The 57671-nt window shown below is 48.2% G+C and carries 38 protein-coding genes (1 of these 38 running past the window's edge); 28 read left to right on the top strand and 10 right to left on the bottom strand.

Features of this window, described 5'->3' with window-relative positions; all coding sequences use genetic code 11:
* Positions 1-612, bottom strand: partial view of an MFS transporter gene (locus LZG72_RS26255; protein WP_233878121.1) — the start only. Its footprint begins 630 nt before the window's first position; 612 of the gene's 1242 nt are visible here — the first part of the coding sequence; its start codon is at positions 610-612; the stop codon falls past the left edge of the window.
* A gap of 211 nt (positions 613-823) precedes the next feature.
* Between LZG72_RS26255 and LZG72_RS26250 the strand changes: the two genes are divergently transcribed.
* The 8 genes from LZG72_RS26250 (at position 824) to LZG72_RS26215 (ending at position 13543) form a co-directional block, all read left to right on the top strand.
* Positions 824-1588 carry a DeoR/GlpR family DNA-binding transcription regulator gene (locus tag LZG72_RS26250; RefSeq protein ID WP_233878120.1) on the top strand — a complete coding sequence of 255 codons (765 nt, stop codon included), beginning with the start codon at positions 824-826 and terminating at the stop codon, positions 1586-1588.
* An 89-nt stretch (positions 1589-1677) separates the two neighbouring features.
* On the top strand, positions 1678-2256 hold the full coding sequence (locus LZG72_RS26245) for an RNA polymerase sigma factor (protein ID WP_233878119.1): 579 nt from the start codon (positions 1678-1680) through the stop codon (positions 2254-2256).
* A gap of 87 nt (positions 2257-2343) precedes the next feature.
* On the top strand, positions 2344-3543 hold the full coding sequence (locus LZG72_RS26240; RefSeq protein WP_233878118.1) for a FecR family protein: 1200 nt from the start codon (positions 2344-2346) through the stop codon (positions 3541-3543).
* A gap of 257 nt (positions 3544-3800) precedes the next feature.
* Complete coding sequence (locus LZG72_RS26235) at positions 3801-7172, top strand: TonB-dependent receptor (RefSeq protein ID WP_233878117.1); 3372 nt, start codon at positions 3801-3803, stop codon at positions 7170-7172.
* Between the two features lie 90 nt (positions 7173-7262).
* Positions 7263-9053, top strand: a complete 1791-nt coding sequence (locus LZG72_RS26230) for a RagB/SusD family nutrient uptake outer membrane protein (RefSeq protein ID WP_233878116.1) — start codon at positions 7263-7265, stop codon at positions 9051-9053.
* A gap of 127 nt (positions 9054-9180) precedes the next feature.
* Complete coding sequence (locus tag LZG72_RS26225) at positions 9181-11589, top strand: dienelactone hydrolase family protein (protein ID WP_233878115.1); 2409 nt, start codon at positions 9181-9183, stop codon at positions 11587-11589.
* A 115-nt stretch (positions 11590-11704) separates the two neighbouring features.
* Positions 11705-12328 (top strand): hypothetical protein, encoded by a 624-nt coding sequence (locus tag LZG72_RS26220; protein WP_233878114.1) that lies wholly within the window; start codon positions 11705-11707, stop codon positions 12326-12328.
* A gap of 105 nt (positions 12329-12433) precedes the next feature.
* Positions 12434-13543: an acyl-CoA desaturase gene (locus LZG72_RS26215; protein ID WP_233878113.1), complete on the top strand. Its 1110-nt coding sequence runs from the start codon at positions 12434-12436 to the stop codon at positions 13541-13543.
* A gap of 60 nt (positions 13544-13603) precedes the next feature.
* Here the strand turns inward: LZG72_RS26215 and LZG72_RS26210 are convergent, their stop codons facing one another.
* The gene (locus LZG72_RS26210) at positions 13604-14476 is read right to left on the bottom strand and encodes an endonuclease/exonuclease/phosphatase family protein (protein ID WP_233878112.1); all 873 of its coding nucleotides are present in this window, start codon (positions 14474-14476) and stop codon (positions 13604-13606) included.
* A 244-nt stretch (positions 14477-14720) separates the two neighbouring features.
* On the opposite strand from LZG72_RS26210, the gene LZG72_RS26205 reads away from it, so the two are divergent.
* The 15 genes from LZG72_RS26205 (at position 14721) to LZG72_RS26135 (ending at position 43664) form a co-directional block, all read left to right on the top strand.
* Complete coding sequence (locus tag LZG72_RS26205) at positions 14721-18065, top strand: TonB-dependent receptor (protein ID WP_233878111.1); 3345 nt, start codon at positions 14721-14723, stop codon at positions 18063-18065.
* 6 nt (positions 18066-18071) lie between these two features.
* Positions 18072-19844, top strand: a complete 1773-nt coding sequence (locus LZG72_RS26200; RefSeq protein ID WP_233878110.1) for a RagB/SusD family nutrient uptake outer membrane protein — start codon at positions 18072-18074, stop codon at positions 19842-19844.
* A gap of 153 nt (positions 19845-19997) precedes the next feature.
* Positions 19998-20588 (top strand): RNA polymerase sigma factor, encoded by a 591-nt coding sequence (locus LZG72_RS26195; protein WP_233878109.1) that lies wholly within the window; start codon positions 19998-20000, stop codon positions 20586-20588.
* A gap of 137 nt (positions 20589-20725) precedes the next feature.
* On the top strand, positions 20726-21841 hold the full coding sequence (locus LZG72_RS26190; RefSeq protein ID WP_233878108.1) for a FecR family protein: 1116 nt from the start codon (positions 20726-20728) through the stop codon (positions 21839-21841).
* Between the two features lie 196 nt (positions 21842-22037).
* The gene (locus LZG72_RS26185; protein WP_233878107.1) at positions 22038-25436 is read left to right on the top strand and encodes a TonB-dependent receptor; all 3399 of its coding nucleotides are present in this window, start codon (positions 22038-22040) and stop codon (positions 25434-25436) included.
* 18 nt (positions 25437-25454) lie between these two features.
* Positions 25455-26915 (top strand): RagB/SusD family nutrient uptake outer membrane protein, encoded by a 1461-nt coding sequence (locus tag LZG72_RS26180; protein ID WP_233878106.1) that lies wholly within the window; start codon positions 25455-25457, stop codon positions 26913-26915.
* Positions 26916-26921: 6 nt separating this feature from the next.
* Complete coding sequence (locus LZG72_RS26175; RefSeq protein ID WP_233878105.1) at positions 26922-29000, top strand: CehA/McbA family metallohydrolase; 2079 nt, start codon at positions 26922-26924, stop codon at positions 28998-29000.
* Between the two features lie 9 nt (positions 29001-29009).
* A complete protein-coding gene (locus LZG72_RS26170; protein WP_233878104.1) occupies positions 29010-30620 on the top strand; it encodes a sulfatase in 1611 nt (536 codons plus the stop codon).
* A 6-nt stretch (positions 30621-30626) separates the two neighbouring features.
* Positions 30627-32549 carry a sulfatase gene (locus tag LZG72_RS26165; protein WP_233878103.1) on the top strand — a complete coding sequence of 641 codons (1923 nt, stop codon included), beginning with the start codon at positions 30627-30629 and terminating at the stop codon, positions 32547-32549.
* 30 nt (positions 32550-32579) lie between these two features.
* Positions 32580-34031: a sulfatase gene (locus LZG72_RS26160; RefSeq protein ID WP_233878102.1), complete on the top strand. Its 1452-nt coding sequence runs from the start codon at positions 32580-32582 to the stop codon at positions 34029-34031.
* Between the two features lie 55 nt (positions 34032-34086).
* Positions 34087-36444: a mechanosensitive ion channel family protein gene (locus tag LZG72_RS26155; protein ID WP_233878101.1), complete on the top strand. Its 2358-nt coding sequence runs from the start codon at positions 34087-34089 to the stop codon at positions 36442-36444.
* Positions 36444-37070 carry an RNA polymerase sigma-70 factor gene (locus LZG72_RS26150; RefSeq protein ID WP_233878100.1) on the top strand — a complete coding sequence of 209 codons (627 nt, stop codon included), beginning with the start codon at positions 36444-36446 and terminating at the stop codon, positions 37068-37070. The genes LZG72_RS26155 and LZG72_RS26150 overlap by 1 nt, the downstream gene beginning before the upstream one ends.
* A 119-nt stretch (positions 37071-37189) precedes the next feature.
* The gene (locus LZG72_RS26145; protein ID WP_233878099.1) at positions 37190-38200 is read left to right on the top strand and encodes a FecR family protein; all 1011 of its coding nucleotides are present in this window, start codon (positions 37190-37192) and stop codon (positions 38198-38200) included.
* 135 nt (positions 38201-38335) lie between these two features.
* Complete coding sequence (locus LZG72_RS26140; RefSeq protein WP_233878098.1) at positions 38336-41842, top strand: TonB-dependent receptor; 3507 nt, start codon at positions 38336-38338, stop codon at positions 41840-41842.
* Positions 41843-41888: 46 nt separating this feature from the next.
* Positions 41889-43664, top strand: coding sequence for a RagB/SusD family nutrient uptake outer membrane protein (locus LZG72_RS26135; protein ID WP_233878097.1), 1776 nt, complete (start codon positions 41889-41891; stop codon positions 43662-43664).
* Positions 43665-43790: 126 nt separating this feature from the next.
* On the opposite strand, the gene LZG72_RS26130 is transcribed toward LZG72_RS26135, so the two are convergent.
* The gene (locus tag LZG72_RS26130) at positions 43791-45041 is read right to left on the bottom strand and encodes a sodium:proton antiporter (RefSeq protein ID WP_233878096.1); all 1251 of its coding nucleotides are present in this window, start codon (positions 45039-45041) and stop codon (positions 43791-43793) included.
* Between the two features lie 155 nt (positions 45042-45196).
* Between LZG72_RS26130 and LZG72_RS26125 the strand changes: the two genes are divergently transcribed.
* The 4 genes from LZG72_RS26125 (at position 45197) to LZG72_RS29225 (ending at position 48773) form a co-directional block, all read left to right on the top strand.
* Positions 45197-45748: a hypothetical protein gene (locus tag LZG72_RS26125; RefSeq protein WP_233878095.1), complete on the top strand. Its 552-nt coding sequence runs from the start codon at positions 45197-45199 to the stop codon at positions 45746-45748.
* Between the two features lie 83 nt (positions 45749-45831).
* Entirely contained in the window at positions 45832-46389 is a 558-nt protein-coding gene (locus LZG72_RS26120) for a hypothetical protein (protein WP_233878094.1), read from the top strand.
* Between the two features lie 16 nt (positions 46390-46405).
* Positions 46406-48571 carry a cation:proton antiporter gene (locus LZG72_RS26115; RefSeq protein ID WP_233878093.1) on the top strand — a complete coding sequence of 722 codons (2166 nt, stop codon included), beginning with the start codon at positions 46406-46408 and terminating at the stop codon, positions 48569-48571.
* A 70-nt stretch (positions 48572-48641) separates the two neighbouring features.
* Positions 48642-48773 (top strand): hypothetical protein, encoded by a 132-nt coding sequence (locus tag LZG72_RS29225; protein WP_255701117.1) that lies wholly within the window; start codon positions 48642-48644, stop codon positions 48771-48773.
* Here LZG72_RS29225 and LZG72_RS26110 read toward each other — a convergent pair.
* Positions 48770-49627: a pseudouridylate synthase gene (locus LZG72_RS26110; protein WP_233878092.1), complete on the bottom strand. Its 858-nt coding sequence runs from the start codon at positions 49625-49627 to the stop codon at positions 48770-48772. The genes LZG72_RS29225 and LZG72_RS26110 overlap by 4 nt on opposite strands.
* 36 nt (positions 49628-49663) lie before the next feature.
* On the bottom strand, positions 49664-50467 hold the full coding sequence (locus LZG72_RS26105; RefSeq protein ID WP_233878091.1) for a transglutaminase family protein: 804 nt from the start codon (positions 50465-50467) through the stop codon (positions 49664-49666).
* A 180-nt stretch (positions 50468-50647) separates the two neighbouring features.
* On the opposite strand from LZG72_RS26105, the gene LZG72_RS26100 reads away from it, so the two are divergent.
* Positions 50648-52420, top strand: a complete 1773-nt coding sequence (locus tag LZG72_RS26100; protein ID WP_233878090.1) for a hypothetical protein — start codon at positions 50648-50650, stop codon at positions 52418-52420.
* Here the strand turns inward: LZG72_RS26100 and LZG72_RS26095 are convergent.
* The 5 genes from LZG72_RS26095 to LZG72_RS26075 form a co-directional block, all read right to left on the bottom strand.
* A complete protein-coding gene (locus tag LZG72_RS26095) occupies positions 52404-53468 on the bottom strand; it encodes a response regulator (protein ID WP_233878089.1) in 1065 nt (354 codons plus the stop codon). The two genes, LZG72_RS26100 and LZG72_RS26095, sit on opposite strands and share 17 nt — an antisense overlap.
* A gap of 103 nt (positions 53469-53571) precedes the next feature.
* Positions 53572-54786, bottom strand: coding sequence for a PAS domain-containing sensor histidine kinase (locus tag LZG72_RS26090; protein WP_233878088.1), 1215 nt, complete (start codon positions 54784-54786; stop codon positions 53572-53574).
* Between the two features lie 80 nt (positions 54787-54866).
* The gene (hemN, locus tag LZG72_RS26085) at positions 54867-56231 is read right to left on the bottom strand and encodes an oxygen-independent coproporphyrinogen III oxidase (protein WP_233878087.1); all 1365 of its coding nucleotides are present in this window, start codon (positions 56229-56231) and stop codon (positions 54867-54869) included.
* A 129-nt stretch (positions 56232-56360) separates the two neighbouring features.
* Positions 56361-57059: a sulfite exporter TauE/SafE family protein gene (locus tag LZG72_RS26080; RefSeq protein ID WP_233878086.1), complete on the bottom strand. Its 699-nt coding sequence runs from the start codon at positions 57057-57059 to the stop codon at positions 56361-56363.
* Between the two features lie 4 nt (positions 57060-57063).
* On the bottom strand, positions 57064-57516 hold the full coding sequence (locus LZG72_RS26075) for a FixH family protein (RefSeq protein WP_233878085.1): 453 nt from the start codon (positions 57514-57516) through the stop codon (positions 57064-57066).
* Positions 57517-57671 lie beyond the last annotated feature (155 nt).

The following is a 57671-nucleotide window of genomic DNA, read 5'->3' as shown; positions in this document are numbered from 1 at the left end:
TCCGGTGGCGTTAGCGACAGAGCGGAACTGGTCTTTATTGAGTACCAAAGCAAAAAATGCGCCGATGGATACCCAGAAGATCGAGCTCCATAAAGTATTCTGGTAACCAATGTGGTCGATCGCCCAACTCGAATAGTAGGCCCCGAGTACGTTGAGCCCGCCTGTAAACACAAACCAAAACCAGCCTACCGCGCGGCCCAGCTGATTTTGCGGCGTACGGTACGTGATCCAGACAAGAAACGAATAAGCAAAAAGAGGATAACCAAATCCGCGGATCGCATAGGTGAGCAGCATGACCGGGAAATTCAGGTTTTGCATTCCGATCCCGACAAAACCGATGGTGCCGATGATGTAAAGCACAATACCGATCATCATTGCCTTTCTGGGCCCGTAACCTTCGGCAAGTACGCCCGAAAACCACGAGGAAATGGCGATGGTAACACCGTAAACGGTGAAAAGTGAAGCGGATTGCTGAATGCTCATGCCGTGTTCGAGCAGGTAGGGGCTGAGCCAGCCTTGTTCCACGCCGTCTCCCATCATGAAGATGAGGATACCCAGGTAGCCCCAGGCCAGGTTTTGCGGCATACCTGCTTTTGCTAAAGAGGAAGTCATTTTAAGAAATTAAGGGGTTCAGGAATAATCGGGTATGAAGTTGAAGTTTGGTACAATATGAATAATCATCATCATTTAACCGATTCAAATGTAAAAAAAGAAAGTAAAATAAAGCTTATTAAAGAAAATTAAATTTCCGTTATAATATTTTGAAAGCTTCATGTCGGAGATTTTACTTACTTTGTTCTGATATTACGGCACCGTATTTTTTATGAAGAACATTACTGAAAGACACCAGCTCATCCTGCAGGAACTGAAAAAAAACGGCAGCGTCAGCATTCCGGAACTGTCGGACCTGATGCAGGTATCCGGCGTGACGATCAGAAAGGACCTGAAAATCCTGGAAGATAAAAATCTGCTTTTCCGGACGCACGGGGGCGGATCGATCAACAACCCATATGCCATCGAGCGGCCCATTAATGAAAAAGAGTTTATCAATGCGGATGAAAAGCAACGCATTGCAAAATCCGCATTAGACCTGATCGGACAGAACGATTCGATCATGATCGGGTCGGGAACGACGGTTTACGAGCTGGCCCGTTGTCTAAGTCCCGAAAAAACCATCACCGTAATCACCCCCGCGGTACGGGTGACACTGGAACTGAGCAACCGGAAAAATGTGGAAGTATTGCAGCTGGGCGGGCTGATCCGGCCAAATTCTTCGTCAGTCGCGGGGTCGTACGCGGAGTACATTCTTGAAAACATTTCCTGCGCCGTTTTGTTTATCGGTGTGGATGGTATCGACCTGGATTTCGGGTTTTCCATCAGCAATTTGACCGAGGCCGGGCTCAATCAGAAAATGATAAAAACGGCACAATCGGTGGCCGTGCTGGCGGACCATACCAAGTTTGGCAAAAGGGGGATTGGCAAGATCTGCGACATCGACCAGGTACAATATGTGGTGACCGACAATAAAATTCCGAAAGACATGGTGCGGAGTCTGGAGGAAAGAGGCATTAAAGTAATGATTGCTTAATGTTGCCGGTAGCGATCCTTGCTATTAATTTGTTTATGTAGTGAAGTTGTGTTATGTTGCACACACAGTGCTCCTTGACAATTAATTTCATGAGACATTTGCCGCTACACGGTGAACAAGAATTGTTATATGGCCTCGCCAGAGGTGATGAGAGAGCTTTCCGTGCCATTTTTCATAACTACAGTGATCTGCTTGGAAAGCATATTCTGCGCATTACCAGGTCCCAGGAACTGACCGAGGAAATCGTCCAGGATGTTTTTCTTAAAGTCTGGATGAAGCGGGAAGAGCTGGCGGAAGTGCGCGATTTCAGGGCCTACCTGTTTATACTATCCAGGAATTACGCGATCAATTATCTCAAAAAAACAGTTGGAATTTTACTGAGCGAGCAGGAGCCGGACTGGGTGGCTGTGGAGAACATATCGGTGTACGATCAGGAACACGAAGCTGATTATTATACCCTTATCGACGAGGCCATCGATCTGTTGCCGCCCCAGCAGCAGAAGGTTTACCTTCTCAGCCGTCATGAACGCCTGAAATACCATGAGATCGCTTCCCGCCTCAATTTGTCGCGTGAAACAGTAAAAAAGTATCTCCAGATCGCCACGGAGTCGGTCGCAACCTATGTTCGCAAAGGCTTCATTGCGCTTCTTCTGATTTTTTTTCAATAAAAAATAAAAAAACTCCTGCACCGATAGCCCCTTTTCCGACGAATTTGCTGTCTTATATAAAAAGGCATTTCACTCATTATAAAACGCATGAGCGTCCCCAGGAACCGATTATCGCTGCTTTTCCATAAATACTATAATGGGACTGCGACGGAACACGAAATAAAAGAAATGACGGACCTCATTCGAAAAGCGGATGATGATGCGGAATTGTCTGCGTTGCTCAAAGAAGTCTGGGAAGATCTGGAAGTCGAAAAACCAGTATTTTCTCATGAAGTACGTGAGCGAATGCTGAGTAATATCCTTCCGGAAAGCGGGCAGTACCAGGACGCGACAGGCAGGGAAATTATTCATCCTGCGTCTCAAACCAGCGCATTCCGGGTGCGTTACTGGGCGGCGGCAGTGGTTATACTGTGCTGTTTAGGAGGTTCTTGGAAATGGAATGAGTTAAAAAATAGTGGCAGAGAACACGTTGCGGTGCAACCGGATATCAAGCCCGGAGGGAACCGGGCGACCCTGACGCTGGCAGACGGATCGGTCATTTCGCTCGACAGCACGGCCAAAGGTGCGGTAATAAAGCAGGGCGCGGCGGAGATCTCCAAAGCAAATGACGGCGAACTGGTCTATAACCAATTGGGTAAATCTTCGAGCAGCCAACCACAAATGAACATGATTTCCACGCCGAGAGGCGGGCAGTACCAGATCACACTGCCGGATGGTACCAAAGCGTGGCTAAATGCTTCTTCCTCAATTCGTTTTCCGATTGCATTTGCAGCCAGCGAACGCAGGATAGAAGTGACGGGGGAAGTTTACTTTCAGGTACGGAAAGACAAGTCACGGCCTTTCAGGGTGAATTTCGGAACCAATGAGATAGAAGTGTTGGGTACCAGTTTTAATGTGATGAATTACGACGACGAGCGCACCGCCCAAACCACACTGGAAGAAGGATCGCTGATCGTGACCTCGGGTGAGCAGCAAAGTAAGTTGAAGCCCGGAGAGCAGGCGAGCATTGCCAAAGAAGGAGTGATGAGCGTCGCGCAGGTGGATATCGAAGAAGCCATTGCCTGGAAAGACGGGCTGTTTCATTTTCAGTACGCCGGGATTGAAGAAGTGATGCGACAGGCTGCCCGCTGGTACGATATCGAAGTGAGCTATGAGGGGCCGGTGCCGAAAAGACAGTTTACCGGAACGGTGGAACGTAACCTGAACATCTCTGAACTCATGACGATGCTGCAGTACGCCGGCGTGAATTACCGGATCGAAGGCAGAAAAATCCGGATACTCAACTGATCGTATATGGGTATGCGTTATAAATCCAAAACCTCTATGAAAGTGAAATCCAAACCTCCATGACACCGCATTGGTCTTAAAAAAACAGGGAAAATGCTGCGAACATTTCCCCTGAAAATTCGGGCCAGCAACGAAAACCTTTGTCGAAAAAGTAATTTTAGCTAATTCCCAAACCTTACAAATATATGCGATTAGATCTTCTACCCCAATGCGGGAAAGGGTATTATTGTGTCAAGCCCACTAACCTTTTTTTGAAAATGAAACTGCTGACCATACTCATTTTCCTCGCCCTGACGCAGGTTTGGGCTACCGGTTACAGCCAGAAAATTACATTGAGCAGGCAAAACGTTTCTCTGGAAACCGTTTTGAAGGCGGTCCAGAAACAAACCGAATACAGGTTTCTGTATGATAAATTGGAGCTGCCGACAGAAAAGCGCATTACCGTGAGCATAAAAAACGGCTCGATCGAGGAAACGCTGGACCAGTTGTTCGAGGGGCTCCCATTAACCTATAAAATATTTAACAAGAATATCGTGATCCGGAAAGAAGTACCGCCGGTGAAACGTGAACCCTCGAGTGCGGTACCGCCCAGGCAGCCCATGGAAGTTCAGCCCGTCACCGCCCAGCAGGTAACCGGGAAAGTGACAGATGAAAAGAAGAATGGACTTCCCGGGGTGACGATCCGCATTAAAGGTACCCAGAGTGGCACCATCTCGGACGTGGACGGTGGTTTCAAGATAGAACTCGCCGATGAAAATGCAGTTCTGGTATTTTCCTTTGTGGGTTACACGACGCAGGAAGTTACTCCTGGAAAACGGAGCAACGTGGAAGTGACATTGAAACCGGACGAAAAAGCGCTGGATGAACTGGTGGTAGTGGGGTACGGTGTGCAGCGAAAAGGTGATCTAACAGGCTCCATTGTTCGCGTGAAGGCAGAGGATTTCAGGACGCAGTCGATGACGCAGGTGACCGAAATGCTTTCCGGGACTGTGGCCGGTCTCAACACGAATCAGGCAACGACGGCAGCGGGAGGCGCGTCCATGGAAGTACGCGGTCCGAAATCGCTATCGGCGGGAACGGATCCGCTCATTGTATTGGATGGCGCCGTTTTCCGGGGAAGCCTCCGGGAGATCAATCCAAGTGATATTCAGACCATTGACATCCTGAAAGACGCAAGTTCTGCCGCCGTTTATGGTTCAAGTGCGGCATCGGGGGTTATCCTCATTACGACCGTGCGTGGTAAGGTCGGAAAACCAACGATCAATTTTTCGACCAAAGTAGGGATCTCTCAATCGAATAATCAGCGCCGCGGTCTTGGGCCGGAGGCTTATCTGCAGTTCCGGGAAGATCATTTAAGGCAAATTTCACCCAATCTGGATGTCAACTTTTTTACAAATCCCGGCAAACTTCCGGCAGGTGTGACCGTCGATAAATGGCGGGGGCTGAGTACAAACCCGCTCGCAGACAATACACAGGAATGGATGTCGCGGATGCGGTTGTTTCCCGAGGAGCGGGAAAATTACCTGGCCGGAAAAACCATGGATATGTATGACGAGGTTTTCAGAAACGGCCTCCGGCAGGATTATGACCTGAGTATCAACGGAGGGACCGATAAAATGAGCTATTACTGGTCGGTTGGTTATAACAACAATGAAGGTATTCTTGTGGGAGACCAGTATTCCGCCGTGAGTTCGAGGCTGAATGTCGATTTCACAGTAGTTGACTGGTTGAAGGTAGGCGTGAGCAGCCAGTTCTCCGACCGGGACGAAAGCTCGGTGCCGGCCAGCATGAGCTTTTATGTGAACAGCCCATACGGTCAGATGTATGATGCTAAAGGCAATCTGAAGAGACTGCCTCATGGCCACTCGGATAATCCCCTGCTGGAATATTACCGCACGGATCTGCTCAACAAAACAAACAGTTTGTTTGCCAATATGTATGCCGAGTTGCTTTTGCCTTTTGGGATTACATTCAAAACCTCTTTTCAGCCAAAATACGCTAGTACCAAATACTATTCTTTCAAACAGATCAGCGAGAAACTGGGTGGCTTTCCCAATGAAACACCATCCGGTGAAAGGCGCGAATCGTCCAGTATGAACTGGATGATCGATAATGTACTGACCTGGAAAAAGGAATTTGGCATTCATACGGTGGACGTGACGCTGCTGGCAAATGCGGAAAAGAACCAGTTCTGGTCGACGGTGCAAAGCAACCAGAATTTCAACCCAAACCAGGAGCTGGGCTATCACGGATTGCAGTTCGGTTCAAATCCTGCCATTATTAACAATGACAGCAAAAGTACCGGCGATGCGCTCATGGCACGGATCAACTACTCGCTGATGGGTAAATACCTGTTGACCGCCTCGGTAAGACGTGATGGTTTTTCGGCATTTGGTAACAAATATCCCCGCGCAACTTTCCCGGCCGTTGCCGCTGCCTGGATTATTTCAAATGAAGATTTCTTCAAATCCGCATTGATCGACCGACTTAAAATGAGGCTGTCGTGGGGGGTGAATGGAAACCGGAACATCGGAATTTATTCTGCACTCGCGACGGTCAATTCCACTTTATGGTATGACGGTACCACCACCCGCGTAGGCGTATTTAACTCCACGCTTTCCAATGCAGGCTTACGGTGGGAGAGAACCACATCCTTGAATGGGGGGATCGATATTTCGTTGCTCAAAAACAGGATCGATCTGACAGTCGACGCGTATGATATCCGTACTACCGACCTGCTGATGAACCGCATATTGCCGCAGGTGACGGGCTTCAACAGTCTGACCGCCAACCTGGGCGAGCTGGGTAACAGAGGTCTCGAGATGAACTTAAATACCGTAAACCTGAAAACTCCCAACCTCACATGGAGCTCTAATCTTGTATTTTCTTTCAATAGAAATAAGGTTAAAAAGCTTTTCGGCGATGTCGGGAAATACACGTTGCTCGGTGAGCAGAGAAACGGCGAGGTCCCGGACTTCTCCAACCAATGGTTTCCCGGCCAGCCGCTGGACGTGATATGGGACTATGATGTTGTCGGAATCTGGCAAACAGATGGGTCCAAGGAAGCTGCGCAGTATAACATGCAACCCGGTGATTTCAGGGCGGTGGATGTCAACAACGACGGAAAGTATGTGGATTTACAGGATAAAAAATTCATTGGCTATGACACGCCAAGGTATCGCCTGGGCCTGAGGAATGATTTCAGTTTTCTCAAACACTTCACCGCGTCCGTGTTCGTACGCGCCGATCTGGGGCATTTGGGAGCTTACAGCCCTGCATTGAATGGTGGCTGGGACCAAAACGACCGGTTCAACAGAAATGTAGGCCCCGTTCCATACTGGACCGCCGACCGGCCCAACAACGAATATGCCCGTCTTAACCCTTATCTGGCAGCTTTCGGTGGCGGGATTATGATTTACAAGCCCCGGTCTTTTGTGCGGGTCCAGGATGTTTCACTTTCCTACGATATTCCGCGTGAGATTCTTAAAAGGCTGAAAATGAACAATGCGCAGGTTTTTGGGTCTGTGAGAAACCTGGCGACATTCTCGAAATGGCCTGGCTGGGATCCCGAATCCGGCATGAACCCGATGCCTCGCAATTACACCGTGGGGCTAAGTCTGTCCCTGTAAAGGTTACCCTTCGACTGCGCTCAGGGTGACAATGCCGGGCTCAGGGTGACAAGGAATGGAATGAAAATAGACATTGAAACTACATACCATATGAAATACAGAAATATACTTTCGCCAATAATTGTTTTTTCACTATTGCTGCTCGCTTCATGCTCTCAGGATTGGTTAAAACCGGAGCCACTTTCTTTCTACGCGCCTGAAAACGTGTTTGTCGACGAAGCAGGTTTCGAATCGGGACTTGTGAATTGCCGGAAAGAAATGAATGCAGACAACCACGGCGACCGCGCTGTGCATTTTCTGGCACTGGATTTCATGTACACCGACCTGGCCTGTTCGATCGAGCAGTGCGATTTTACCAAAAATACCCCCAGTACGGTGGGGAGCCGGTCTGCACTGCAAAATCTGTTTCTCAGAAGTTATGTGTATATCAAAAATGCAAATACCATTATTTCCAGGATCGACGCGATCACCTGGTCCGATCCGGCCGTGAGAAACCGGATTTTGTCGGAAGCTTACTGGTTCAGGGCATACTGGTATTATCGGCTGGTGAATTCCTATGGCGACATTCCATGGATCGGGGAGGAACTGACTGACGCAAAACTGGATTATAAATCTACTTCCCGCTGGGCGATCCTGGGCCAGTTGCAGAAAGACCTGGAATTTGCCCGCCAATGGCTGCCTGCCACGCCAGCCAGGCTCGGTAATGTAACCAAAGGTGCGGTGAACCATCTGCTGACGAAGATCTATCTGGCCAACGGTGAGTTTGACAGTGCGATTTCAGCCGCCACAGAGGTGATCAACGGTCCGTATACATTAATGAAACAAAGGTTTGGGGTAGATAAAAACAGGGCGTACTACAACCTGATGTGGGACTTGCACCGCGTTCAGAATAAAAACCTGGCGGAAAACAGCGAAACCATTTACGCAACGGTAGACAGGGCCGATCAGGCACCTGCGACCTGGTGGGATTTAAGAGGAACATTTTCGATGCGCCATTTCGGGCCTTCCTACTGGCGTGTGCTGGACGCAACCGGAAACCGCGCTACCAACTGGAATACGGTTTCGGGAGATTCACTCGGCTCGGGCGATGCCGCAGTCCGGACAAACAACTACTTTATTTATTCTCTTTGGGCTGAAAAGAATTTTAAATGGAATACTACGCCCGATTTGAGAAGATCGAACAGCAACTGGATCGAGATGGGAGCCGCTACTGCCGAGATCGCGACGGTAAGGGACGGTTCGCCAAACCTGGGAGAGCCATTGAGCAAAAAATACCTGCCGGCACAGGCGGACACCGTCGAAACCTGGTTTAGCTGGCCTTACTACAAAACCTACGCGCCGACACCAAAAACGCCCTATTGGGTACAGCCTCATGGCGGGCAAGGCGACTGGTACATTTTCCGCCTGGCTGAAACGTACCTGCTCAGGGCTGAGGCTTATTACTGGAAAGGCCAGACCGGGCTAGCCGCGGAAGACATTAACAAAGTGAGAGAACGGGCGAAAGCGCCGCTCATCGCGGCAAGTGACGTTACACTCGACTACATTTTCGATGAACGCGCCCGCGAACTTTATATGGAAGAACCGCGGCACTCTGAAATGGTCCGGGTATCCTTCACGCTGGCCAAGCTCGGACGGGACGGATACAGCCTTTCGGGGATTACCAGCAAAAACTGGTACCACGACCGGGTGATGCGGTATAATCATTTTTACAAAGCACCTCTTTTTCAAATCTTTGGCAATACGGCGACTTTGTTGCCGCAGCATATGTTGTGGCCGATTCCGCAAAGTGTGATCACAGCCAATACGCTGGGCCGGATCAATCAGAACTTCGGTTATGACGGTGCAGAATTGAATGAGCCTGCTCTTGAAACGATTCCCTAACCCTTGATTTATCATTCTCCGGCTGGTTTTCTTTTTAAATGGAAACCGGCCGGAGAGGATGATTTCTTTGTTACCGGAGGTTTTTATATTATTAGTTGAAAAATAAGCAGGCGAAATGCCTACCAGTATGAAGAGACGTACCATCATTACCACAATCATTTTTCTGACAACCGTCCATGCGTGGGCCGCATTGCCGCAACAGGTTCCTCCTGCCAAAGCAAAGCCGGATACGGTGATGCCGGGTACCAGTCCACTGGCGTATGATAAAGAGCTTTCATATACGCTGCTCAACCAGGCGCACCGTTTTGTGGAAAAGAAAATCGCCGAAAGTGCGCGGACACGTGCGCAATTCTGGAACCGTAATTTCACCTCCCGCGACGCTTACGAGGCGTCTGTGGAACCCAATCGCAAACGGCTCAGAAAAGCATTGGGTATCGATGAAAAAGGGATTCAAAATGTCAATTACAATCTCGGGTTGCCGGATTCGAAACCTCAGGTCGCTATGGAACGGTTTGCATACGACCGCGATTCCATCCTTGTGGCTGAAACTTCAAAATACCGCATTTATCAGGTGCGCTGGCCGGTTTTAAATCGGATATCGGGCGAGGGTTTGCTGCTGGAACCTAAGAGTAAAGCGATTGCGAGTGTCATCGCAATACCCGACGCAGACCAGACGCCGGAACAGCTTGCCGGGCTTGCCGACGGGATTGCCCCCCATTCTCAGTTTGCCCGCCACCTCGCTGAAAATGGCATTCGCGTGCTGGTACCGGTCCTCATAGACAGGTCTGCCGTATTTCCCGGCGAGACGCAAGAGCAGACAAAACGCGAGTGGCTTTACCGACAATCGTATCACATGGGAAAACACCTCATTGGCTTTGAGGTACAGAAAGTTTCGGCAGCGGTGGATTGGTTCGAACAGACTTATGGAGCAGATGGGAAGATTGGCGTGGCCGGTTATCTTGAAGGCGGTCTGATCGCTTTTTATGCATCGGCGCTCGATCCGCGCATTGATGTGACGCTGGTGAGCGGGTATTTTCAATCGCGTGAGCAGGCATGGAATGAGCCCATTTACCGCAATGTATGGGGTTTGCTCAATGAATTCGGAGATGCCGAACTGTCCACGCTGATCGCGCCGAGGCCATTTATTGTCGAGTACAGCAGTATCCCGGAAATATGGGACGGGAAAAAACCGGATACGACCAATTTATTTAAGTACTCGGCATATAAAGGCCATTTAAAAACACCGGAATTTGAAAGTGTATCTGCTGAATTCAAACGAATTGATAAGCTTTCGAAATCCAGTTTTCAGTTCCGGCAGCTTGTGGTGGATGCCAGGAATACGCCGACTGCATTCGGGTCGAAAGATGCGCTCGCGGCTTTTTCTGAAAAAATAGGACTGGCCAACCTGCAATCCATATCCCCTGAAACTCCCAAAGACAAACGAAAATCATTCAAGCCGGCCGACCGGCAATTCCGTCAGGCGAAGGAAATAGACGATCACGTTCAGTGGCTGCTGAGAGTTTCGGATTATGAGCGCAACAACTTTTTCCTTTACAAGGTCATACCTGAGATCGGGGCCAGAGTATGGAGTACCAAAAGCTACCATCCCTATTATCCTGTCGCGCCGTTTGTAGAAGAAACAAAACCGTTCCGCACCATTTTTCAAAAGGAGATCATCGGAGAATTTGACGATAAACTGACAGCTCCGGCACCCCAAACCCGCAAGATCTACGACAACTCGAAATGGACAGGCTATGAGGTATTGCTTAACGTATTCGACGGGTTGTCGGCAGCAGGGGTTTTGCTGATCCCGAAAGACATTCAGCCGGCCGAAAAACGGCCTGTGGTAGTATTGCAACATGGTAGAAATGGCGTTCCCAGCACGGTGATCGAAGGTAATACCAGCTATAACGACATCGGGGCGCGCCTCGCCGAGCAGGGATTCGTGGTTTTCGTGCCCTATGGGATTTACAATGGTGAAGACAGATACCGGTGGCTGAGCCGCAAAGCAAATACGCTGCAAAAAACAATGTTTTCATTTGTACTTGCCCAGCACAGGCAAATCCTCAACTGGCTTCCCACGCTTTCATATGTAGATAAAAACAGGATTGCATTCTACGGAAAAAGTTACGGCGGCGAAATGGCGATGCGCATTCCCTCGATTTTGGAAGGATATTGTTTGTCAATCTGCTCGGGGGATTTTGGCGACTGGAGCCGTAAAGTGACGGATACGAATTGGCATAACAGCTTCATGAATACCATTGAATGGGAGATGCCCTATTTCAATATGGGAAGTACATTCAGTTACGCCGAAATGGCTTACCTCATCGCCCCGAGGCCATTTATGGTGGAACGTGGCCACGACGATCTCGTCCAGCCAGATGAATGGGTCGCCTACGAATATGCCAAAGTAAAATACCTCTACGACCAGCTGAACCTGGGCGATAAAACGGAGATTGAATACTTTAATGGAGGACACGCGTCCCGGAACGAGGGAGTATTTAAATTTTTACACAAACATCTGAACTGGCCCTGACAGGGTGGCGTCATTCGCCTGATGTCGGATTTGAAATAGATAGAACCGTTGCTGGCATAATTTTGGATAAGCGCGCAGCAATTAGTTAAATGTATTCAGATCTAAAAGATAGTTTATGAAAAAGTCACTCATATTTGCCGCAGCATTATTGTTCTCTGTTGCGACAACCTCGTATTCGCAGAAAACACAAACTTCGGGCTCTAAGTCCGGCTCTAACACTTCGGGCTCAACGTCGGGTTCAACGTCCGGCTCCACTTCGGGTTCAACGTCCGGCTCCACTTCGGGCTCCTCCACTTCGGGCTCCCAGTCGGGTTCGACTTCGAGCGCTAATCCGAGACCAAACAGTCCGTCCAACACGGCCGGCACACAGGTCCAGGATGCCGGGCCATCAGGCCAGGGCAGTCAAGGCGGCACGCAGGCCGGGAAAGGCAACAACGCCGGTTCCAATGGGCAGCAAGCCCAGAAAACGGAGGAGGGTGAAGGAAGTACAAGACCTGGCGGGGCTTCGCATGAGAATGCCAACGATGTAGGACGCTACTCGGAAAACGAAGATGCGAAGTCCATGACCCATTCCAAAGAGGCATTGGAGGCACGCAGAAAAAATCTCACCGAAACGGACACCACCGTAAAAAAAGGAAGCGGATCGGCGCCCAAAAATATGAAAAACCATACGGGCAAAACGGGCAATTATCAAAATCAGGAGATGAAACACAACCAGAGGACACCCACGCGTCCATAAGGATTGATCAGACATTAATGGATTTCAGTGTTTTATAGTCTCAATGGCTTCTGCCGGAACGAGGATTCAACTCTGGATTTTGGAATGAGTTAAAACCCAAATGTTATGACGGATCAAGCAAAAATCAAATTCGCCCCGCCGGAAAAAAGCCTTTTCTTCTCTACATTAAAAAGGAGGGTTGACCAGTATTTTTCAGAAAACCACGAGTCGCGTTATGCCAATAAAACAATGGTCATTAAAACCATTGTTTTGATCTCCATGTACATTGTGCCTTACGTGATTCTCGTTGCTTTTACACCGCCAATCGCAGTGAGCCTGATTCTCTGGCTGATCATGGGAGCAGGTGTGTCGGGAATTGGCATGAGCGTCATGCACGATGCCAACCACGGCGCGTTTTCACAGAATCCCACAGTTAATAAATGGCTGGGTTACACCATCAATCTGGCCGGGGCAGGGGTGATGAACTGGAAATTGCAGCACAACATCCTTCATCATACATATACCAATGTCGCCAACGTGGATGAAGACATTAAGGATCGGGGAGTGGTTAAGCTTTCCCCACACGAAAAAGTGGGGCGTGTGCACCGGTTTCAATGGATATATGCCTTCTTTTTCTACGGAATCGTGACACTTTACTGGGTGCTTTTGAAGGATTTTATCCAGTATTATCATTTCATCAAATCAGGCGTAAACCGTCAGAGCAGCGTTGAGAACAGGTATATGTTCACCGGTTTGGTTTTGATGAAGCTGATTTATTTCGCCATTTTCTTCGCGATCCCTATCCTGATTTTTCAAATCCCTTTTGTGGAGATCCTTGCCGGTTTTCTGTTAATGCACTTTGCGGCAGGACTTGTTTTAACGGTTATTTTTCAGCTTGCCCATTCCGTAGAAGGTACGCAGCATCCATTACCCGACAGTGCGGGCGTTATACAAAAAGACTGGGCGATACATCAGTTAGAGACGACTGTCAATTTTTCCCCGCGCAACAAATGGCTCAGCTGGTATATCGGCGGGCTCAACTTCCAGATTGAACATCACTTGTTTCCCAAAGTGTGTCATGTGCATTATCCGCGACTGGCCCCGATTGTGAGGCAGACCGCGCAGGAATTCGGACTGACCTACCTGGAAAACAAAACATTTCTGATTGCCTTGAAATCGCACATTAGCAGCCTGAAACGGTTTGGGACGCCGCACTTCGACGAAGCGATCGTCTGAGATTCATATTGACAGAAACAGGCGCGGAACAGGTAATAAAATCCTGATCCGCGCCTGTTTTTATTTAGCGGGATCTATTACCGCGATCACCGGCAAATGGTCCGAATAATAGCGGCCTTCCTGCTGCTCGGAAAGCGTGGCATGTTCCAGGACTTTAAATTTCTGATTGACGAAAATGTAGTCGATCCGGGCACGGATCGGTTCTTTTTTTACTTCGAACCCACTCGACGTATTCACAGGCCCATAATGCGGAGTTTCAGTGATTTCAAATGCATCTATCAGCTTTTTTCCATCTACCAGTTTTTTATAAGCCGCCGAGGTCGGGGTCGAATTGAAGTCTCCGGTGACGACAACCGGGGATTTTCCGGCAATGGAGTCGATCTGTGCAAGAAGTACTTCGGCGCTTTTCTCCCGTGCAACAACGCCCCGGTGATCCAGGTGCGTATTAAAAATGAAAAACGTTTTCTTCGACTTTTTGTCTTTCAGTTTGCACCACGAAGCAGTGCGGGGGTAAAAAGCATCCCAGCTCTTGCTCTCTTTTACATTTGGTGTTTCCGAATACCAGAACGTTCCCGATGAAACCAGTTCATACCGGTCTCTACGATAAAATATCGCGGTAAATTCCCCGCTTTTCCCGCTCACACGCGGCACCCCGTACCAGGCATATTCGGGCAGCAGAGTTTCCAGGTCCGTCATTTGCGAGGGCTGAGCTTCCTGAACCCCCAGAACATCTGCTTTATGATATTTGACGAGCCCGGCGACGTTCGCTTTGCGGTATTCCCAGCCGTTGATGCTGTCGGTGGAATTTTTATACCGGATGTTGTAGCTCAGTACCCGTGTGGACTGGGCCTGGATGTGCTGAATGGAGATTGCCGAAAGAAGCGCCAGAGCGAATGTCAGGACGCGCAATTTTTGATGAGGTAAAAATGCCATAGGATTTAGTAAAAAATAAGTGACTTTGATTGTACAAAAGTGTCTAATAGTGAGATATTTCTACTATAATTTGTTCTAAAATGTAAGTTTTTGTAAGTATAGTACTATTTGTCTACCCTTTAATAGCGTGAGTGGCCAAATTATGAAATTGTTAAATACCATTTTCTGAAAAGGACATGTTATCGGAATTATTCAATTTTGCCGCCTCGAAACAACCTTATTTATTCACCATAACTTATTTCTCATGAACAGAATCTACCTGATGCATTGCTGTAAAAACAGGTTGTTTTCTTTGGGAAGCAACCTAACAAAAATGCTGACCCTGATTGCATTAACCGCCCTGGTTGGCGGAGAAAGCTGGGCAAAAGTACCGGGCAGCGCAGGGAATTTATCCCTGCCAACGTCGCCAAAAATGAAGTCTGATGCGGATCGGCAAGTAACGGGGAAAGTGACAGACGGGGCCACCACCGAAGGATTACCCGGTGTGAACGTGGTCATCAAGGGCAGCCAGACGGGAACCGTAACGGATGCAAACGGAAGTTACTCCCTGAATATCCCGGATGCGGGAGCCATATTGGTTTTTTCATATGTAGGATTTCTCAGCCAGGAAGTGGAAGTAGGCACCAGGACCTCCCTGGACGTGCAGCTGGTCGCCGATGCGAAATCACTGAGTGAAGTGGTGGTGGTTGGGTACGGAACACAAAAGAAAGTGAACCTCACCGGCGCAGTTGACCAGGTAGGGCAGGAGGTATTTCAAAACCGGCCTATCCCGAATATCTCGCAGGGACTTGTGGGTGTGGTACCAAACCTTAACCTAAAAATGTTTGACGGAAAACCGACGCAATCGCCGAAATTCAATATCCGGGGAACGACGTCGATCGGGCAGGGTGGAAATGCACTGGTACTGATCGACGGGGTGGAAGGCGATCCCAGTTTGTTGAATCCAAATGATATAGAAAGCATATCCGTCTTGAAAGATGCCGCCTCAGCTTCGATTTATGGTGCCAGGGCTGCATTTGGGGTCGTTTTGATCACCACAAAAACAGCTTCGGAAGGTAAGACGACGATTTCTTATTCGGCCAATTACTCCATTAAATCACCAACGACTACCCCGGATAACATCACCGATTCGTATCCCTGGGCGCAAGGTTTCAGCGATGCGTGGTCACGGTGGAATGACAATGGAAGTACTCCGACTGCCATCAACAAAACGATCAGCTTTTCGCCCACTTATTTGGCCGAGATCAAAAGACGGTATGAAGATCCTTCGCTGCCAAGAGTGGAGGTTAACCCCAACACCGGTGAGTATCAGTACTATTACAGCACCGATTGGTATAAAGAGTTGTACAAGGAACGTTTCAGTGCGCAGGACCATAACCTGTCCATTTCAGGAGGCAGCGATAAAGCGACGTTTTACCTGAGTGGCCGCTACAATGGTCAAAGTGGTTTGTTCCGCTACAATTCGGATGATTATCAAATGTACAATTTGCGTGCGAAAGGAAGTATCCAGGTAGCTCCCTGGCTGCGGATCGATAATACCACCGAGTACTCTGCCCAAAAATACCATCAGCCGATGAACGTGGGAGAGGGAAGCGGTATTTACCGGAACATCGCCGACGAAGGTCACCCGCTGGCTCCGTTGCTCAACCCCGACGGAACCTTGTCTTTCTCGGCAGCCTATACCGTGGGAGACTACTACATCGGCCGCAACGGAATCGACAACACGCAGCGTTTTCTTAAAAACAAGGTTGCCGCAAAGTCCCAGTTTTTTGATAAAACGTTATCGATTCGCGCGGATTTGACTTTCCAGACCACCGACATCGGCTCTCAACAGAACCGGGTGCAAGTACCTTACAGCCGGGCAAAAGGGGTGATCGGTTACACAGGTACCAATACCAATGATATCCAGGAGCGCAAAAGAACGACCAATTACCTGGCTACCAACTTCTACGCGGATTATGTAAAATCATTCAACAATGCGCATAATCTGACCTTGCTCGCCGGAATTAACTATGAACAATCGATTTACAGCAATCTCACCGCGCAGCGGAACGGGATCGTTTACTCGGGAGCCGACGACATTAACCTGGCACTGGGACAAAGTATCGTTACCACCGGTGGTTATAACAAATGGGCTATTGCCGGAGGATTTTTCAGGGTTAACTACAATTTCCGCGAGCGTTATCTGCTGGAAGTAAATGGACGTTACGATGGTTCTTCCAAATTCCCTACTACCCAGCAATGGGCGTTTTTCCCGTCCGTATCAGCGGGATGGCGGGTGTCCGAGGAGCCTTTCTGGAAGGTTAGCCCACGGGTTTTATCCAATGTAAAACTGCGCGCTTCTTATGGTTCGCTGGGGAACGGGAATATCGATCCATATTCATTTAACGAGAAATTCTCCATTTCACAATCTGGCCGCATCCTCAATGGAATCCGTCCGCAGAGAACAGGCCAGCCTGGCGTCGTCCCGAACGGACTCACCTGGGAAACTTCGACGACGGGCAACATCGGTCTGGAATTCAGCAGCGTGAACAAACGCCTCACGTTTGTGGGAGATATGTACCGCCGCCAGACGACGGATATGTTCACGGTAGGCCCGACAGTTCCTGCTGTGTATGGTACCACGGTTCCGAAAGGAAACTATGCCGATTTGAAAACGACCGGATGGGAGCTTTCCATTAACTGGGCTGACCATTTCACGGTGGCGTCGAAGCCATTCAATTACAGTGCGCGGTTTACCATGGCCGATTCCAGGGCCATTATTACAAAATACAATAACCCGGACAAGAACCTCTCCGACCATTATGAAGGCAAGCGTGTTGGTGAAATCTGGGGCTACCGCGTGGAAGGTCTCTTCAAATCCCAATCTGAAATCACGGATTCACCTTCGCAGAGCAACATCCCTAATACCAATACCCGCAAGAATTACGTAGGTGATATTAAATTTAAAAATCTGGATGGCGATAATGTGATTTATCAGGGACTGAACCGGGTTGGAAACTCTGGTGATAAAACCATCATTGGAAATTCGGAGCCGCGTTATACCTACGGAATGAACCTTTCCGGTGACTGGAATGGGTTTTTCGTGTCCGGATTTTTTCAGGGTGTGTTGAAACAGGATTGGTACCCATCTGCCGAGGCTCGCTTCTGGGGACAATATAACCGCCCGTACAATGCGTACCCGCGCTGGCAGCAGGACAATATGTTCCGCGAGGAGCTTGGCAACTTTGATGCATACCTGCCTCGTCTGGTTGGTTATGTCGCCCAGAGCAACCGTGCCCTGCATGTTGCCAATGATCGTTTCCTGCAAAATGCCGCCTACATCAGGCTGAGGAACCTGCAAGTGGGATATACGATCCCGCAGCGCATTGTTTCCAAGATCCACGCCCGTGACCTGAGAGTGTATGTATCCGCTGAAAACCTATGGACCTGGTCGCCGATGTACAAATGGACCCGCGATACCGACGTGACCAACATTTACGGATCTGACCGCGACCTGGGCAATCCCGACGGAAATGCCGGTGCCGGCGACGGTTACAACTACCCGATGCTGAAAGCCGTATCACTAGGTCTGACACTCAACTTTTGATCGATTATGAAAACAACAAAGCTATTTAACTATATGCTGGCCCTGCTGTCACTTGTTGCGGCCAGCTCCTGCGACCTCAACGAAGTTCCGGTAGATACTGCGACGAATGCAGCGGTATTTGGATCGGAAAGTGGCCTGGAATTATATACCAATTCGTTTTATGACCTGCTTCCGAACACGGATGTCGGGGTGTTTCAGGATGACGATAACTCGGACCTGGTTGCACGTAATGGGGTGGACACCTACCTCGCGATAAATGCATTAAGTCCGATCACCAGTTCCGGATGGAGCTGGAGTGACCTTAGGAACATTAATTATTTCATCGAAAACGCCGAAAAGAGCCCCGTGTCCACCAAAACGCACTATATCGGCGTAGCGCGCTTTTTCCGGGCCTTGTTTTATTTTGAAAAAGTAAAAAGGTTTGGCGATGTGCCCTGGATCGACAAAACGATCGAGGTGACTGACGAGGCGAAGCTGTATAGCAAACGTGACAACCGGTTTGACGTAATGGATAATGTCCTGGCCGACCTGAATTATGCGATTGAAAACATTACGCTTACTTCCGACCCAAGTGTTACCCGCATTACGAAGAATGTGGCCCGTGCCTACAAGACCAGAATATGCCTTTTCGAAGCTTCTCTGCGCAAGTACCATACACAATATAACAAGCAGGCGACCGCAAATACCTGGTACGAAGAAGTGGTGAAAGAAGCAAACAGCATTACCGGTTTTACATTGCACGAAGGACCGGCTCTGGACCGCGCCTACCGCGATCTTTTTATTGCTAAAACCGCTTTTACGGATGAGACGATCCTCTCTGTTGCATTGAGCGCCAGTTTGCAGGTATTCAGTTCCGCGAACCGCCGGTTTATCAGTCCAACCTATGGTAACCGCCCAAGTCTGACGCGCCGTTTTATCAATACCTATCTCAACCTGGACGGAACTCCTTTCACGAGCAAAACCGGGTATCAGACCACACCGTTCGTGGAGGAAGTTAAAAACCGCGATCTGCGCCTGAAACAGACGATCCGCGTGGGAGATTACAAAAGAACGGAGAATGGCATTCCCGTAGTGGCACCACCTAATTTCAGCCAGACCTATACCGGCTATCAGCCCATTAAATGGAGCTACGACGAACGTTTTCCGTTCGACGATGAAAGCCGCAACGACAATGCGCACATCATTATGCGCTGGGGAGAAGTGCTTTTGAACAAAGCGGAGGCATTGGCGGAACTGAACAAAATGACCGCCACCGACTGGACGGCCACGATTGGCGCATTGCGCAAAAGAGCGGGCATTACCGGGGCGACACTCACGACCGTGCCGACCGTAGCCGATCCATACATGGTAGCATTCTTTAATGGGAAGTTCACAAACCCGGTGTTGCTGGAAGTACTACGCGACAGGGGTGTGGAAATGGTCTTTGAAGGATTACGCCCCGACGATTTGAGAAGATGGAAGCTTGGAGAATTGTTCCAGTCGGCTCCGATGAACGGAATGTACGTCCCTGCGCTCGGAGAGTATGACTTAAACAGCGATGGAAAGAAAGATGTGTATTTCTATCAGGGAACAAAGCCAACTTCCACGACGCCGGGTATCGCATTTGTGGATGTGTCTCCGTCTACCGCGGTAGGCCGGTTGCAGCTTTCAAACGGAACTTCCGGAGAGGTGATGTGGAACCCCGGACCACGTGAATGGGCAGACAAAAAATACCTGTACCCCATTCCCGAGACCGACCGTACCCGCAACCCGGACCTCGGTCAGAACCCAGGCTGGTAAAAGGATAAAGCTTTAAAAATAGCGAGGTTGCCGAAAAAGCATCCTCGCTATTTTTTTATAGGGGACACATTCTTTTCATGATTATATAACATTCAAATTTTCTTTTGGATTTAGTTATGATCTACCTTTGATTAAAGCCTATTCGAACTAGCATTGGATCCGAGTATATCTTACGAAGAAACACTTTGGGATGCCCTGAAACATGGCAACAAGGATGCTTTTGGCACGCTCTATAAGCTGCATTACCGCCAGTTGTATGGGTATGGAAATAAGTTTTTGAGAAATACCCAGCTCGTCGAAGATGCCATTCAGGATTTGTTCGTCCACCTTTGGAACACCCGTGAAAGTCTTTCGCAGGTCCACAATGTCAAATTTTATCTTTTCCGGGCGTTGCGGCGAGATCTCGTCCGGCTAGCCGAAAAAAGCAGGCGGTTTGAAGATATCGGAGATGAGCTCGCCGAGAAAAATCAGCCTGAACGATACCTGTTCGAGGAAGAGGAACAGGAAAAGCTTTTAATACAAAAACTCACCCGAATGCTGCGGAAACTGCCCGAGCGTCAGCTGGAAGTAGTGACGCTTCGTTTTTTCGATAATTTCAAAACCGAAGAAATCGCCGCGATCATGGGTATTTCCGAAAAATCCGTACGCAATACTTTATACAAAGCACTCACGCACCTCCGCGAACAGACGCATGATCTGGTACCCTTCATTGAATTAATATTTTTGCTAAGTATCGTATACTAAGTAATTGTTAATAAGCGACTTGTGCTTTTCTTTCATTTATTCTAAAAAATTTTCCGATTTCGGAGGGGACACATTTCAAATTGCCTCCTCTTCAGCATGTGAAACAGAAATATTTTATTTTTTATCTGTAAAGTACATTGGAAGAATATCGGGATTTTGCTTCGGAGGACTTCATGCAGGACGGCCATTTTCGCAAATGGGTGATGTCCAACGATGCCGAAACAGATCGCTTCTGGCAGCAATTCCTGAATCTTTATCCCGAAAAACGAGGAGTTATCCGGTCGGCGAGAGCGATGTTGCGTGCAATGTCGATCCTGCAGGCGACACCTGACGAGCATCAGGAAATCAGAATGTGGGAGAATATTTCCGCCCGGACCGGGGACGTGGTGGCAGAACCGGAAAAAGTCCCTGAACTGAATGTCAGCCGCCGGTATATCTGGCAATGGGCTGCGGCGGCGAGCGTGGTGCTGGCACTTTGCTTTCTTGGCTGGTACCTGAACGGATTCAGTACAGAACGAGCATCACACACCTACGCCGCACAGGTGGAAAAGCTTCATAATGAGCTCGTAGAGCACGTAAATGCGACTGGGAAATTGGAAAAGATCGTTCTGCCCGATGGTAGCAAGATCGAACTCTATCCCCAAAGCCGCGTTAGTTACGCGCCGAATTTTTTGGTTGAAAAACGCGAGGTATACCTTACCGGAAAAGCATTCTTTGAGGTAATTAAAAACGATAAAAAGCCATTCATCGTGTACGCCAACCGGCTTGTGACCCAGGTGGTCGGTACGAGCTTTATGGTTACTTCAACCAGTGAGCATGAACCCGCCCGGGTCGCGGTGAAAACCGGGAAAGTGAAGGTCTTTACAATATCTGCCTATCATAAAGCCGGGAATGCGGTACCGGAAGAAACGGTTTTGCTTTCACCGAACCAGCAGGTTTACTATGATCCGCAACGTGATGTTTTGTCGAAAACCTTTGTGCCTGAGCCGGCAGTTTTGAAAGTCCCGGAGAAATATCCTGAATTCCTATTCGAGAATATCTCAGTCGCCCAGGTTTTCGAAACCCTGGCAGAATCCTACGGAGTTTCCATTTCCTACGATGCCGCTACCGTTGCTGGCTGCAATTTGACGGCCCCGCTCGGCAACGAACCGTTATTCAGGAAATTGGATATCATTTGTCAGACCATCGGCGCGACCTACCAGGTGTGGGGAACGGAGATCGTCATTACCGGAAAAGGCTGTAACCTGCATTAACTCAAAAGCTTAAACCCGCTGCCTATGAACAAGTAATTTCCAACCCCATTAATATCAAAAAAGCCGGTAATGCTGGCACATTACCGGACTCAATCCCCATTTCCAGCTTTCACAAGAATGCCTGTCAGAAACAGGCAATGGGAGTGTTTTTGCTCAGTTTTTCCAAAAAATCTTAAAACAAAAACGTAGTAAAACTATGAAAAATTTACGGGACAAAATCCCAAACCTGAACCTTATCATGAAGATCACATGTGTTCAACTGATGATGCTGGTGGTATGTGCCGGCGTCGCTCTGGCTGGTGACGGCCTGGCGCAGGAACTGCTCAGCCGGCCAGTCTCGGTTGACCTGGAAAATAAAGAGCTGGATGTCGTACTGAACCGGATCGCCAAAGCTGCGAATGTGAAGTTTACCTACGTCCCTCAAATGGTGATGACAGAGAAAAAGGTTACGCTGCACGCAAGCAAAGAACCTCTGGAACAGGTACTTGAAAAATTGCTGCTGCCCCTGGAAATCAGCTACAAAGTCTCCGGCGATTACATTGTATTGCGAAAAGAAACAGGCAAAAAATCATCAGCTTCTCCATCTTCATTTGTACCTGCTGCTGAAATAAACATTTCCGGAAAAGTAACGGACGAGCAGGGAGAAGCACTGCCGGGCGTGAGTGTGATCCTGAAAGGCACGCAGCGTGGCACTACCACAAATACCGACGGCGGGTTCAGTTTCGACGTACCCGACCAGACTGCCGTTTTGATATTCAGCTTCGTGGGCTATGCCGCGCAGGAAGTTGGGATCGGTAATCAGACGGTCTTGAATGTAAGACTTGTCAGCGAAGACAAATCATTGAATGAGATCGTAGTAGTAGGTTATAGCTCTAAAAACCAAACCCAATTGTCCAGTTCCGTCTCCGTGGTGGGGGCTGAGAAACTGCGTGGTGTAACCAGCCCAACGCTTGGAAACCTGTTGCAGGGACGTGCGTCGGGGGTGATGGTGTCCGCATCGACGGGGCAGCCGGGAGCAACTCCGGCAGTAAGGATTCGTGGAAACGGAACGATAAGTGCAGGCGCAGATCCTTTATATGTCGTCGATGGCGTGATCGGCGGAACGGCCAATCCGAGTGACATTGAATCGGTTACGATCTTGAAAGATGCGGCGGCTACCGGTTTGTACGGTTCCCGGGCTTCGAACGGAGTAATTGTAATTACCACAAAAAGTGGAAAAGCAGGGAAAACGAGGATTAATGTAAGTACGTCGCTCGGCGTGAGCAGCATTGCCAGAGGTAAGTTCAAAATGATGAATACCCAGCAGTATTACGATTATACCAAACCGGTTTATGAAAATGATTACAATGGAAAGCGTGCGGCATTCATTACGGATCTTTCTAAAACAACCCCGAACCCGACGGATGCGCAGATCGAAGCATTTCTGAAAACAAAAGGTCTGCCGACTTCTCTGGACGCCTACATGAATATCAATTTCCCGTCGAGTTTGCTAAAATACGATACCGACTGGAGTGACCTGGTGTACCGGAAAGGTGTCACCCAGAACTATGAAGTTTCGGCTTCTGGCGGTGATGAAAAAACGAAATTTTACATCGGAGGTAACTATTATAACGAGGAAGGTACGCTGACAAACTCGGGTTATAAACGCTTCAACGTGCGGATGAATATCGATCATCAGATCAATAAAAAGGTGCGGGTTACCGGGCGGCTTAATGGACGGATGGATTACACAACCTTCGATTATTCGGGCGAACGCGGCGGTGCCTGGACGACTTTTTACAACCTGCCAACAGACCGCCCTTATAACGACGACGGCAGCATTCGCATTGGTACCGAGGCGGACTGGTTCGGTCGCGACCGTTTCAACTTTTTGTACCCGATGCAATACAATTACAGCACGGCGCGGTCGAGCGGTGTGCAGGGTGATTTTGTTTTAAATTATGATATTAACGATTGGCTGAGCTTCTCGTCCACCAACCGCGTCGACCTCAACAACGGACGCGCCGAAATCTACGACGACCCACGGACATTGACCGGCGGGATCAGGAAAGGACTTTTGCGAAACAATGTTACCTATACCCAGACTTTGCTGAACTCCAATTTGCTGCGGGCATCCAAAAACTTCGGGCCGCATTCCATCGGCGGGTTGATCGGGGCTGAGTTTCAAAGTAATTATGGCGATTTTACCAATAGCAGCGGGGGAGGTGTACCGTCTGGTCTGAATGTCATGGATGTGTCGGCAACGCCGGTCGCCATTGCCGGTTCAAAGAACAAAAGCGCATTCAACTCGTATTTCACGCAAGCCGATTACAATTACAACAACAAGTATTTCCTGACCGGATCTTTGCGGATGGATGGTTCTTCCAAATTCGGTGAGAACAATCAGTATGGTAATTTCTGGGCACTGGGCGGCTCGTGGATCATTACAAATGAGGGATTTATGCCAAAGTCGAATACCATCACTTTGCTGAAATTACGCGGGAGCTACGGTACCACCGGGAATGCGAACATCACGGACTTTATCACCCGGGAGCTTTACAGTTTCTCAACCCAATATGCCGGAACATCCGGCGCGATCCCTGCGAGGCTGGCCAATCCGGACCTGACCTGGGAAAAAGCGTACACCACCAATGTCGGTATGAACATTGGTTTCTTCAACCGCATAGACCTGTCGCTGGACTTTTATCAGCGCGATACCAAAAACCTGTTGTTCGATGTGCCGCTTTCTTCGGCGACCGGTTTCAAAACGCAGATCCAGAATATTGGTCAGATCAGAAATAAAGGTATCGACCTGGAACTGAACACGACCAATCTCATGACCAAGGATTTTGTATGGAAAACCAATTTCAACATCGGATTTAACAAAAACGAGGTTCAGGCACTTTACAATGGACAGGATATCGACCTGGGCACGCAGCGTATTATTGTCGGCCAACCTTTGGGAACCTGGTATATGCAAAAATGGATGGGCGTAGACCCGCAAACGGGCGGGCCGCTTTGGGAAAAGCTGACTTATGACGAAAAAGGAAATGTGCTGACCCGGGAAAACACCAATAACTATAACCTTGCAACGCGCCAGATCGTCGGGAAAAGCAATCCGAATTTCACAGGTGGCTTTACCAATAGTTTGACCTACAAAGGTTTAAGCCTTGATATCTTCCTGAATTTCGTACAAGGTGTGCAGATCAACCATGCATTGCGTGAGAACCTGGGCGGGGACGGAGCTTACCCGACCGTAAACAGCATTGCATTGAGACCCGGTGAAACCAGATGGGAAAAGCCCGGCGACATTGCGACGATCCCGTTGTCTGTTTTGGGAGGAAACCTCAATTCCAACAAAATGTCGTCACGCTATCTTGAAAACGGAAGCTACATCCGGCTGAGGAACATCCGGCTGGCTTACGATCTGCCCGCCGCGTGGATGAAACGCATTAAAGTGGACCGGATCAATGTGTTTGTGACCGGGGATAACCTGTACACCTGGACCAAGTTTACCGGAATGGACCCGGAAGTAGGCTTTGACAATGCCACCGCCGGACTTGCCAAATACTTTGTCAGCAAAAAATTCCTTTTCGGGATCAACTTAGGTTTTTAATCCAGACTGAAAATCACAATGAAAAAGATATCCATTTACTTACAGATCGCGGCACTTTTTGTGCTCACCTCTTCCTGCGAACTGTCGCTTGAACCTTACAATGGAAAAGAAGCCGGTACGCTTTTTACCACAACCGAAGGCATTCAAACCGCGACGCTCGGCAATTACAGTTTCCTGAAAACGCTCGATTACGCGACTTTTTACCATTACATCACGGAATATCCGAGTGATAATGTGACATTAAGCGGCTCGACCGGTAACAACTTTTTCTTTGCTTACAACTACCGCCACCTGGTGGAAATGACCCAGACAAGCCGTTTCTGGCGACGGGCGTATGAAGCGATTTATGGTGCCAATAAAGTGATTGAAAACCTGGAAACGGGAAAATCACCCGAACTGGACCAGTTGCTCGGGGAAAACCTGTACCTGCGCGCCATGCTGCATTTCGATCTGGTGAATACATTTGGAAGACCTTATGCACAGAATAAAGGCAATAATCCGGGCGTCATGATCCGTAAAGACACGGATGTGAGCGCATTGCCGCCGCGAAGCTCCGTAGCCGAAGTATATGATTTCGTGATCAGTGATCTGATCATGGCGGAAACTCTTTTAAAGTCTACCAAAAACAGCAGTTTTGCCTCGAAAGAAGTTGTTCAGGCACTTTTGGCCCGGGTTTATTTGTATAAAGAAGACAATGCAAAAGCCATCGAATATGCCGACAAAGTACTGAAATCGGGCAGGTATAAATTGGTGGATACCGAAGCGTACAAGAAGTTTTTTACCATGTCGAACGAAAGTAATCCCGAAACGATCTTCGCGATCAAACACATGGTTGTGGATGATCTGGCCAAAGATGCCATCGGCTCCATGTATGACGGAACAGCGGGATTAGGCTGGGGGGAAATGTATGCTTCCGAAAGCTACCGGAACCTCTTAAACAAGTATCCGACAGATGCGAGACAAAGTTTTGTACAACCGTCTTATGTGAAAGATGCCGCTGGAAATCAGGTAATTGCAGCGCGAAATGGCATTCCGAAGTATTTTATTTTAAAGTACTCTGGCCAGGATGGCATTCAGACTCTCAGCTCGCCGATCTATCTGCGACTGGCTGAAATGTACCTGACCCGCGCGGAAGCCAATGCCAAACTGGGCAATGCGCAAAAAGCGATCGACGATGTGAATGTGATCCGTACCCGAGCCGGATTGACGGGAACTGCATTATATTCGGTCACGGATCTGAAAGGCCATACTTCGGTTTTGAATGTGGTTTTGGAAGAAAGAAGACTCGAACTTGCATTTGAATGCCTGCGCAAATTCGATGTATTCCGGAATAACCTGCCGATGGTGCGTAATTATCCGGGTTACCATTTGCTGAGCGGCCAGAATACCCAGGTGATCGAGCCGACTGATCCGAGGGTGATCTATTTTATCCCGCAACAGGAAATTGTATTGAATCCGAACCTGACACAAAATCCCTGATCTGACTTGAAATTCCTAAACCCACTTTTTTGCTACGTGTTGTATCTGCTGCTGACAGGTTTGTCGGCAGCAGCGCAGCCGATTTTTACGGATCCGAACCTGTACCATTTGCGTATCGGCGACAAAATGCAATGGGCGGAATTTCCGGGGACACCTCATGGTAAAGAATTGACGGTCACATTTGATGCAAAAGCCCAGACCGGGAAAGCCAGTTTATTTATCAGGCAATTTAGTGTGCTGCTGGATTGGACTGTGACTTTAAATGATCATAAACTCGGCAGGCTGGCGGAGGATGAAAAAGATATGATCTCGGCTTTCGACATTCCGGATGGCGTGTTGATTTCGGGAAAAAACACATTGCGGATTTCTCCCGCTGCAAATCTTCCTGCAACCAGTAGCAACGACATCCGGGTTGGTCAATTTGTTGTCGAAGCGAAGTCGGTAAGTGATGTGTTGTCACAAGCTACTTTGGATCTGGAAGTGAAGGAAACGGGAATCGGTTCGTTGATCCCGTCACGCATTACGGTGGTTGATAAAAATGGCGTTTTACAGCCCTTAAGCAATCAATCGGGCGAAATGGTGGCAATCAGGCCGGGATTTGTTTATACTGGAAACGGCAAAGCGAAGATCGGGTTGCAGCCGGGTACCTATCGCATTTTCGCTACGCGCGGATTTGAATATGGAGTCGATTCTGCCACCGTAACTTTAAAAGCTGGGGATCATCTCAAACAGAATTTTAGTATCCGGCGGGAAGTATCTACACCCGGCTGGGTGAGCAGCGACACGCACATTCACACATTCACCCATTCGGGCCATGGCGATGCAAACGATGAAGAACGCATGCTTTCGATCGCGGGAGAAGGAATTGAACTACCCATTATTACCGATCACAATGTATATGCCGACTTAAATCCAGCAGCTAAAAAGCTCGGCCTGAACCCTTACCTGACCCTTGTAAACGGAATAGAGGTGACCACCCCGATCGGGCATTTCAACATGTTTCCCATTGATTTAAAAAACCCGGTAATCAATCACAAAGTGGCTTCCTGGGACGAATTGAGTAATAATGTCGCGAAAACAGGGACGGTCAAAGGCATTATCCTGAACCATGCGAGGGATCTGCATAGCAACTACCGTCCATTTGATCCAAGCCGGCACATTGCCTCGGCAGGCATGACGCTCACCGGCTGGAAATTGCCTAACAATGCGATGGAAGTCATCAACTCGGGAGCCACGCAAACGGACATTATGCGGCTGTTTAATGATTGGTTTGGACTGCTGAACCGCGGCTATTCCATTACGCCGGCAGGTAGTACCGACACGCATACCATTAGCCGCTACCTGCTCGGCCAGGCCCGGACGTACATTCGCACGAAAGACGACATTCCAGGCAACATCAACGTTGCGGACGCGATCGAGCAGTTCAGAAAAGGCAAAGTAACGGTGAGTTACGGGTTAATGACCGAGCTCGTCGTCAACAAAGTGCATCAGTCGGGCGATACGGTGCTGGGAGCAGGCAAGGAACTTACCGTTTCCGTTCGCGTACTCGGTCCGGGTTGGGCTACTGCCGATAAGGTGGTTTTATACAGTAACGGTAAGAAAATCAAAGAAATGCGCATTCAGAATGGCCGGAAAGCGGGCGTGAAATGGGAGCAAACCTGGAAGATGACTTTGCCGAAACACGATGTATTTCTGGTAGCCATTGCGGAAGGCCCCGGCGAACCCGGACCTTTCTGGCAGATCGCCAAACCGTACCAACCTACTTCACCCGAGTGGCCCAAACGCGTAATGGGCTCGTCCGGCGCATTGTTTATCGATGCGGACCATGACAAAAACTGGTCGAATGCAAACGCATATGCACGTATATTGCTGGGAGATCCGAAAGATATCAGGCAAAATCTGGCGAAAAAGCTGGCGGGTTATGATGAGGCGGTCGCCGTACAGGCTGCTGCGATCTTGCAAGAAAAAGGGATTTCTGTAACAGAAATTATGAATGAGAAAAACTTTGAAAGTGCTTCGGCAGAAACGAAAGCCGGTTTTCAGACTTTTGTCCGGGAGGCTGCATTTTCGCAAACCAAACAGTAAAATAGCGTTATGAAAAAGTGGGCTTTCCTTAAAAAGCGTTTTTGGCTGGGTGTTTTAGTATTGCCGGTACTGGCTGCGGTGCAGATCAAAAATGGTGAGAAAACGGCCGCAAAAAGGCCGAATATCCTTTTTTGCATTGCCGACGATGCTTCGTTCCGTCACATGGGCGCGTATGGATTGTCGAAATGGGTCAGTACGCCGGGGTTTGATCAGGTGGCGGCGAATGGGGTTTTGTTCAAAAATGCATTTACCCCCAATGCGAAATGTGCGCCTTCCCGGGCCTGCATCCTCACCGGCCGAAACCCGTGGCAACTGGAAGAAGCCGGAAATCACGTTCCCTTTTTTCCTGCCAAATTCACAACCTGGGTGGAGGAATTGGGCGATAATGGATACAAAACGGGTTATACCGGCAAAGGCTGGGCACCGGGCGAAATGGGGAAGCGAAACGGTATGCCGCGATTGCTGACCGGGAAGAATTACAGTGAGATCAAATTGCAGTCCCCGACAAAAGCCATTTCACCTACAAACTATGCAGCCAATCTGGAAGTGTTTTTAAAAGACAAACCAGCCGACCAGCCATTCTGTTTCTGGTATGGCGGGCACGAGCCGCACCGGGTTTACGAATACGGTACCGGAGCCTCACTGGGCAAGAAGAAAATCTCAGACATCGACCGCGTACCCGCATACTGGCCCGACAATGAGACCGTCCGAAACGACATGCTCGACTATGCCTACGAAGTCGAGTACTTTGATCAGCACCTCCAAAAAATGCTGCAAATCCTGGAAGAAAAAGGGGAGCTGGACAATACTATCGTGGTGGTGACCTCGGATAATGGAATGCCTTTTCCAAGAACCAAAGGCCACATTTATGAATATGACAACCATTTGCCGCTTGCGATCATGTGGAAAAACGGCCTGAAAAAGCCAGGCAGGAAAATTACCGATCTGGTTAGTTTTATAGACTTCGCGCCCACGTTTCTCGAAGCTGCCGGCATTACGGCCAAAAACAGCACGCTGAACGTCGAGGGTAAGTCGCTGATGCCGATCCTGACTTCCGAAAAAGATGGGTTAGTGGATAAAACACGCGACCATGTGTTGCTCGGGAAGGAACGGACAGACGTCGGCCGGCCGCACGATCAGGGATACCCGGTCCGCGGGATCGTAAAGGATAACCTCATTTTCAGCATCAACTACGAACCGGATCGCTGGCCATCTGGCAATCCGGAAACGGGTTACCTGGATACGGACGGCAGCCCGACCAAAACCGAAATCCTGAATGCAAAACGCACGGGTAAAGATTCCAAACACTGGGACCTGGCTTTTGGCAAAAAAGGTAGTGAAGAACTTTATGACATCGTGAAAGACCCGGATGCCATGAAAAATCTGGCCAGTGACCCTGCCTATGCCAAAGCTAAAATGGCATTGAAAACGCAAATGGAGCGGGAGTTGAAAAGTCAGAAAGACCCGCGGATGTTTGGTAATGGGGCTGTTTTCGACAATTATCCTTACGCCGAACCAGCCACCCGGAACTTCTACGAGCGCTATATGAAAGGTGAAAAAGTAAAAGCAGGGTGGGTGAATGCATCGGACTTCGAGAAAACCGACAAGCCAAAAGAGTAAGATTATATGAAAAAAATAACCGGACTGACCTTTTTGATCGTGTTGCTGGCAGGCATTTCACAAGCTCAGAACAAGCCGAATGTGCTGTGGATCACCATTGAAGATACCTCGCCGGAATTTATCGGTTGCTATGGAAACAAAAATTCCCGAACCCCGACCATCGACCGGCTGGCGAAAGAAGGGATCCGTTTTAACAATGCGTTTTCGACTGGTACCGTATGCTCGCCGAGCCGGACCGCGCTGATCACGGGCGTGAAAGTTTATGAAGCTGGTACCGGCAATCACCGGAGTAATTACCCGGTTCCGGCCGATATGCATGGTTTTCCATACTATCTGAAACAGGCCGGGTACCACACATCCAACAATGCCAAAACCGATTATAATGTGCGCAATGAGAAAGCGTTCATTGCGGATGCCTGGAACGAAAGTTCCGGGAAAGCGGGCTGGTGGAACCGGAAACCGGGCCAGCCGTTTTTCGCCGTTTTCAACTACAACGATTCGCACCAGTCGCGCACGATGACGGATGCTTACCCGAAATATGTGAAGGAAGTACTGGACGAGCTGCCGGAAGCTGACCGCATTGCTGAAAATGCATTTGAAATGCCCCCCATTTACCGCGACAGCCCGGAAATGCGGAAACAATTTGCCCGTGTTTACAATGCATTGAAATTGACAGACAATAAAATCGCCAAACTCCTGAAACGCCTTGACGATGAGCATCTTCGGGACAGTACCATTGTGTTTTTTTTCGGGGATCACGGCGAGGGTATTCCGAGAGGGAAAACAAATGGCATCGATCTGGGCTACCGCGTGCCGTTTGTGATCTGGTTTCCGCCGATGTACCAGCATCTGTCACCCTGGGGAAAAGCCGGAGTGGTTACGGATGAATTGATTGATTTCGAGGATCTGGCGCCATCACTGATCGCTATTGCTGGCGGGAAAATCCCGGATCACATGAAGGGAAGAAAGCTGATCGGAAAGGAACGTTCCGCTAAAACGGATCATCTCGTACTTTCCTCAGACCGGTCGGACAATGGCATTGACATGATCCGGAGCGTGACCGACGGCAGGTATATGTACTCCCGCAATTTTATGCCGTTTATTCCCGAACTGCGGTACATCCGTTATATGGAAATTGGCGAGATCAAACAGCAAATGCGGAAAGATCTGGCGGATAAAAAGTTGAATGCATTGCAGGCCAGTCTGTTTGCGGAACGTCCCGCAGAGTTTTTATTTGATACAAAAAATGACCCTTGGGAAACCAAAAACCTCATTGACGATCCGAAAATGAAACCGGTAGCCGAGAAAATGCGGGAACAGTTACAAACCTCGCTTTTAAAATCCCGCGACATCATGCTGCTGCCTGAATACGAAATCGGACTTATCTCGCAAACCACCACGCCATTTGAATACCGGTTGTCGGATCAGCAATATCCGGTCGCAAAAATTTTTGCTGCCGCCAATTGGTCGGGAAAAAGAGGAAAAGTAATTGCTGCACAGCAGATCAAATTGCTGAAAGATCCGGATAAGATCGTCCGGTACTGGGGCGCGTTGGGCCTTCGCTCGCAAAGTGCCGACATTTTAAAATCCTTTGAAAAGGAAATCACCGCGTCAATAAATGATGAGTACCCGCCGGTCGCGGCGACGTTATCCGCGATTGCTTTTGATGTATATATAAATGAGCAGGCAGCGACTAATCTCAAAACATTTTGCCAATCCGACAATGCAGAACTGGCTTTGATGACCATTAATTATCTGCTCTATATTGCTGATAAAAAGCCATTTATCGAAACAATAAAACGTGTACAAGACGCAAAAAAAGAGTATCCGGATGAAAATAAAAGCCGCGGATACAAAGTGAAAGCGGCATGTATGGACTTCCTCGGCATTCTCGGCATGGTACCGAATAATCCTGAATACGCTGAATAGTGATTTTATAAAAAACCTTAACCCACTTCCATGAAATCAAATGCAATTGCCTTTTTTATTCTGATCGGCATCATTACAAGTCCCGTTTATGGACAAAAAGCTTCTGAAAAACGTCCCAATATCCTGTGGATCGTCGCCAACGACATTAGCCCCGACCTGAATTGCTACGGAAATAAGCTCGTGCATACGCCCCGGCTCGACCAGCTTGCGTCGGAAGGTGTTTTGTATAAAAACTTCATTACCGCCGGTGCCGTTTGTTCCCCCAGCCGGTCGTCGTTCATTACCGGAATGTATTCGGTGAGTATCAATTGCCAGAATCAGTTCCCCAAAAACAAAACCGAATTACCGGCCGGGATTGCTCCGGTGACCGACTATTTTAGAAAAGCAGGATACTATGTGGCAAATACAGGCGGTACAAAGATGACAGGCCCGCATTACACCGGTTACAATTTTGTTCATGAGCCAAAGCAAATGCACGATGGTTTCGACTGGCGCGGCCGGGCGAAGGATCAGCCGTTTTTTGCCCAGGTACATCTTACTTACACGCACCGTCCGTTCAAACGTGACCCGTCACATCCGGTTGATCCGGACAAGATCGTCGTTCCGCCGTATTATCCAAATCATCCGGTCGCCCGCAAGGATTGGGCGCTCTACCTGGAAACCATGCAGCTGCTGGATCAGCAGGTAGGCGAAATCCTCGACCGGCTGAAACAAGACGGACTGGCGGAAAACACGATCGTTTTCTTTTTCGGAGATCACGGCCAGCCGCATGTCAGGGGGAAACAGTTTTTATATGATGGCGGCATCAATGCGCCGCTCATTATCCGCTGGCCGGGGCATTTGAAGCCGGGTACAAAAAGCGACCGGGTGATCAATAACATCGATCTTCCTGCGGCGTCGTTGCAAGCAGCGGGCATTACTGTCCCAAAAACCATGCAGGGAATCGATTTTCTGGACAAAACGTCCAAACCGCGCACCTATGCGTTCGCCGCCCGCGACAGGTGCGACGAAACATTGGACCGGATTCGGGCAGTCCGGACAAAAGATTTTAAATACATCCGCAATTTTTTTCCAGACAGACCTTATACGCAATTTAATGCCTACAAAAAGCTGGAATATCCGGTTCTCACATTGATGCAGGTACTCAAAAGTAAGGGCGAACTGAATGCAGACCAGGCCAGGTTCATGGCGGATACACGCCCGGCCGAAGAACTATATGATTTGAAAAAAGACCCGTTTGAAATGCACAACCTGGCTGGTGACCAGGTGTATAATGCCAAACTGAAAGAGCTGCGCGGGCAAATGGACCAATGGCTTGCCCAGGCCGATAAGGGTACCTATCCGGAGGATGCCGAGGAAGTGAGCTATGCGCAGGAACTAATGAAAACGAAGTTTAAAACGGATATGGAAAAGCGGGGACTGGATCCGGAAACCTCCAACGAAGATTACCTCAAATATTGGGAAAAGAGAATGGCGGAATAACGATACGGGCCCATCGGCATGCTATTTGCTTCAACCGTTAGTTTAAAATACGCGTATGAAGAAATTTGCTGAATTAAAGGAGATCGGACTGAACAAGCGATTTTGTACCATTTTGTGCTTGCTTTTTACGATCTCCTCTGGGTTTTTATCAGCACAGAAGCAAAATGCTCCCGTCGATTCCAGTACCATCATTCCCGACACCCTGTTGTTTCGGCTGGAAAAATACCAGGCGGGCATCAATGAGATGAATGCCGCCAATAAAAAAGGGTATGACGGGGAAAAAATCCGCGCCGAATTGACCAAGATCCGGGCAAATGTGGCGCAGATCGATTCGGCCATGCAGGTAAACCGGATCATTCCCGACAATAAAAATCTTCTCAACTACCGCTTGATGCTTACCGACGCGCAGCTGCAAACCGGTGCATGGCGGAAATCGCTTTCCAAATACAATGCTGAGCTGCAGCGGATGTCCGAGCAGGTCATACAATTTAGTCGTGATTCGTTGCTGCTTACCGATCACAATGACAGTACGCAGCGGAAACTGTACGCGGACCAGATATCGGATCTGAGAGTCCGGCTGCAGAATACCGGCAAAGTTACGGTGGCAAATCTGGACACCGTGAGCAAGTTGCTGGCCGATGTTTCTGCGGTATATTTTCAAACGGTTGACCTGCAAAGCATTGTGGACGATTACCTTAGGGAGTCCGGGAAGAGTGTTTTGAGCAAGGAATACAAATTTCTGTGGAATGCACCGAAGGCAAACAATGCGGATAACATTGGCGAACTGATCCGGACTTCGTATTTAGGTCAGGATAAAATACTGCGCTATTTTCTGAATTCAACCTGGGACAACCGTCTCTTTCTGTTGCTCGTTTGCGCCGGTTTCTTCTGGTGGGTCTACATCAATTTCCGGATGGCTGGCCGCCCGAAACTTGCTGCGGAGATCGGCGAGATGAAATTCAGCTACATCGCCAAAGTCCCGATCTTATCGACACTCGTGGTCCTTTTTAACATTACCCCGCTTTTCGAGCCTAATTCACCTTCCATTTACATCGAACTTAACCAGTTTTTTCTGCTGGTCACGCTCAGTATTTTCCTGCAACGAAGGCTGTTGAAAGAGCAAATGCGCGTGTGGTATACGATCATGGGACTGTATGCGCTGGTGATTTTTACCAATGCGTTTGTTAACGAATCCTTCCTGCTGCGCTCACTTCTGATTGCATTAAACGGCGTATCGATTTATTTCGGGATCTGGCTGTACCGGAAACTGAGGGAGGCAAGCTTTCACAAGAAGTTCATAAAACCGGTAGTCATCATTTATGTCATCTTAAACATTTCCGCGATTCTTTTGAATGTCTTTGGAAGAATAAGTCTGGCAAAATCCTTCCATTTGACGGCCATCAGCGGACTTGTTCAGGTACTTAGCCTGGCGGTTTTCGTGGAAATTGTGGCGGAGGCGATCGAGCTGCAAATGAAGGTGAGCTCGTGTTCCGGCGGGCTTTTTGCGCGGATCAATGTGGCACACAGCCGGGCGAAATTCCGGAAAATCCTGTCGTTTATTTCCGTGCTGCTTTGGATCATGGTTTTTGCCATTAACCTGAATATCATCGACCCGATCGTGGACCTGCTGCAGCAGCTGCTCATAAAACCACGGACTTTCGGCAGCATCACATTCTCACTCGGCAACATCCTGTTCTTTGCCGTCATCGTTTACCTGGCTAATCTGCTACAAAAAAATATCGGCCTTCTTTTTGGAGAATCCGACAGTAGTTTCGGGGCTACTACGGTTGAGAAAAACTCAAAACTGGCGTTGATCCGGCTGGTTATTATCGTACTCGGCTTTCTATTTGCCGTTACTGCTTCGGGTGTTCCGCTGGATAAAATAACGGTTTTGTTAGGAGCGCTGGGCGTGGGTATCGGACTTGGTTTACAAAACATCATCAACAATTTCGTGTCCGGGATCATCCTGATCTTCGAAAAACCATTCAAAATCGGGGATTACATTGAGCTGGCAGATAAAAAAGGAAAAGTGCTCGACATCGGCATCCGGTCCAGCAAGATGCTCACTTCCCAAGGCTCGCGGGTGATCATTCCAAATGGCGACCTTCTATCGGGCAGGCTGGTAAATTACACCCAGAAAAATTCGCAGCTTAAAAGTGAGATCCTGTTCAAGGTTCATGTAGAATCGGATCTTGACCTGGTAAAAAAACTGGTAACTGAAACGATAGACAAAGGTGAGGAAATTGTGAAAAACGCGCCAAAACAAGTCCTTTTCAATAATATCGGTGCAGATTTTGTCGAGTTGAAAATACTGGTATGGGTCAAAAGTGTGTATTCAGAAGCCGCATTTAAAAGCTACGTACTGGAAACGCTCTATCGCAAGTTCAAAGAAAACGGCATTAAGGTGATGTAGTGGATGAAAATAGAGGAGTTTATCCTACTTTTAGATTCTACCTGTTCTTGCAGGGATACAATAGCCATACTGAATTGAAAGAGGTAAGCGACATCGAATTGTTTGAAAAGCTTTGCCGGGACGACGATTTGTCGGCTTTCAAAGCACTTTTCGAGCGGTATTGGCTGAAATTGTATGCTGCCGCGAAGTCGAGACTGGCGAATGAGGACGAGGCGAAAGATTGCGTCCAGGATGTGTTCTTAAACATCTGGTCGAAACGCAGCACACTGACTGTTCCGGACTCGGTGAAAGCTTACCTTTTTATTTCCCTCAAAAACAAAATACTGAACACCATCCAGCACCGGCTCACCGACGAGAGGCACCGGCAGCGATATCTGGAAGAAGTCGATAACCGTTATCAGGAAACCGACCCGGGACTTGAAATGAGCGAGCTGGAAGACGTCATCAAAGACGAGGTCAGCCGGATGCCGGAGCAAATGCGCAGGATTTTTATTCTAAGTAAAGACGAGGGATTAACCGGCGCACAAATCGCCGACATGTTGTCTATTTCTCATCAAACCGTTCGGAACCAGATCAGTACCTCGCTAAAACGCATTCGCCAGCGTATCACCCGGTTCCGTGCTTGATGGGTAAATCATTGGTTATGTGCAGGTTGTTAATTATTTAAAATAAATTTTTTCTTCTTATAGTACAATGCATTTTGCGGATTGTCTTCATTATATAAAATCTTCTTATAGTGAAACAAATGCATTTAGCCCACTTGCTGGAAAAGTATGAGAACGGTACCATATCCGCGTCCGAACTTTCCGAGCTGGATTCCTGGTACCATTCATTTTCGCCGGGCGAAAGCGCATTGGAGGAAGACCTGGCAAAACACCCCGAGTTGCTGAAAACCTTGAAGTTGCAGATCTGGAACGGGATCGAAGAACAAGTTCACATTAATCCAGTATTGCCGTTTGAATCCGAAAAAAGTATCCGCGCCCGCTCGTTCGTCTGGCCTTACAGGGCTGCCGCGGTGCTGGTCATCGGCATTCTCTTCACCATTGGTTACCGCAAATTGCAGCCGGAGGAACGCGTATCCGCTTTTCGCACGATTTCTACAACGAACAACCTGTCCAAAGTAAAATTGCCTGACGGGACGGTGATCTGGGTAAAAGCCGGGTCCAGCCTTCGCTACCCCAAAGTTTTCGACGGTGAAAACCGGGACGTTTTCCTGGAAGGAGAAGCGTTTTTTGATGTAGCCCACCAAGCCGAAAGACCGTTTCTGGTACATACTTCGGATCTCACGATCCGGGTTTTGGGAACTGCATTCAATGTAAAATCTTACAAGGATCAGGGTACGATCGAGACCACTTTGCTGAGAGGAAAAGTGAAGATTGAAAAAGATAATGCAACGGAAACCTCGGAGATCATCCTGAACCCGAATGAACGCGCCGTTTATAACAAGCAATCGAAAGCTCTGGATATCCTGAAAACCGTGGATGTCGCGGAAGTATTAGTGAAAGATGCCGAGATCAAACTGCCGCCGAGCCTCATTTTCGACGAAACGCCATTTACCACGGTGTTTGCCGCACTCGAACAACGTCACGATGTGAAGATCCACATTGAAAACAAGGAAAACCTGAACTGCAGACTGACCGCCGACCTGGAACAGGAGGGACTTGTGGAAACGTTGCAGCTGATCAAGGTTTCGCACGGGATCGAGTTCAGGATCGTGGGTAACGACATTTATATAACCGGAAAATTGTGTCAATAAAAGCCAGGATGCCTATGTAAAAAAACTGCTAAAAAAGAACGCCGGAAGTGCTACCAACACAACCGGCGTATGAAAACTGTCACTTTCGAAGGGTGGCAGCATTGTGTTTCTTTTCTCAAAAAAACCTTTAAATCTATGAAAAAATCTCGACTTCCTTACGGAATGGAGACTCATTGGTATGCCTTATTCGCGAGAATAAACTACCTGAAGAAAATTCCCAAAAACGCTATGATGACGTTGTTCATCCTGACTCTGACCACTCTTTTTCAGACTCAAGCAGGGGCGCCCGCAGGGGCGCCGGTGAAGGAGCCTGCTAAAATATCAATCGTGAAAAATGCGACTCCCTTAAAAGAGGCGCTGAAAGAGGTTGAAAAGCAAACACAGTTCCGGTTTTTCTACAACGATCTGCAAGTAGATGTCCGCAAGATCGTGAGTGTCAACGTCGTGAATGCGACGATTAATAAAGCGCTGGACGAAATTTTTAAGAATACCAGCATCAATTACCAACTCACGGGCCGACAGATCCTGTTATATAACCGGCTCAAAATCAAGTCGGACTCGTCCGCAATGGGTGAAATGCCCGCGGCATTGCCCAACTTCGAAAAGCTGATCCATAAGGTGGATGGAAAAGTGACGGGCTCGAATGGAGAAGCGGTACCGGGTGTCAACGTGGTGGTGAGAGGCACTACCACGGGGTCGAGTACCAATGGAAACGGGGAGTATTCGGTGAATGCGCCGGACAAAGATGCGGTCCTCGTGTTTTCTTTCATTGGGTATGTAACCCAGGAAATTCCGGTGAATGGCCGCTCCCTCATTAATGTCACGATGGAAACCGATGTGCAGGCGCTGGGAGAAGTGGTGGTGGTAGGTTATGGTACGCAAAAACGTTCAGACCTGACGGGATCGGTCACATCTATAAAAGCCGACGACATCAAAAACCTGCCGGTACGATCGCTGACGGAGGCTTTGCAGGGTAGGGCAGCCGGGGTTATGATCAGCAAGGAAAATGGCAGACCGGGTGCCAATTCGCAGATCATCATCCGCGGGGTAGGTTCTATCAATGGGTTGAACCCGCTTTTTGTGATCGACGGCATCGTCCGCGGTAACAACAGCAACTTCAATCCCAAAGATGTTGAATCGATCGAGATCATTAAGGATGCGAGCGCAGCTGCGATTTATGGTGCGCAGGCTGCCGGCGGGGTCGTTTTGATCACGACAAAAAAAGGCTCATTTAATCAAAAGAATAACTTCAATTTTTCCACGAATGTTGGCGTGCGGAACATTACCAAGTCGTACGATATGCTTGGTACTGAGGACTATATCCGCGCGCGGCGTGGCATTAAACAAGATTACGGCTTATGGAATAATCCCGATCTTCCCAATACCAACTGGTTCGACGAGCTGTTTCAAAGCGGCCGCGAGCAGACTTATATGTTGTCGATGAATGGGGGAACGGCAAAAGCGAAATATTACGTTTCCGCGGGTTATGAGCGCGAAGATGGTATCCAGAAAAACAACTATTGGGAACGTTACTCGCTGCGGATCAACAACGATTATCAGCTGAGCAAGAAGTTCACGTTCGGCCATTTGATTTACATGGCCAAAACGTCGCAGAATCCTGCAACGCGGGGCATTCCCTGGCGGACGTTGCCTTATATGGCGGTCAAAAATGCGGACGGGTCATTCGCAAAAGTGCCCACGGAAGTTGAATTTTCAGGTGGTAACGACGTGGCATCGCTGGCTTATATGCATCAGAAAAACGGCGCATTGCTGCTCGACGGGGTTGTATATGCCGACTGGGCGATCCTGAACGGGTTGAATTTCAGGACTACGGCAGGCGGAGGATTCAATGGCAGCTTTAACGACAGTTTTACCGAAAAAAACCTGTTGTTACGCACCGCCCAGAACGAATCCTACTCGAAATCATCGGGTTACGGGGAGAGTTACCAGCTCACCACGCAGCTCACGTATGCGAAGGTTTTCAATGGCAAACACGATTTCAAACTCATGGCGGGTTATGAGATCAAAAAGTCGTTCAGTTCCAGTCTGAGTGCCAATGCGACCGCCTTCCCGGTACAGGTTGCCGAATCGTTTGATCTTTCTACCAACCCGAACAAAACGGCGAGCGGCTCGCTGGGTTATGGACGGTTCTTGTCCCAATTCGGGCGGCTGAACTATACTTTTGACAACAAATACATTTTAACTGCCAACGTGCGTCGCGACGGTTCCACCAAGTTCGGGCCTTCCAGTCGCTGGGGAGTTTTTCCTTCGGTGGGTGTAGGCTGGAAAGTGAATGAAGAAGCTTTTTTTCAGAATATAGGCCGGGAAGTTATCACCTTACTGAAACCAAGATTGAGCTGGGGGATTCTCGGAAACGATGCGGCGATCAGCAATTACGCCTACCAGCCTTCCTATCAGCAAGTTGAACAACATAGTTTTGATGAGTCCAATATCGTGGGAGGTTTCAATTCGATCAAGGTGGTGAACAAGGATATCAAATGGGAAGAGATCAATACCATTAATGCAGGTCTGGACATCAATATGTTCAGTGATAAACTTTCGCTTTCGGCAGAATATTACGACCGCCAGACGAAAGATATGTTGTACAACCTGCCCATTCCGCTTTCTTCCGGCATTGCACCTTTCAATTCCGCCAACAGTACCATGCCGGTGAACATTGGGAAAATCTCGAATAAAGGCTGGGAGCTGACGGTTTCATACCGCGACCGCCGGGGCGACCTGAGCTACAACATTTCGGGAAATATCTCTCAAAATCATAATAAAGTGGTCGATCTCGGGCTCCCCACGGCCTACATTTACAGTGGTAGCCTTTCGTTCATGAGCGGCAACTCACCCTTTAAAACTGTTAATGGACAGCCTGTTGGCCAGATATATGGTCTGATTTCCGAAGGTCTGATCCAGGATCAGGGGGAAGTGGACAGGCTGAATGCAGTGGCTACGGAAAAGGCACTTGCGGCGGGAACGATCAAGCCGGGCGCGGTTGCTTACTACAATCACCAGTATACGGGTCCGGGCGATTTCAGATACAGAGATTTAAATGGAGACGGAAAGATCTCTGACCTCGACAGAACGTTCATCGGGAACCCCTGGCCGAAGTTCCAGTACGGTTTCAACATCGACCTGGCGTGGAAAGGCATCGATTTCATGGTGCAGTTCTTCGGCATTACCGGCCGCGATGTGATCAACGGTTCCAAGATATTTGAACAATCGTTCCAGCAGGATTATCAGTCTACCAGCGCGATTTTCGGGGCGTCCAACTTTCTGGGCAATGGGATTACCGATCAGCCTAGATTAGGTGTGATCGATCCATCCAATCCGAACAAATTTATCATCGATCCGAGCAAAAATTATGCTTGGTACTCGTCTTATTTTGTCGAAAACGGTTCTTACCTCAAAGTCAAAAACCTTTCGCTGGGTTATACATTGCCTGAAAACCTGGTGAACAAACTCAAACTTCAGAAGCTGCGGATTTATGTGACCGGCCAGAACCTGCTCACTTTCACCAAGTTCACCGGATTGGATCCCGAGTTTTCCAACGATGTGAAAAGTCACGGTTTATATGGAATTGATACGTATCCTCAAACGAAGCTTTATTCAGTCGGACTTGATCTGAGTTTTTAAAAGTGGATCAATTAAGAAAATGAAGTTTCACAAAAAGATTTCGATGATGAAAAAATTAATATATATCCTGCTTTTCGCAGTGGTTTCAGGTGTCAATTCCGGTTGCAGCGACTCGTTTTTAGAGGTGAACGACAATAGCTCCATTTCACCTGCCGACTTTCCAAAAAAGCTGTCAGACCTGGATCTGATGTTGGTTTCGATCTACGGTGTGCAACACGAATGGGGCTTCTTGGGGCATTTCTGGCACGGTTACTCCATGTATTGCCTCGACCATACCATTGACCTTCAATGGCGGGGTGACGAATCCTGGATCGGAATATGTGCCGGAAAAGCGCAGCTCGGAGACAGTAAAATTTCGCAGGAATGGCGTGATGTGCAAAAAGGCGTTTATTACGCAAACAGTACCCTGGAAGCCATCGCAACCTACCGGGCTACCGCACCTGAATCCGAAAAAGCGGCCATTGATACCAAGGAAGGTGAAGCACTTTTCATGCGCGGCTTTTATCTCTGGCATTTGCAAAGTCTGTACGGCCAGCCCGATTTAAATGGAATGGGCGTACCCGTGATCCGGAAAGTTCCCGAGGGACTGGCGTCGATGTCTGTTCCGCGCGCGTCAACAAAAGATACGTATCAGGCTATTATTGAGGATTTTAAAAAAGCATCCGTATTGCTGGAAACGCAAAAGGATAATCACCGGGCTACCAAATGGTCGGCGAAAGCGGCACTTGCAAAAGCTTATTTGTTTGCTGACAAACCGGATAGTGCGAAGATCTATCTGGAAGACTGCATCAACAATAGCGGCAAAACGCTGGTGAGTTTTGAGCATTATAAAAACATGTTTAATGGCAACACGCAGTACGAGTACAATTCCGAATCTTTTTACGAAGTAGGAAATAAAGCCCAGCCCGAAGCCGCGAATGCAAACGGATCGCGTGCGCAAAACACCGGCTCCACGGTATCTCTGCTCTACACGCCGTTTTACATTGATCCGGCCGATGATGAGCGGAAAGCAATGGGTTACAGCAACCAGTATATGCATGATCAAAACCTGAAACGGTTTGGGTATGCAGACAAAACGCCATTCCAGGAAATGGAACAGGTGGATGGGAAATGGCGATTGAAACCGGCTTATGTTACCCAGCAAAACAACCGTCGCAAGCTGGTAGGTACTCAGGCCGACGGACCCGATCCCAGACTGTATGTGAGCGCATTGCAGCCGTTTTTTGATTCGGTAAAAGTGGCGGGTAAATTCTATAAAGTGGCCCAGGCCGAGTTTGGTAAATGGTATAATCTGGATGCAGCGACCGGCCTGAAAAAGGACGACTTTTATGGCTGGCCACTCCGGAAAAACCAGTATTTGGATGGCAAGCTGGAAGAAACCAAGAATGTAGCGGGCGCGAACTTCTACTTCATCCGTCTGCCGGACATTTACCTGATGTATGCCGAGGTGATCAAATCGAGTAACCCGACGCTGGCTTTGGAATACATTAACAAAGTAAAAAGACGCGCGTACGGATTTGCTCCGAATGCACCTTCGGCAGTGGATTATAAAAGTTTGACCGATAAAACCAAAGCACCCGCCGGCGATCATTTGTCCAACAATCCATTGCTATATGAAAGATGGGCTGAGTTTTTTGGTGAGACAAGATGGTGGGAAGATGTACGACGCCTGAAACTCGGTGCCCAGGAATCGGCATTTTTCAAAACCGTTGCTGCGGGGAGAAATATTGTGTGGAGGGACGAACATTACGCGATGCCCATTTCTCCATTGGAGTTCGAAACAAATACCAATCCTGCCATGCGACAGAATCCCGGTTATTAATGTCGGTTTGAAAATGAAACTTACCTACTATTCCTATTCCCTTTTGATCTTTTCCATTTAAAACTTCTCCGGATCGCGTGCCTGAAAGCAGGTGCGTGACCCGGAGAAGTTTCATTAGCCGATTGCTTAAACCAATTCTTCTTCCTCAAACCGTTTGGTAAGCTTCCCGACGGTGAGCCCCTGCACGATAATGGAGAAGAGAACGACGAAGTAGGTGATTGCGAGGAAGATATCTTTATTTAAATCCGGGTCGATGGACAATGCGAGCGCAATGGAAACGCCGCCGCGTAATCCTCCCCAAACCAGGATAGCGATCGACTTTTTGCCAAACCGGTTCCGGAAAGGGATCAGTTTTACAGGAATGTAAATGGAGATGAAACGGGCCAGCAACACCACTACGATTGCAATCATACCCGCCCAGATGTATTGTTTCAGGTCGGGGATCAGCAAAAGTTCAAACCCGATGATCAGGAACAGGATCGCATTCAGGATCTCATCAACCAGCTCCCAGAACTTGTCGATGTAGTCACGTTCCATGTCCGAGACAGCACCCGGGTTTTTTCCATAATTACCTACTACAAGTCCCGCAGCAACCATCGCCAGCGGGCCCGACATATGCAGCGCCTGAGCAGCGAGGTGTCCGCCCATTACAATGGCGAGCGTGATCAAAACGTGCACGTTATAACCGTCCACTTTGTAGATCATTTTTGAACCCACAAACCCCAGCAGCAGCCCCAAAGTAATTCCGCCCAATGCTTCTTTCACAAAAAGCATCGTAATGCCGCTGAATGTGGTGTTCACTTCTTCCCCTCGGGCCAGGGCAAGCATCAGAATGAAAATCACTACCGCCATACCATCATTGAAAAGCGACTCGCCGGCGACTTTGGTTTCAATGGACTTGGGAACTCCCGCCTGTTTCAGAATGCCTAAAACGGCGATCGGATCGGTGGGGGAGATCAGTGCCCCGAATACAAGACATTGAATCATAGGGATTTGAATGCCGGTAAAAGGCAGGAGGTAATAAATCAGGAATCCGATCACAAACGTGGACATGAGCACACTTACAGTCGAAAAAATGACTATGGGCAGCCGCTGTTCACGCAGGTCTTCAAGGTGAATGTGAATGGCACCAGCAAACAGCAGGAAGTTCAGCATCGCGCCCATTAAAATTTCCGTGAGGTCCACACTGGCGATGAGGGAAGTGATGCGGAAGAACGTTTTTGGGAAAATGGTATCGGTCGCAATCAGCCCCAGGGAAACAAGCAATGCTATGACCATCACGCCGATGGACGGTGGCAATTTTAAAAATCTGGAATTGATATAAGAAAATATAGCAGAGAGGACAATGAGGGCAGAGAAAGAGTAATAGAGCTCCATGAAACGAATTTTAGACTAGCCAAAAATAGATTATATCGATGTGGGAATCAATTTGAAAATGGCTTAGCAGACAACTCTAAGGGTTTTCTAATACCCATTGGCATTATATTTTGAGTAAATCAGCAACATTTACTGACATTCAAAATTCATCTGTTATGGCGACAACCGGTTACTCTTACGACTCACCCGGAACGGTTTCGGCTGTTTTTTTTACCAAAAAAGATGCTGAAAACGCATACCGGGGACTCCTTAAACTTGGCCACACCGAGGATGACATTTCATTGCTGATGTCGGACGAGACTTTAAATAAACATGCCAACCCGCCCGGGGAAGGCGCTGTTGATGATTCCGGCACAACCGATGATACCGCTGAAAACCAATCGAAAACAGACGCGAAACACCTGATCGCGGAGGCCATTATTTCCTTTACCTCGATGATCTCATTTCCGGAACTGGGAATCTCCATTTCAAAAAGGCTGCTCGGCCAGGTTCCTGCAACGCCGGTTGAAAAAAACATCAGCAGCATTATTTCGACCAAAATTCCGGAAGAACATTGCGGGACTTACGAAACCGGGATAAAAGAAGGAGGGATCATCATTAGTGTAGACCCCAAAAACCGTGCGGAACGGGATGCAGTCATCCGCGAATTCAGGAATTCCGACGGACATGATATCCTCGGAGATGACGGCTACACGGAAATCGACTAAAAAGCTGGATTTTCAGAATATCGAAAAACGGCTTGAATACCTCCTTTTATTTACCAACCTTAGGTTTTCTAAAACCGACACAGATGAAGAAATGGACATTGCTTTTTTTGGTTTTCGCAGCGATCTCGCAGGGTTGCGGATACAAGGAAAAAGAAGCGCAGCTGACAAAAAGAGAGCAGCGAGTTGCTGAAAAGGAGCAAACCTTAATGCAGTGGGAACAACGTCTGACGTTGCTGGAAAAGGAATTGCAGGAGAAGAAGAAGAAGCAACAGCAAGACTCTACGGCGGTGAACGACTCGCTGCAGGCACAACCTGCCACGGGTAAATGGATTGTCAAAATGCGGTGCACCGAGACAAATTGCAGTGGCTCGGCGATCGGGGATTCTAAAACGGAAACCTGGGAAATTGCTTACAGTAACAAGGGATTGGTCGTAAGTGCATTTACGGGGAAAGAACTCTCAAGGATTTATAATGGTTCTTTTTCACAAAACCGTCTTGAAGCCGTAAATGGCCAGCCTGGCTCCGAATCGGTCATGCGTGTAATGCTGGAACTGAAAGAAGGAAGGATGGAAGGGTTGCGGGAAGTGGAGCGCACCGATTGCAAGATTCGCTACACCCTGACTGCCGAACGGCAGAAATAATGCTAAACTCGTGCGTATGATTTCGTTGCTACTGCTGGACCTCTCAATACCTCTCAAGAATCCCGTAATCATATTTTCGGTGGTGCTTTTTATTATCCTGTTTGCACCGATTTTGTTTAACCGGATTAAAGTACCGCACATTATCGGGCTCATTATTTCGGGGATGATCGTGGGGCCATACGGGCTGAACCTGCTCAGCAGGGATAGCAGTATTGTGCTGTTTGGTACGGTGGGATTGCTTTATATTATGTTCCTGGCGGGATTGGAAATCGATCTGGCGGAATTCAAAAAGAACCGTAATAAGATCATTGTCTTCGGGTTAACGACTTTTTTGCTGCCGCTGGTCACCGGCACGCTGGCCAGTTACTACATTCTGGGTTATGGTTTTTTGTCTTCCCTGCTGCTGGCGAGTATGTTTTCCACGCACACCCTGGTATCCTATCCCATTGCAAGCAAATATGGCGTTACCCGTAACCGGGCGATCAATATGACGGTCGGCGGCACGATGATCACCGATATCCTGGCACTTCTTATTCTCGCAGGTGTGGCCGGAATGTCGAAAGGAGATGTTTCGCCGGCATTCTGGTTTCAGCTTGGGTTCTCTTTCATTGTTTTTGTCGCGGTCGTTCTCTTTATTTTTCCGATCATTTGCCGCTGGTTCTTCAAGCGTTTCGACGATAGTATTTCGCAATACATTTTTGTGCTGGCGATGGTTTTCCTGGCCTCCTTTCTGGCAGAACTCGCTGGTGTCGAAGCGATTATCGGGGCTTTTTTTTCAGGATTAGTATTAAATCGCTTTGTCCCCCATTCATCGCCTTTGATGAACCGGATCGATTTTGTCGGTAACGCATTGTTCATTCCGTTTTTCCTGATCAGCGTCGGTATGCTGGTGGATGTCAGTGTGTTGGTAAATGGATGGGGTGCCTTGAAAGTGGCGGGAGTGATCCTGATTATTGCCCTGGCCAGCAAGTACCTGGCTGCCTGGATCACGCAGAAGGTGTTCCGGTTATCGGCCGATGAGGGGCTGATGATTTTCGGATTAAGTTCTTCCCACGCGGCGGCTACCTTGGCGATCATCCTGGTCGGGTACAACATCATCGTCGGTGAAACATCGCTCGGAGAACCAATCCGGCTTTTGGACGAAGACGTGCTGAACGGTACCATTTTGCTCATCCTTGTAAGTTGCGGCGTGAGTTCATTTGTCGTGGAAAGAGCCTCGAAACAACTCGCATTGCTGCAGGAAGAAGAAACTCCGGAAGAAGCGGATGCGGTCGGCGATGAGAAAATACTGGTTTCATTGTCTTACCCGGATATGATCGCCGATCTGGTCGATTTCGGAATTATGCTGAAAGGAAAACGAAGGGCAATTCCATTGTTCGGATTGCATATTGTGACCGACGAAGACCAGAAACACGACTCGGCTTCACACGGTAAAAGGATCCTCAACAAGGCAGTAGCTCATGCCAGTTCTTCCGAAAATGCATTGCTCCCGCTCACCCGTTACGACGCCAACATCAGTAATGGTATTACCTATTCCATTAAGGAACAGCACATTACTGACGTGGTAATTGGGTTGCACCAAAAAACCGATCACAAAACATTCCTTGGGCCAAAAGTCGAAAACATTGTAAGGAGGGTTTTTGAAACGATTTACATTTACAAACCGGCCCAGCCATTTAATACCCTCACACGTATTGTAGTCGCTATACCACCGGCTGCGAGCGATGAGCCGGGTTTTATGCATTGGCTCGGCAAGGTGGTTTCGCTCGCAAAGATGAATACCATGCCCATTCATTTTTACGGTTCTGTGCAAACGATCAAGGAAATAAAAAGCATATTATCCCGGAAAGCGACGACCGTAGAAGCAGAATTCAGTGTTTTCAAGAATTGGGACGACTTCCTGATCTTTTCCCGCGAACTGGAAATAGACGATCTTTTTGTTATTGTTTCCGCAAGAAAAGGCTCCGCTTCTTACCTTTCACAACTGGAAAAACTACCTTCTTACCTTTCCAACTACTTCCAGGATCAAAGCCTCATTCTGATCTACCCAAAACAACTCGAGTCGGGCATCAACATGAACAACATCGAGCAAGCCGACAGCACATTAATCGAAAGCTTGTCCGATAAAATTGGCTCCCTGAGCAAAGCGGCAAGGTATTTACGGAAGATGCTGAGGGAGTGAGAGGGAGAGAATTGAAGAAAATCAGAAAATATAATTTTCTTGCGATACACACACTAACCTGAAACATCGTATGAAAAAAGTCAACCTAAAACGTGAAAAAATTACAACCGTAAGAAAGGCAACTTCTGCCGATGTTGTAAAATCAGGTAAAGTGTCCATAAATGATCAGGCGAGCTTGTCGCCAACCCGGATGCGGTTTTAGATATCCATTCCGGCCATCATGTGACCGAGGATAGGGCCGCACTTTTCGCGGCAGGCTGGGTAGAACTGGCCATGTTTCCAAAAATCAGACTTAGGCGACTGGCCCCACCAGAATTCCGCGATGGCCAGCGGCTGCATTCCCTGGTTGAATGCATATTGAAGTAATTTTGGCGCAGCGCATTCACCGGCACCTGCGGGCGGGTTTTTGTAAGAAGCATCTGCAAAAATCTTACGTAAACTGCGTCGCTCGCCAGCCTGGTTCAGGAAATGATATTGATCGAAAATTTCATTTTGCAGCGACAAGGAATGCTTTTGACGCATGAGTTTCAAATCCTTCACCTGAGATTCAAACCCTTCGACTTTTTCGTCGCCGAGTGCCTGGATTTGTTCATTGATCCGGGAAAGCTCCGTCATTCCTGCATTCAGGAAACCGCCGTTTACTAGTCCGTCGAAGATCGGTGGCACAAATCCTGCGTGATGATTTCCTCCCGCCAGCTTTCCCGAAAACGCAGCGAGATAGCCAACCTCATTTTCCTTACTCCTCACCACGAGTACCCCGAACATTTTACCAATCACATTTCCCTTTTCACCCGACAGTCCAAAGTTATGCCGCCACTCCTGCTGTGTTTCGAGGTGAGACTGCAGCAGTTCAGCGGCTTTTAAACTGGCGGGATGTGGCTGAGAACCGGTTTGAAAAGTGAATTTCCCGGGTAATGTAATGTCGGCGATTGAGTCTTCAAAAGGTGTGAAGAAAGCGTCTTTAGGTAATGAGGGAGAAATGACCAAAACGTGGGAGTGATCGGTTACAAGCTGCAAAAGTAACGAATTGCCGTTAAACGAACATGTCCGCCACACGGACGGACATGTTCGTTATTAATATGGATACGATGGTTATGCCTGCTCCTGCTCAAGCAGCTGTACTTCTACATGCAGCGAGTCGAGAGTCGCATTTCCGAATTGTGTGACCATGGCCACGTCGGCGGCATCGCGTCCATGCGCAATTTCGATCCGGTATCCTTCGGTTTGTTCTTGGACGGCATCAAACGTGTACCATTCTCCGCCAATGTATACCTCAAACCAGGCATGAAGGTCCATTTCCTGAAGTTTATCCAGATATCCCACCGTCATGCGGGTAGGAATGCTCAGGTTGCGACAAAGTGCAATCGCGAGATGCGTAAAATCGCGGCATACTCCAATGCGGTTTCTGGCAATGTCCAGGGCCGTTGTAAAGGAATCCGTAGTGCCGTACTGGTACTTCACATTTTGATGGATCCATTTCCGGATTTCTTCCACCTGATCGTAGCCGGGCTTGAAATTGCCTGCAATCTCCATCGCCAGTTTGCCGATCTCCGGCAGGTCCGACTGGCAATAGCGGCTGGGCAATACATAATGCATGACTTCATCGGGCAGGTCCCCGATCAGGACAAACTCGGGAGCCGGATTCGGGATCGGCTTGGTGGCATTCACCTGCACCTGCACTTCGGTGGTAATGGTCACGGTGCCGGGGGGTAAAACGGCCCGCTGGCATGGATTGCCGTAAATGTCGGTATATTCAGAAAAGGGGACCGACGGCTCGATCTGGAAACCTTCCTGAATGATCGCCTGCCCTTCCTGACGCCGTGGACGCAGCATGGTGATCACGTTCGTGGGAGCGTAAACACTATATGTAATCACGCTCCTTCCTTTTATTTTCATATTGTTCTGATTTGCTTATTGATATAACAAAAAATCCATGCCGTTTGAGCAGTTGTTTTTCGGTATATTTATCAAAACCCGATCAATATGATATTTGTCATATTATGACTTAACCAAGGTCAATTTTTTCTCTTCTTCCGGCCGTTAGCTTTGAATTATCTATCATTCAAAAATTCAGGCATGCTTCATACTTTCCATATCCCTGTCTTAGGTCTGGGCTATTCCGTGGATACCCCTATCAAAGTTTCCCATTTTGGCATATCATCCGTTGCGTCCATTGTTGACGATGAGATGATTGAGAAAATGAGAATGCATCATACGCTGGAATACGGCGAAACCTATGTCCCGATCAGCAACCGCGAACCGGATTTCAGGAGCAGGCGCATCACGGCCTATCTGGACCTGATGGACCGGATTGTAAACAGAAATTTCGAGCATTTGAAAAAACTTCCATTCTCCGAAGGTTCCGATCTGACCAGGTATTTTCAGCTTTTGCCCGAAACGTCACAACTGAAAAAGAAATATTTCCGGATGCTGACGGCAGAATCTCCTGAGGAAAAGGTACTTATGGAGGAAGATCTGCGGTGGAGAATGCGAAAAGGCGCGATCGACGTGAACATCATGTCGAAGGTGGATAAGTTGAATAAAGATGTGTACGGTCAAGATCTGGGAGATGAATTTTCCGATGCCTCGGCTGCTTTGCGCGGATTTGCCAACAGTACTTTAAATTCCTCGCTGGTGCTCTCCGCCGGAATGAACCCGAGGCTTTACAATTATCTTGATCACTTCAAAGATTTTTACCCGGACGAAAATGAGAGGCTGAAAAAGAAGATTATCCTGAAAGTGAGTGATTTTCGTTCCGCATTTATTCAGGCTAAATACCTGGCGAAAAAGGGAATATGGGTCTCCGAATTCAGGATCGAGTCGGGGCTGAACTGCGGCGGGCATGCCTTTGCGACGGATGGCTATCTGCTGGGTCCGATTTTGGAGGAATTTAAAACTAAAAAGCAGGAAATGCTGGAAGAATTGTTTGGGTTATACCAAACGGCATTGAATGCAAAATCCATTCACATTTCCAAAATGCCGGCACTTGCAATTACGGTGCAAGGTGGCATCGGGACTACGGAAGAACATCAATTTCTGATCGATTATTACCATGTGGACGCGACCGGGTGGGGGAGTCCGTTCCTGCTTGTACCCGAGGTGACAAATGTCGACGACCAGACTTTGAAAGATCTGACAGAAGCCGACAGCAGCGATTATTATGTCAGCAACTCATCGCCATTGGGGGTTTTGTTCAATAATTTCCGAAGAAGTACCGCTGAAAAGCAGCGGCTTGAACGGATCGCAAAAGGTCGGCCGGGTAGTCCATGCAAGAAAAAGTACCTGGTATCGAATACGGAATTTACAGCCGAACCCATTTGTACCGCTTCCCGTCAATATCAGAACCTGAAAATCAAGCAGATCAGGTCGATGGAGCTTACTCCGGACGAATGCGAGCGGCAGGTGAATGCGGTGACGGAAAAATTGTGTCTGTGCGAAGGATTAAGTACAGCCACATTGATCAAACATAAACTACTGAGGCCTAATGAAAATCAAGCGGTTTCCATTTGTCCCGGCCCGAACCTGGCCTGGTTCTCGAAAGTATATTCGCTTGGCGAGATGGTAGACCACATTTATGGCAGGGTGAACCTGCTGGCGGGCGTTGCAAGACCGAATATGTTCATCAACGAACTGAACCTGTACCTGGAACATTACCGAAAAGCAATGAAGGAAAATGCGAGTGAGAAAAAGGATAAGTACCTGGTAAAGTTCAGAGATCAGCTGATGGCCGGCATTCAGTACTATAAAGAACTGGCTCCCAGACTAATGCATGAAACTGGAAACGGTCATAAGGAGTTGGTAATGCAACTGGAAACCATTGAAAACAGCCTGGTCAGTTTCGCATTCTGACCAGTTTCTCATATTCAAAAACAGTGATCAGGCTGCCTTTCATATCGATGAGTTTTTCGTCCTTGAAGTCTGAAAGTGTCCGGATCACTGTTTCGGTGGCGGTACCCACCATAGAAGCGATGTCTTCCCGCGTGATCGACATGGAAAATGGTTTTGCTTTATCTTCCTGATAACGTTGAACCAGCGTTACCAAAGCCTGAGCAACCCTTTTTCGCACAGAATTGTAAGCCAAATGCAGCAAACGTTCCTCCCGGTCTTTGATCTCATTGGAAAGCATCCGGATAAATTTAGAAGACACTTCGCGGTTTCCCTGCAATAAATTGAAAAAATCATCTTTCGGGATCATGGATACTTCCGCCCCTTCCAGCGCGATCGCCGTTTCCTGATACGGTTCTCCCTGAAGAAGATCGAGATATCCGAAAAAGTCTCCTTCCTTATACAGGTCAGTAATGTATTCTTTTCCGCTTGTATTTGATTTGTAAGCTTTTACCTTGCCTTTTTGTAAAAAAAATACATTAGACGGATAGCTTCCTTCCGTATAGATGGTTTCCTTTTTCTTCAAAGTTTTCACCTTCTTGTCTTCGGCCAGTTTGGCGATCAGGTCAAATGATTTTGCTTCCTCAATGAACTGGTCGAGGCCTTTTGCGGAGCGGTCAAACTGGCGTTTCAGCCTTTCACTCTTTTTGAGCCGCATTTCCACGATATTCAGAAGCTCTACGTCATCGTACGGTTTGGTGAGGTAATCGTCAGCACCCATGGTCATTCCTTTCCGGTAATCTTCTTTTTCTGCTTTGGCGGTCAGAAAAACGAAGGGAATGTTGGCGGTATGCTCATCCTTGCCCAGCAAATGCAACACACTGTAACCATCCAGCTCGGGCATCATGATGTCGCAAATGATGAGGTCAGGATTGAACTCGCTGGTGAGGTGCACGCCTTCTTTGCCATTTTGCGCGGTCATGACTTTATAGTTCGCCAGTTCCAGGATTTCGGCCGTATTTTCCCTCATTTCAGGGTTATCTTCGATCAGGAGTATCTTTTTAGGTTCCATTTATTGTAAAGTTTGTTGGAAGTGGTTCGGTGTGGTTCAAATTTCCTTCATTCATATTCTTGACTAATCCGAACAACTCCGAACGATGTCGAACGACTCCGCACTATGGCAATACATTGGGCAGCTCGACAAAAAATGTAGAACCCTTGCCCACCTCGCTTATAAACGAAACCGATCCGCCCATAATGTCGACATAGTTATTGACGATATTCAGACCTAGTCCGGTTCCCTGGGTGTTGCCTGCATTATGTGCGCGGAAGAACCGGTCGAACACGTTCACCTGATCCGCAGCCGGTATCCCGATTCCCTGATCACGCACTTCCAGATGCACCGTTTCAGGGTCCGCATTTATCGTCAAAAAGATTTGCTTTCCGTTGTCTGAATATTTAATGCCGTTAGAAAGCAGGTTAAACAGGATGTTTTTAAGCAATTGTTTATCCAGCCACACTTCTGTCGCTCCCGAGTAAACGAAATGTATCTTCTGGCCTTCCTTGCAAAGTCCCTGGATTTCGTCAATGAGATTTTTACAAAAAGCAGGCAGGTCTACTTGTACCGGCACGCTGTGGATACGGCCTTCTTCGAGTTTCCCGATGGATAGAAAATCATTCAGGATCTCGGTAAGGTTGTTCACCGCCGATTTAATGCGATGCACATGTTTATGCCTTTTTTCCTCATCTTCCGTGGTTACGTACCTGCCGATCAGCGAGGCGGAGGATAGGATCGTAGCCAGCGGTGTCCGGAATTCATGCGAGGCAATCGTTACGAACTGGCTTTTCATGTTATTGAGCTCTTTCTCTTTTTTGAGCGCACGGATCACTTCTTCCTGCGATTCTTCTACTTTTTTTACGGCTTCGGCGAGTTCGCGGGTACGTTGCTCCACCCGTTCTTCCAGCTCTGCATTCAGTTTTTGTATCTCAAGATTAGCCTCCCGGATTCGGGTATCCTGCTTTTTTCGCTCGGTAATGTCAATTACAAAACTCACGACAAACTCGCCGTCGCTGGTTTTGAATGGGCTCAGACTTACTTCGACCGGGAATTCGCTGCCATCGTATTTTCTCGCAAAAAGGTCCATCAAATGCCCCATGCCGCGCGCGCGTGGTGCTTCCAGGTAATTGTCGCGATACTGGACATGGTTTTTGGTAAAACGCTGAGGGATCAGTGTTTCAATTTTTCTGCCGATCAGATCTACGTCTGAGTAACCAAAAAGTTCTTTTGCTTTGGGATTTAGCATCACGATGGTCCCCGCTTTATTGACGACAACAATCCCTTCTGTTGCGTGTTTAAAGAGGGCATCGAGCATTTCAATATGCCGTGTCATCACCTTGGTATGTATTAAAATATCACTATCAAACATAGACAAGGTACATTACATCGGTGAAATGGACAAAATAAGACGCGTCAGATCGTCTGACTGAACAACTGTGCCTCGGGCTGTTTTTCCCACAAACGTGCGTCGAATGCCATGCATATATTCCGGACAAACGGCCTGCCTTTCTCGGTAACACGGATACTAAAAGGTTGAAATTCAATTAATTCATCAAATTCCATTTCAGAAAGCCGCTCAATGGATTTGAACAGATCCATGCATACTTCGCCGGCTTTTGGCCACGATGTTTCAAACTGTGTCATAAGCCTCAGAATATGCTGGCGGATGATAAGGTCTTCACGAGTCAGTTCATGTCCGCGGGCGATTGGAAGTTCACCAGCCTCGATCCGGGCATAGTAATCCTCCACTTTTTTCTCATTCTGCACATACCCCGACCAGCTGTCACTGATCGCCGAAGCACCCAGTCCGATCAGCAGTTTCGTGTGCGTATCGGTATAACCCATGAAGTTCCGGTGAAGACGCATTTCCTGCTGCGCTCTATATAGTTCATCTGTTTTCAGTGCAAAATGGTCCATTCCAATATCCTGGTAACCCGCAAGTTCAAGCACATTTCGTCCGGTCTCGTAGATGGCCATTTTTTTATCCGGATCAGGCAGGTCTTGTTCAGTAAAATTCCTTTGGCCGGGTTTGATCCAGGGGACGTGCGCGTAACTGTAAAAAGCAATGCGGTCGGGTTTCAGCTGCACGACCCGGTGCATGGTTTCCATCATGTAGCATGCCTTTTGATAAGGCAAACCATATATCACATCGAAATTGACGGAGGTATAGCCGATCTCCCGCGCTCTCAAAGTCAGGTCTTTCACCTGCTCATAAGTTTGTTTACGATTGATGATCGCCAGCACAATGGGATTGAAATCCTGCACACCAATGCTGATCCGTCTGAAACCCAGGTCGAAAAGCGTTTGTAAATGCTCCTCAGTTGTATTCCCGGGATGTGCCTCAAAACCAAACCGGGCATTTGGATCAACTAATGAATCTTTTAACAAACCCAAAATCAGTTTTTCCAGATTTTCCGGGCTAAAAAAGGTAGGCGTGCCGCCGCCTAAATGTATTTCACGAATTACGGGCTTCGTTTCGCCAAACATCGAAACATACATGTCCCATTCTCTCAGCACCGCTTTGACGTAGCGTGTTTCAACGGCATGGTTAACGGTAATCCGGGTGTTGCAGCCGCAATACGTGCAAAGACTTTCGCAAAAAGGGAGGTGAATGTACAGGCTGATGCCTTCTTTTTCATTGGAAGCAGTGAAAGTATCCATGACTAATTCCTGCCATTTTTCCTGCGTGGGCGGCGTTTTTTGCCAATATGGAACGGTTGGGTAACTTGTATAGCGTGGTCCGGGGGTATTGTATTTGAACAGCAGGTCCTTGTCCATGGTAATCGTTGTTTTGAATGTTACTAGGAATCAAAACTAGGGTTATGCCGTAGCGAAAAACATGACTTTTGTCAGGTATAAAACTAACATTTATGGATCTCCGGCGGCGGGTTTAGATCGGAGAAAATCTCATTTCCCATGGCAAATGGTAATCTCCTGCGCCGGGGTTTTGGGATATTGTACTAATGTACTCCGGTAAAGCAGCCATATTCCCGCGCATGCAATGAATACCGGTGTAATCTGATGGAGTTTCGTCCGGATGGCGGGCGTGATCCAGTTTTTGAAAAAACCGACCGCCATCATAGCAGGTAATGTGCCCGCGCCAAAAATAAACATGTAAAAAGCACTGCCAGAGATACTTCCGGTAGCAATGGAGCTTGTGAGCGCCAGGTATACCAGTCCGCAAGGCAGCAATCCATTCAGCATTCCAAGGAAAAACCAACCGTGCATTTTGCGGCTTTGTAATAAAGCCGACATGTTTCGTTTGATCTGGCCAACAGCTCGTTGAAAAAATTTGGGTGGGTGTAAATAGGGAGTAAATGCAGCTGGCCAAAGAACGAAGCCAAGCATCAGAATGCCTGCCAAAACCGAGACGTATTTGAGATAACCCAGCAATGCAATACTGCTTCCAAAAATGCCGACTATGGCCCCCAGACCAGCGTATGAAACCGCCCGGCCTGCATTATAAGTAAGTAGTCCGGCAAATTGATGCCAGCGGCTGCCGCGCTGCACGGGTAAAGCCAAGGCAATCGGGCCGCACATGCCGATGCAATGGAAACTGCTGAGCAGTCCCATTGTGAGGGCAAGATAAGGTAGGGCGGTGGTCATTGTATTACGGGTTAATGTGGCTGATCACGATTACATCTTCATTATAGTAAGTCTGATCCTTGTGTTTCCAGTCGATCTGCAGATGGTAATTCCCGGCAGGAAGCCCGGAGGTGGGGATCACTTGCGTATGGTTTTTGGATAAAACGGTAAAAGTCCGGTCGTTTTTGTCATTGGACGGACAGTACAATTTCACCTGCCCAGAAAGCGCCTTTTCATCCATATTATCCGGATAAAAAAGCGTGATACTCTGATCCTGTACCTGCCACACGAGCGGCATCTCCAACGCAGCGGAGCGGTGTTTTTTGTCGATCTTGCTTTGATAGGCAAGTTCTTCCTCATAATAATGCTCCGTCACCAGATCAATTTTCTGACCAATACTCATCGTAACGAGCAGGAGTATCATGGCTACAAAGCCGAGGTATAATGTGGTAATTCCGGTTCCCCAATTGAGTTTCATGGTTTTTGGTGTTTAGCTGTTGGCTGTTAGCGATTGGCTTTTTGTCATTGCCTGAAATAGGTTGCCTTCAGAGAGCAAACTATCATGGGCGATTTAAAATTAAATTCGAAAAAAAGTACAAAACTGAAGATCCGTCAATATCGGATTTTCAGCGA

The sequence above is a fragment of the Dyadobacter sp. CY323 genome (assembly GCF_021390245.1).
GTDB lineage: Bacteria > Bacteroidota > Bacteroidia > Cytophagales > Spirosomataceae > Dyadobacter.
The sequence above is the reverse complement of the archived record's forward strand: the minus strand, read 5'-3'. Positions and strand labels throughout refer to the sequence as shown.

Excerpts from the sequence above, each read along its gene's own strand:
- LZG72_RS26250 (WP_233878120.1), top strand. The coding sequence starts at position 824 with ATGAAGAACATTACTGAAAGACACCAGCTCATCCTGCAGGAACTGAAA.
- LZG72_RS26245 (WP_233878119.1), top strand. The coding sequence starts at position 1,678 with ATGAGACATTTGCCGCTACACGGTGAACAAGAATTGTTATATGGCCTC.
- LZG72_RS26240 (WP_233878118.1), top strand. The coding sequence starts at position 2,344 with ATGAGCGTCCCCAGGAACCGATTATCGCTGCTTTTCCATAAATACTAT.
- LZG72_RS26235 (WP_233878117.1), top strand. The coding sequence starts at position 3,801 with ATGAAACTGCTGACCATACTCATTTTCCTCGCCCTGACGCAGGTTTGG.
- LZG72_RS26230 (WP_233878116.1), top strand. The coding sequence starts at position 7,263 with ATGAAATACAGAAATATACTTTCGCCAATAATTGTTTTTTCACTATTG.
- LZG72_RS26225 (WP_233878115.1), top strand. The coding sequence starts at position 9,181 with ATGAAGAGACGTACCATCATTACCACAATCATTTTTCTGACAACCGTC.
- LZG72_RS26220 (WP_233878114.1), top strand. The coding sequence starts at position 11,705 with ATGAAAAAGTCACTCATATTTGCCGCAGCATTATTGTTCTCTGTTGCG.
- LZG72_RS26215 (WP_233878113.1), top strand. The coding sequence starts at position 12,434 with ATGACGGATCAAGCAAAAATCAAATTCGCCCCGCCGGAAAAAAGCCTT.
- LZG72_RS26210 (WP_233878112.1), bottom strand. The coding sequence starts at position 14,476 with ATGGCATTTTTACCTCATCAAAAATTGCGCGTCCTGACATTCGCTCTG.
- LZG72_RS26205 (WP_233878111.1), top strand. The coding sequence starts at position 14,721 with ATGAACAGAATCTACCTGATGCATTGCTGTAAAAACAGGTTGTTTTCT.
- LZG72_RS26200 (WP_233878110.1), top strand. The coding sequence starts at position 18,072 with ATGAAAACAACAAAGCTATTTAACTATATGCTGGCCCTGCTGTCACTT.
- LZG72_RS26185 (WP_233878107.1), top strand. The coding sequence starts at position 22,038 with ATGAAAAATTTACGGGACAAAATCCCAAACCTGAACCTTATCATGAAG.
- LZG72_RS26180 (WP_233878106.1), top strand. The coding sequence starts at position 25,455 with ATGAAAAAGATATCCATTTACTTACAGATCGCGGCACTTTTTGTGCTC.
- LZG72_RS26170 (WP_233878104.1), top strand. The coding sequence starts at position 29,010 with ATGAAAAAGTGGGCTTTCCTTAAAAAGCGTTTTTGGCTGGGTGTTTTA.
- LZG72_RS26165 (WP_233878103.1), top strand. The coding sequence starts at position 30,627 with ATGAAAAAAATAACCGGACTGACCTTTTTGATCGTGTTGCTGGCAGGC.
- LZG72_RS26160 (WP_233878102.1), top strand. The coding sequence starts at position 32,580 with ATGAAATCAAATGCAATTGCCTTTTTTATTCTGATCGGCATCATTACA.
- LZG72_RS26155 (WP_233878101.1), top strand. The coding sequence starts at position 34,087 with ATGAAGAAATTTGCTGAATTAAAGGAGATCGGACTGAACAAGCGATTT.
- LZG72_RS26145 (WP_233878099.1), top strand. The coding sequence starts at position 37,190 with ATGCATTTAGCCCACTTGCTGGAAAAGTATGAGAACGGTACCATATCC.
- LZG72_RS26140 (WP_233878098.1), top strand. The coding sequence starts at position 38,336 with ATGAAAAAATCTCGACTTCCTTACGGAATGGAGACTCATTGGTATGCC.
- LZG72_RS26135 (WP_233878097.1), top strand. The coding sequence starts at position 41,889 with ATGAAAAAATTAATATATATCCTGCTTTTCGCAGTGGTTTCAGGTGTC.
- LZG72_RS26130 (WP_233878096.1), bottom strand. The coding sequence starts at position 45,041 with ATGGAGCTCTATTACTCTTTCTCTGCCCTCATTGTCCTCTCTGCTATA.
- LZG72_RS26125 (WP_233878095.1), top strand. The coding sequence starts at position 45,197 with ATGGCGACAACCGGTTACTCTTACGACTCACCCGGAACGGTTTCGGCT.
- LZG72_RS26120 (WP_233878094.1), top strand. The coding sequence starts at position 45,832 with ATGAAGAAATGGACATTGCTTTTTTTGGTTTTCGCAGCGATCTCGCAG.
- LZG72_RS26115 (WP_233878093.1), top strand. The coding sequence starts at position 46,406 with ATGATTTCGTTGCTACTGCTGGACCTCTCAATACCTCTCAAGAATCCC.
- LZG72_RS29225 (WP_255701117.1), top strand. The coding sequence starts at position 48,642 with ATGAAAAAAGTCAACCTAAAACGTGAAAAAATTACAACCGTAAGAAAG.
- LZG72_RS26105 (WP_233878091.1), bottom strand. The coding sequence starts at position 50,467 with ATGAAAATAAAAGGAAGGAGCGTGATTACATATAGTGTTTACGCTCCC.
- LZG72_RS26100 (WP_233878090.1), top strand. The coding sequence starts at position 50,648 with ATGCTTCATACTTTCCATATCCCTGTCTTAGGTCTGGGCTATTCCGTG.
- LZG72_RS26095 (WP_233878089.1), bottom strand. The coding sequence starts at position 53,468 with ATGGAACCTAAAAAGATACTCCTGATCGAAGATAACCCTGAAATGAGG.
- LZG72_RS26090 (WP_233878088.1), bottom strand. The coding sequence starts at position 54,786 with ATGACACGGCATATTGAAATGCTCGATGCCCTCTTTAAACACGCAACA.
- hemN (WP_233878087.1), bottom strand. The coding sequence starts at position 56,231 with ATGGACAAGGACCTGCTGTTCAAATACAATACCCCCGGACCACGCTAT.
- LZG72_RS26080 (WP_233878086.1), bottom strand. The coding sequence starts at position 57,059 with ATGACCACCGCCCTACCTTATCTTGCCCTCACAATGGGACTGCTCAGC.
- LZG72_RS26075 (WP_233878085.1), bottom strand. The coding sequence starts at position 57,516 with ATGAAACTCAATTGGGGAACCGGAATTACCACATTATACCTCGGCTTT.